Source organism: Actinoplanes sp. NPDC048796 (genome assembly GCF_040650035.1).
Lineage (GTDB): Bacteria > Actinomycetota > Actinomycetes > Mycobacteriales > Micromonosporaceae > Actinoplanes.
Map to the genome: position 1 here is coordinate 1 of NZ_JBEZGO010000009.1, position 56,702 is coordinate 56,702.

At 70.4% G+C, this 56,702-nt stretch carries 53 protein-coding genes (1 of these 53 running past the window's edge); 28 read left to right on the forward strand and 25 right to left on the reverse strand.

All coding sequences use genetic code 11. The features are described from left to right. Nucleotides 1-81: 81 nt before the first annotated feature. Entirely contained in the window at nucleotides 82-516 is a 435-nt protein-coding gene (locus AB0C26_RS31270; RefSeq protein ID WP_360254801.1) for a DUF6082 family protein, read from the forward strand. A gap of 152 nt (nucleotides 517-668) precedes the next feature. Next, nucleotides 669-2,051: a hypothetical protein gene (locus AB0C26_RS31275; protein WP_360254803.1), complete on the forward strand. Its 1,383-nt coding sequence runs from the start codon at nucleotides 669-671 to the stop codon at nucleotides 2,049-2,051. 58 nt (nucleotides 2,052-2,109) lie between these two features. Here the strand turns inward: AB0C26_RS31275 and AB0C26_RS31280 are convergent, their stop codons facing one another. Continuing rightward, nucleotides 2,110-2,496 (reverse strand): TipAS antibiotic-recognition domain-containing protein, encoded by a 387-nt coding sequence (locus AB0C26_RS31280; protein ID WP_360254805.1) that lies wholly within the window; start codon nucleotides 2,494-2,496, stop codon nucleotides 2,110-2,112. Nucleotides 2,497-2,733: 237 nt separating this feature from the next. On the opposite strand from AB0C26_RS31280, the gene bla reads away from it, so the two are divergent. Continuing rightward, nucleotides 2,734-3,699, forward strand: coding sequence for a class A beta-lactamase (gene bla / locus AB0C26_RS31285; RefSeq protein ID WP_360254808.1), 966 nt, complete (start codon nucleotides 2,734-2,736; stop codon nucleotides 3,697-3,699). Between the two features lie 150 nt (nucleotides 3,700-3,849). Then, a complete protein-coding gene (locus AB0C26_RS31290) occupies nucleotides 3,850-4,290 on the forward strand; it encodes a nuclear transport factor 2 family protein (protein ID WP_360254810.1) in 441 nt (146 codons plus the stop codon). A 210-nt stretch (nucleotides 4,291-4,500) separates the two neighbouring features. Here the strand turns inward: AB0C26_RS31290 and AB0C26_RS31295 are convergent, their stop codons facing one another. From AB0C26_RS31295 to AB0C26_RS31305, 3 genes are all read right to left on the reverse strand, one after another. Continuing rightward, a complete protein-coding gene (locus AB0C26_RS31295) occupies nucleotides 4,501-4,965 on the reverse strand; it encodes a hypothetical protein (RefSeq protein WP_360254812.1) in 465 nt (154 codons plus the stop codon). Between the two features lie 218 nt (nucleotides 4,966-5,183). Next, entirely contained in the window at nucleotides 5,184-5,402 is a 219-nt protein-coding gene (locus tag AB0C26_RS31300; protein WP_360254814.1) for a hypothetical protein, read from the reverse strand. Beyond that, nucleotides 5,399-6,298 (reverse strand): alpha/beta hydrolase, encoded by a 900-nt coding sequence (locus tag AB0C26_RS31305; protein ID WP_360254816.1) that lies wholly within the window; start codon nucleotides 6,296-6,298, stop codon nucleotides 5,399-5,401. The genes AB0C26_RS31300 and AB0C26_RS31305 overlap by 4 nt, the downstream gene beginning before the upstream one ends. 90 nt (nucleotides 6,299-6,388) lie before the next feature. On the opposite strand from AB0C26_RS31305, the gene AB0C26_RS31310 reads away from it, so the two are divergent. Continuing rightward, nucleotides 6,389-6,847 carry a MarR family transcriptional regulator gene (locus AB0C26_RS31310; RefSeq protein ID WP_360254818.1) on the forward strand — a complete coding sequence of 153 codons (459 nt, stop codon included), beginning with the start codon at nucleotides 6,389-6,391 and terminating at the stop codon, nucleotides 6,845-6,847. Here AB0C26_RS31310 and AB0C26_RS31315 read toward each other — a convergent pair. Further along, a complete protein-coding gene (locus AB0C26_RS31315) occupies nucleotides 6,844-8,424 on the reverse strand; it encodes a peptide chain release factor 3 (protein ID WP_360254820.1) in 1,581 nt (526 codons plus the stop codon). The genes AB0C26_RS31310 and AB0C26_RS31315 overlap by 4 nt on opposite strands. 109 nt (nucleotides 8,425-8,533) lie before the next feature. Between AB0C26_RS31315 and AB0C26_RS31320 the strand changes: the two genes are divergently transcribed. The 4 genes from AB0C26_RS31320 to AB0C26_RS31335 all read left to right on the forward strand — a co-directional run bounded on the left by AB0C26_RS31320 (nucleotide 8,534) and on the right by AB0C26_RS31335 (nucleotide 13,220). Further along, entirely contained in the window at nucleotides 8,534-9,064 is a 531-nt protein-coding gene (locus AB0C26_RS31320; protein WP_360254822.1) for a helix-turn-helix transcriptional regulator, read from the forward strand. A 543-nt stretch (nucleotides 9,065-9,607) separates the two neighbouring features. Then, nucleotides 9,608-10,780 (forward strand): FAD-dependent monooxygenase, encoded by a 1,173-nt coding sequence (locus AB0C26_RS31325; RefSeq protein WP_360254824.1) that lies wholly within the window; start codon nucleotides 9,608-9,610, stop codon nucleotides 10,778-10,780. An 11-nt stretch (nucleotides 10,781-10,791) separates the two neighbouring features. Next, a complete protein-coding gene (locus AB0C26_RS31330) occupies nucleotides 10,792-11,406 on the forward strand; it encodes a TetR family transcriptional regulator (RefSeq protein WP_360254826.1) in 615 nt (204 codons plus the stop codon). Between the two features lie 53 nt (nucleotides 11,407-11,459). Beyond that, nucleotides 11,460-13,220: an NAD(P)/FAD-dependent oxidoreductase gene (locus AB0C26_RS31335; protein ID WP_360254828.1), complete on the forward strand. Its 1,761-nt coding sequence runs from the start codon at nucleotides 11,460-11,462 to the stop codon at nucleotides 13,218-13,220. Nucleotides 13,221-13,309: 89 nt separating this feature from the next. Here AB0C26_RS31335 and AB0C26_RS31340 read toward each other — a convergent pair whose 3' ends face one another. The 9 genes from AB0C26_RS31340 to AB0C26_RS31380 form a co-directional block, all read right to left on the reverse strand. Further along, the gene (locus AB0C26_RS31340) at nucleotides 13,310-14,440 is read right to left on the reverse strand and encodes a hypothetical protein (RefSeq protein WP_360254830.1); all 1,131 of its coding nucleotides are present in this window, start codon (nucleotides 14,438-14,440) and stop codon (nucleotides 13,310-13,312) included. Nucleotides 14,441-14,450: 10 nt separating this feature from the next. Continuing rightward, entirely contained in the window at nucleotides 14,451-14,867 is a 417-nt protein-coding gene (locus AB0C26_RS31345; RefSeq protein ID WP_360254832.1) for an HIT domain-containing protein, read from the reverse strand. A gap of 32 nt (nucleotides 14,868-14,899) precedes the next feature. Further along, nucleotides 14,900-16,177, reverse strand: a complete 1,278-nt coding sequence (locus AB0C26_RS31350) for a cytochrome P450 (RefSeq protein WP_360254834.1) — start codon at nucleotides 16,175-16,177, stop codon at nucleotides 14,900-14,902. A gap of 87 nt (nucleotides 16,178-16,264) precedes the next feature. Next, nucleotides 16,265-18,877: an Ig-like domain-containing protein gene (locus tag AB0C26_RS31355; RefSeq protein WP_360254836.1), complete on the reverse strand. Its 2,613-nt coding sequence runs from the start codon at nucleotides 18,875-18,877 to the stop codon at nucleotides 16,265-16,267. A 416-nt stretch (nucleotides 18,878-19,293) separates the two neighbouring features. Further along, nucleotides 19,294-20,004, reverse strand: coding sequence for an SDR family oxidoreductase (locus AB0C26_RS31360; RefSeq protein ID WP_360254838.1), 711 nt, complete (start codon nucleotides 20,002-20,004; stop codon nucleotides 19,294-19,296). A gap of 53 nt (nucleotides 20,005-20,057) precedes the next feature. Further along, nucleotides 20,058-20,531, reverse strand: coding sequence for a MarR family transcriptional regulator (locus AB0C26_RS31365; protein WP_360254840.1), 474 nt, complete (start codon nucleotides 20,529-20,531; stop codon nucleotides 20,058-20,060). Nucleotides 20,532-20,539: 8 nt separating this feature from the next. Next, nucleotides 20,540-21,787, reverse strand: a complete 1,248-nt coding sequence (locus AB0C26_RS31370) for an NAD(P)/FAD-dependent oxidoreductase (RefSeq protein WP_360254842.1) — start codon at nucleotides 21,785-21,787, stop codon at nucleotides 20,540-20,542. A 42-nt stretch (nucleotides 21,788-21,829) separates the two neighbouring features. Beyond that, nucleotides 21,830-22,507, reverse strand: coding sequence for a DUF899 family protein (locus tag AB0C26_RS31375; RefSeq protein ID WP_360254843.1), 678 nt, complete (start codon nucleotides 22,505-22,507; stop codon nucleotides 21,830-21,832). Nucleotides 22,508-22,565: 58 nt separating this feature from the next. Beyond that, on the reverse strand, nucleotides 22,566-24,092 hold the full coding sequence (locus AB0C26_RS31380) for a hypothetical protein (protein ID WP_360254844.1): 1,527 nt from the start codon (nucleotides 24,090-24,092) through the stop codon (nucleotides 22,566-22,568). A 230-nt stretch (nucleotides 24,093-24,322) separates the two neighbouring features. Here AB0C26_RS31380 and AB0C26_RS31385 point away from each other — a divergent pair, with 230 nt between their 5' ends. The 6 genes from AB0C26_RS31385 to AB0C26_RS31410 all read left to right on the forward strand — a co-directional run bounded on the left by AB0C26_RS31385 (nucleotide 24,323) and on the right by AB0C26_RS31410 (nucleotide 29,115). After that, nucleotides 24,323-24,679, forward strand: coding sequence for a hypothetical protein (locus AB0C26_RS31385; RefSeq protein ID WP_360254846.1), 357 nt, complete (start codon nucleotides 24,323-24,325; stop codon nucleotides 24,677-24,679). Continuing rightward, complete coding sequence (locus AB0C26_RS31390; protein ID WP_360254848.1) at nucleotides 24,672-26,159, forward strand: caspase family protein; 1,488 nt, start codon at nucleotides 24,672-24,674, stop codon at nucleotides 26,157-26,159. Before AB0C26_RS31385 ends, AB0C26_RS31390 begins: the two co-directional genes overlap by 8 nt. 52 nt (nucleotides 26,160-26,211) lie before the next feature. Further along, a complete protein-coding gene (locus AB0C26_RS31395; protein WP_360254850.1) occupies nucleotides 26,212-27,120 on the forward strand; it encodes a TIGR03619 family F420-dependent LLM class oxidoreductase in 909 nt (302 codons plus the stop codon). A gap of 10 nt (nucleotides 27,121-27,130) precedes the next feature. Continuing rightward, the gene (locus AB0C26_RS31400) at nucleotides 27,131-28,531 is read left to right on the forward strand and encodes an AAA family ATPase (RefSeq protein ID WP_360254852.1); all 1,401 of its coding nucleotides are present in this window, start codon (nucleotides 27,131-27,133) and stop codon (nucleotides 28,529-28,531) included. A 103-nt stretch (nucleotides 28,532-28,634) separates the two neighbouring features. Beyond that, nucleotides 28,635-28,871 carry an RloB family protein gene (locus AB0C26_RS31405; RefSeq protein ID WP_360255488.1) on the forward strand — a complete coding sequence of 79 codons (237 nt, stop codon included), beginning with the start codon at nucleotides 28,635-28,637 and terminating at the stop codon, nucleotides 28,869-28,871. Between the two features lie 28 nt (nucleotides 28,872-28,899). After that, complete coding sequence (locus AB0C26_RS31410) at nucleotides 28,900-29,115, forward strand: hypothetical protein (RefSeq protein ID WP_360254854.1); 216 nt, start codon at nucleotides 28,900-28,902, stop codon at nucleotides 29,113-29,115. A 12-nt stretch (nucleotides 29,116-29,127) separates the two neighbouring features. On the opposite strand, the gene AB0C26_RS31415 is transcribed toward AB0C26_RS31410, so the two are convergent. Then, nucleotides 29,128-30,027 (reverse strand): BadF/BadG/BcrA/BcrD ATPase family protein, encoded by a 900-nt coding sequence (locus tag AB0C26_RS31415; RefSeq protein WP_360254856.1) that lies wholly within the window; start codon nucleotides 30,025-30,027, stop codon nucleotides 29,128-29,130. 86 nt (nucleotides 30,028-30,113) lie between these two features. On the opposite strand from AB0C26_RS31415, the gene AB0C26_RS31420 reads away from it, so the two are divergent. From AB0C26_RS31420 to AB0C26_RS31440, 5 genes are read left to right on the forward strand one after another with little or no spacing between them, the layout of a single operon-like run. Next, complete coding sequence (locus tag AB0C26_RS31420) at nucleotides 30,114-31,034, forward strand: MurR/RpiR family transcriptional regulator (RefSeq protein ID WP_360254858.1); 921 nt, start codon at nucleotides 30,114-30,116, stop codon at nucleotides 31,032-31,034. Between the two features lie 16 nt (nucleotides 31,035-31,050). After that, entirely contained in the window at nucleotides 31,051-32,382 is a 1,332-nt protein-coding gene (locus AB0C26_RS31425) for an extracellular solute-binding protein (RefSeq protein ID WP_360254860.1), read from the forward strand. Beyond that, complete coding sequence (locus AB0C26_RS31430; RefSeq protein ID WP_360254862.1) at nucleotides 32,379-33,344, forward strand: sugar ABC transporter permease; 966 nt, start codon at nucleotides 32,379-32,381, stop codon at nucleotides 33,342-33,344. Before AB0C26_RS31425 ends, AB0C26_RS31430 begins: the two co-directional genes overlap by 4 nt. Further along, a complete protein-coding gene (locus tag AB0C26_RS31435) occupies nucleotides 33,341-34,156 on the forward strand; it encodes a carbohydrate ABC transporter permease (protein ID WP_360254864.1) in 816 nt (271 codons plus the stop codon). The genes AB0C26_RS31430 and AB0C26_RS31435 overlap by 4 nt, the downstream gene beginning before the upstream one ends. Before the next feature lie 3 nt (nucleotides 34,157-34,159). Further along, nucleotides 34,160-35,755, forward strand: coding sequence for a beta-N-acetylhexosaminidase (locus AB0C26_RS31440; RefSeq protein ID WP_360254866.1), 1,596 nt, complete (start codon nucleotides 34,160-34,162; stop codon nucleotides 35,753-35,755). A 46-nt stretch (nucleotides 35,756-35,801) separates the two neighbouring features. On the opposite strand, the gene AB0C26_RS31445 is transcribed toward AB0C26_RS31440, so the two are convergent. The 3 genes from AB0C26_RS31445 to AB0C26_RS31455 form a co-directional block, all read right to left on the reverse strand. After that, nucleotides 35,802-36,518 carry a hypothetical protein gene (locus AB0C26_RS31445; protein ID WP_360255491.1) on the reverse strand — a complete coding sequence of 239 codons (717 nt, stop codon included), beginning with the start codon at nucleotides 36,516-36,518 and terminating at the stop codon, nucleotides 35,802-35,804. Between the two features lie 179 nt (nucleotides 36,519-36,697). Further along, nucleotides 36,698-38,785, reverse strand: coding sequence for a hypothetical protein (locus tag AB0C26_RS31450; protein ID WP_360254868.1), 2,088 nt, complete (start codon nucleotides 38,783-38,785; stop codon nucleotides 36,698-36,700). Then, nucleotides 38,778-39,491, reverse strand: coding sequence for a hypothetical protein (locus AB0C26_RS31455; RefSeq protein WP_360255493.1), 714 nt, complete (start codon nucleotides 39,489-39,491; stop codon nucleotides 38,778-38,780). The genes AB0C26_RS31450 and AB0C26_RS31455 overlap by 8 nt, the downstream gene beginning before the upstream one ends. A gap of 194 nt (nucleotides 39,492-39,685) precedes the next feature. Between AB0C26_RS31455 and AB0C26_RS31460 the strand changes: the two genes are divergently transcribed. Continuing rightward, complete coding sequence (locus AB0C26_RS31460) at nucleotides 39,686-40,369, forward strand: Crp/Fnr family transcriptional regulator (protein WP_360254870.1); 684 nt, start codon at nucleotides 39,686-39,688, stop codon at nucleotides 40,367-40,369. A gap of 35 nt (nucleotides 40,370-40,404) precedes the next feature. On the opposite strand, the gene AB0C26_RS31465 is transcribed toward AB0C26_RS31460, so the two are convergent. After that, on the reverse strand, nucleotides 40,405-41,589 hold the full coding sequence (locus AB0C26_RS31465) for a spore photoproduct lyase family protein (RefSeq protein WP_360254872.1): 1,185 nt from the start codon (nucleotides 41,587-41,589) through the stop codon (nucleotides 40,405-40,407). Between the two features lie 210 nt (nucleotides 41,590-41,799). Here AB0C26_RS31465 and AB0C26_RS31470 point away from each other — a divergent pair, with 210 nt between their 5' ends. Continuing rightward, a complete protein-coding gene (locus tag AB0C26_RS31470) occupies nucleotides 41,800-44,658 on the forward strand; it encodes a BTAD domain-containing putative transcriptional regulator (protein ID WP_360254875.1) in 2,859 nt (952 codons plus the stop codon). Here the strand turns inward: AB0C26_RS31470 and AB0C26_RS31475 are convergent, their stop codons facing one another. Then, nucleotides 44,659-45,132, reverse strand: a complete 474-nt coding sequence (locus AB0C26_RS31475; RefSeq protein ID WP_360254877.1) for a hypothetical protein — start codon at nucleotides 45,130-45,132, stop codon at nucleotides 44,659-44,661. Nucleotides 45,133-45,257: 125 nt separating this feature from the next. Here AB0C26_RS31475 and AB0C26_RS31480 point away from each other — a divergent pair, with 125 nt between their 5' ends. Together AB0C26_RS31480 and AB0C26_RS31485 are read left to right on the forward strand one after the other, a co-directional pair. Beyond that, nucleotides 45,258-48,536, forward strand: coding sequence for a TIR domain-containing protein (locus AB0C26_RS31480; protein ID WP_360254879.1), 3,279 nt, complete (start codon nucleotides 45,258-45,260; stop codon nucleotides 48,534-48,536). A 63-nt stretch (nucleotides 48,537-48,599) separates the two neighbouring features. Then, entirely contained in the window at nucleotides 48,600-48,845 is a 246-nt protein-coding gene (locus AB0C26_RS31485) for a sigma factor-like helix-turn-helix DNA-binding protein (RefSeq protein ID WP_360254881.1), read from the forward strand. On the opposite strand, the gene AB0C26_RS31490 is transcribed toward AB0C26_RS31485, so the two are convergent. Next, nucleotides 48,805-49,119, reverse strand: coding sequence for a hypothetical protein (locus tag AB0C26_RS31490; protein ID WP_360254883.1), 315 nt, complete (start codon nucleotides 49,117-49,119; stop codon nucleotides 48,805-48,807). The two genes, AB0C26_RS31485 and AB0C26_RS31490, sit on opposite strands and share 41 nt — an antisense overlap. Nucleotides 49,120-49,292: 173 nt before the next feature. Here AB0C26_RS31490 and AB0C26_RS31495 point away from each other — a divergent pair, with 173 nt between their 5' ends. From AB0C26_RS31495 to AB0C26_RS31505, 3 genes are all read left to right on the forward strand, one after another. Further along, nucleotides 49,293-50,042: an endonuclease gene (locus tag AB0C26_RS31495; protein WP_360254885.1), complete on the forward strand. Its 750-nt coding sequence runs from the start codon at nucleotides 49,293-49,295 to the stop codon at nucleotides 50,040-50,042. Nucleotides 50,043-50,127: 85 nt separating this feature from the next. Next, the gene (locus tag AB0C26_RS31500; RefSeq protein ID WP_360254887.1) at nucleotides 50,128-50,388 is read left to right on the forward strand and encodes a hypothetical protein; all 261 of its coding nucleotides are present in this window, start codon (nucleotides 50,128-50,130) and stop codon (nucleotides 50,386-50,388) included. A 322-nt stretch (nucleotides 50,389-50,710) separates the two neighbouring features. Further along, a complete protein-coding gene (locus AB0C26_RS31505; RefSeq protein ID WP_360254889.1) occupies nucleotides 50,711-50,962 on the forward strand; it encodes a hypothetical protein in 252 nt (83 codons plus the stop codon). Between the two features lies 1 nt (nucleotide 50,963). Here the strand turns inward: AB0C26_RS31505 and AB0C26_RS31510 are convergent, their stop codons facing one another. The 3 genes from AB0C26_RS31510 to AB0C26_RS31520 form a co-directional block, all read right to left on the reverse strand. Next, nucleotides 50,964-51,281, reverse strand: a complete 318-nt coding sequence (locus AB0C26_RS31510) for a MerR family transcriptional regulator (protein ID WP_360254891.1) — start codon at nucleotides 51,279-51,281, stop codon at nucleotides 50,964-50,966. Between the two features lie 688 nt (nucleotides 51,282-51,969). Beyond that, complete coding sequence (locus AB0C26_RS31515) at nucleotides 51,970-53,037, reverse strand: magnesium and cobalt transport protein CorA (RefSeq protein ID WP_360254893.1); 1,068 nt, start codon at nucleotides 53,035-53,037, stop codon at nucleotides 51,970-51,972. A 4-nt stretch (nucleotides 53,038-53,041) separates the two neighbouring features. Next, nucleotides 53,042-54,733: a long-chain-fatty-acid--CoA ligase gene (locus AB0C26_RS31520; RefSeq protein WP_360254895.1), complete on the reverse strand. Its 1,692-nt coding sequence runs from the start codon at nucleotides 54,731-54,733 to the stop codon at nucleotides 53,042-53,044. 130 nt (nucleotides 54,734-54,863) lie between these two features. Here AB0C26_RS31520 and AB0C26_RS31525 point away from each other — a divergent pair, with 130 nt between their 5' ends. Next, the gene (locus AB0C26_RS31525; RefSeq protein WP_360254897.1) at nucleotides 54,864-56,255 is read left to right on the forward strand and encodes a prolyl oligopeptidase family serine peptidase; all 1,392 of its coding nucleotides are present in this window, start codon (nucleotides 54,864-54,866) and stop codon (nucleotides 56,253-56,255) included. A 422-nt stretch (nucleotides 56,256-56,677) separates the two neighbouring features. On the opposite strand, the gene AB0C26_RS31530 is transcribed toward AB0C26_RS31525, so the two are convergent. Further along, nucleotides 56,678-56,702: the 3' end of a hypothetical protein gene (locus AB0C26_RS31530; RefSeq protein WP_360254899.1), read on the reverse strand. It continues 206 nt past the right edge of the window; only the last 25 of its 231 coding nucleotides appear in the window; its start codon lies off the right edge, out of view — the gene reads right to left on this strand; the stop codon is at nucleotides 56,678-56,680.

Here is a 56,702-nt window from a genome sequence, read left to right on the forward strand (position 1 = left end):
CCCGGTTGACCCCTATCGACTACGAGACCATCATGACCCCACCGGCCAGTCAGGCCGCGTGACTTGATCTGTCACCTGCCGGTGCAGCAGACCCACCCGCTCATGGGGCATGAAGTCTTCGGTACGGCCGAGGACGTACGGCGGCAGATCTTTGGCACCTACTTCTTGAACTATGTGCATGCCGGCTACTCAGTAGGGTTCTTCGAAGATAAATACCTGGCCGCCGACGTTTTCCCTCGATTCTTCAAGTTTGACACGGGCCGCGAGTATTGGGAGGCGATGCGGCCTGTCTGGGTTGCCCGTTATATAACCAAAAGGTCGCGGAAGTTTGTCGCCATGCTGGACGCGAGCTATGGCCAAGCCGTTCTGGCAGGACCTCCGGTCATCGCCGGAGCGCCGACCGCCACAGCCGTTGAAGCCAAGAAGGGATCCTCCCGCCCGGCGTCTGTCTTACTCGCCGGCGGATTGGTTGCTGGAGCACTCATAGGAGGCTGGCTAGCTCGCCGAAACACCTAGCCTTGTCACGCACCGGGACCCTGGCTTGGCTCCGCTGAACTGTCCCCCACGCCGGCCATCCGTCTTCCGAGGCCGGCGAGGGACAGCTATCTGTATCGACAGACTGCGATGTGTTGCACGCTCGGCGGCAGCGTCTACCCCCAGGAGTGCTCATGCGAAGAACCCTGACCCTCGCCGCCATCGCGTCCCTGCTGGTCACCGGGGTGGCCGGGGTGCCCGCCCAGGCCGTCGCGGCGCCGTCCGAGGTGGCCAAGGCGCCCGACTCGGTGGCGTACCTCGTCGACACCTACGGTGTCACGCAGGCCGAGGCCGTACGCCGGTTGAAGGTGCAGGCCGCATCCCGGGACCTCGGCCGGCAGCTGCGCCAAGATCTCCCGGACCGGTACGCCGGTATGTGGCTGGACCAGAAGAACGGCGGTGAACTCGTCGTCGGCCTGACCGCCGGGGACAAGTCCGACGTGGCCGCGAAGCTGCCGAGCTTCGTCCGGCTCCGCACACAACCGGCCACGTACTCGATGGCCCAGTTGGAGGCGATGAAGGCGCGGATCGAGCCCTCCCTCGGTGACGGCGAGGCCGCCGTGATCGACGTGCACCGCAACCGGCTGGCCGTCTGGACGCCGGGGACCGCGACCGTGACACGGATGAGTTCGCTGACCCGGCTGACGGCGGCCGAACCCGGCGTCGTGGTCGCCCGCCGGCAGCAGGGCCGGCTCGCGACCGAGGACAAGGCGGAGGCGACCACGGCCCCGACGGCCAAGGCGGGGCCGCCCTGCCACGTGCTGATCTGCGGCCCGGCCCCGATGCGCGGCGGATACCGGCTCGACGTGCCCCGCGACGACGGCACCACCGGTCCGTGCACCGCCGGTTTCAACATCCGGGGCAGCAACGGCTGGCAGTACATCATCACGGCCGGGCACTGCTTCCGCGGAAGCAACCACACGCACATCGACAAGACCTCGCACAACGGCATCGCCGTCGGCTACGAGGACACCGTGCTCACCAACTCCAGCTATCCCAAGGACTACGCGATCTCGCCCTACCAGACCAAACCTGACCAGGTCGACTACTGGGGCGGCACGCCGCGCAACCTGGTCCGGCACCAGTGCGCCTCGTCCCACGTGTCCTGCGTCAGCAAGGACTGGCCGGTCTGGGACCAGTGGAACTACGAGGACATCCTGCTCGGCTTCATCGCGTGCCGCACCGGTTCGGCCGACACCGCGAGCGGCGGCGGCGGGTGGCTCACCGGCACCTACTGCGGAGAGGTGACCGACTTCAACGGCGGCATCGTGACGAACCACTGCGGCCGCAAGGGCGACAGTGGCGGCCCGCTCTTCAGCCAGTTCGACAACAGCGCGTACGGCATCCTGCACGACGGCACCGACGTGAAGGGCCCGTGCTACGGCGCGAACGGCACCAACGAGGAGTGGAGCGACTTCACCGCGCTCTCGGTCGCCCTCGACGACGCCTGGCTGCAGAACTGGCTCAACGGCGGCGGCGACATCGACTACGAGCTGATCACCTCCGCCAACGGCTGACCCCACCACCGGCCGCCGCCCGAGTGTCCTTCCGACGGCGGCCGGTGCGCCCGGCGGGTCAGCGGCGGGCGTCGGTGTAGTACCGCATCGCCGTGCCGAGGAATTCGACCATCCGCGGGTGGTAGGAGGTGTGCCAGGTGCGCATGCTCTCGTCCTCGGCGTAGAGCAGGGCCATCCCGAGGTAGGCGTCCGGGCTCGGGTGGTAGAACCGGCTGACGACGGCGTGGTGCCGGTCGATCAGCTCTTGGACCGCCTCGTCGCCGGGCTGGGCGCCCGCGGTGATGGCGGCGGCGATCTCGCCGTACAGGTCGTGCCAGTCGCGGTGGACCTGTTCCTTGTCGACATGGGCCCAGCCGGTGGTCGCGGCGAGGCTGGCGGCCTGCTCGTCGGCGAGCGCGCGGCGGCAGCGGTCGGCATCCTCGGCGGCGAAAGTGGAACTACTCATCTGCGGTGTCATGCCCTGTCGTGAGGGGGGTACGGTTCCGCCGCCCGGCCGGTGGGCACGAACGGCATCGGACCTTCCCACACCAGCCCGGACCCGGTAAATCGATTTTGTGATCGAACCTCATGAGTTCTTCACAGGAATCGGGGTCGGTTGTTCTAAGTGGTTCGGTACATTCCCCGGCATGACTCTCGACGCGCTGTTCCGGCCGGTGGCCGAGACCGCGAAAAGCCACGGCCGGTGATCACCCGAAGAGCCGCGATCGGTGTCGCGGCGCTCCTGATGGCCGGATGCGTCAGGCATGACGAGAAGACGACCCGGCCACAGCAGCAGCCGAGTTCGGCCCCCGCGTCGCCCTCGGCCCCCGCGTCGCCCTCGGTCGCCGCGTCCCGCCCGGCGGAACGTCACGCGCGGCTCCTCGAGCTGGAGCGAGCGTACGGCGCACGGCTCGGGGTATTCGCGGTGTCGGCCGGCAGCGGTGTCACAGTCGAGCACCGGGCGGACGACAGGTTCCCGTTCTGCTCGGCGTTCAAAGGCCTGGCCGCCGCCGCCGTCCTGCACGCCACACCACTGGCCGGGCTGGGCAAGCGCGTCCGGTTCACCCAGGCCGATGTGGATCCGAACCGGAAAAACGCGGTCAAGACCCGGGACCGGGTGGCCACCGGGATGACGCTCGGCGAGCTGTGCGACGCGGCGATCCGCTTCAGCGACGGCACGGCGGGAAACCTCCTGCTGCGCCAGATCGGCGGCCCGGCCCAGCTGACGGCCTACCTGCGGACGCTGGGCGACACGGTGACACGATCCGTGCGGACCGAACCGGGCCTCCACCGCGACTGGAAACCCGGCGACCAGCGCGACACCACCTCCGCCCGGGCCATCGGCACGGACTACCAGAAGATCATCGTGGGCGGCGCCCTCCCCGGCGAGGCCCGCGCCTACCTTCGTGACCTGATGGAACGCGCCGACCGGAACCTCAACAGCAAGAAACGGATCCGGGCGGCCGTGCCGCGCGGCTGGACCGTGGCCGACAAGACCGGCACCGGCAGCTTCTACGGCATCGCGAACGACATCGGCCTCGTGTGGCCCGCGCCGTCCGCCGATCCCGTCCTCGTCTCCATCATGTCGAGCCGCGCCGACCGCAACGCCGTGCCCGACAACGATCTCGTCGCCGAAGCGGCACGCTACGCACTGGAAAGAATCACCTGAGCGCGATCGTCGCCAGCACCACGTTGACCACACGCCGTTTATGGCCGGTGCGCATCTACAAGATCGGCGCAACGAAGTTCGGGACGGCCACGGTTGCCGGCAAGTGCTAGCGTCGGCCGCCGCATGCCTCCGACGTACGAGGAGTTCCTGGTGCACGTGACCGCCGAAGATCGATTGCAGATCCAGGAGGTGATCGCACTGCACGGTCACCTGTGCGACGCCGGCGCCTACGACCGCTTCGACCTGGTGTTCACCCCGGATCTGGTGGTCGATACGAGCGATCTCGGCCTCGCGCCGGTGCACCCGAGTGATGAGCACGAGTCTCGGCTCGCCATGTACATCGCGGTCGCGCACCGCCGGGGGCCTGGAAACATCCTGGGCATGCATGTCACCAACGTCGTGGTGCGGGAGGACGGCGACGGAGCCCGAGCGTGGTCGAAGGGTTTGACCGTCGACGTGGAGGGCTCGGTTGCCAGCTTCGTCTATGCGGATGAGCTGGTGCGGACCCCTCACGGATGGCGCATCCGACACCGGAAGGTCTCGCCTCGCCGCGAGCCCGGCCGCGGGCCCGAACTGCCTCTCCCCCGCTGACTGCTGCGTATGAGGCGCGCGCCCGGCTACCGGACTCGAACCGGCTCATACCTCGCGGTCGGCAGCACGGAAGTGCTGGCACGGAATTTCCCACCCGCCTTTGCCCGGCGCGCCGCACCAGGTTAGCGGCCGGCCATCGCCGATGCACGCGAGCTTTCTGGGCGTGCGCTCTCACCGCCGCAAATTCGCACCCCGGCTTGCCCGGTGGCGTCACGTAGGGTCGGCGCCTCGGGGTCGGCCCGCGGCCACCGCCAACCCGGCCACGACCATGCCGGCGAGCCCCACCCACAAGCCCCATCCCAGACCGACGTCGAGACCATCACTTCGATACGGCACCAGGTGATCACGCTTCATCCAGTCCGCCGCGATATCGGCGCCCGGTTCGGACTCGGGCTTCCCGTCCACGTCCAGCTCGATTGTCATAGTGGTCTCTGTCTCGGGGTCGTTCATCGGTTCGATGTCGCTGCGTTGAACAAGGGTCAGGAACACCGACACCGTCACCGCCGCCAGGACGGCCAGCCATACCGGCAACGGGACCCGTCCCCGAACGAACCGCCAGACCAGCCAAACGGCGACCGCCGCCACGGCGATCACGATGGCCGCGCTCCACCGGGACGACATCTGCCATGCCGTTCCGGCGAACGTCGCCACCCGCGTACCGCTGTCGTCGCTCACCCGAACGCGGACCAGCCACCACGGCAGCCACCCGCTCGCCACCACGAGAAGGCCGGATCCCGCTGCCACCGGTTCCTGCCACCTGATGGTCATGCAAGAAATGTAGGCACCTGCTCGCACTACGGCAGGCATACAGCGCGGCACCAGCTCTCTGGCCCTCCGGTTTGCCGCGATCCGGCCGTGCGGCCGTGCCGCCCACGCCGCTCTTCGCTGGCTCGTCAGGCGAAGGTGTGGCCGGGTGCCCGAGCGGCGCACACCATGCTCGGCGCGCCGGGCTCGCCGTGCTCGATCTCGTATCCGCACTCGCCGCAGCCCCGGTCGGGATGGTGCTCCCGCCAGTCGTGACCGCACTCGGCACACACGCCGTAGAAGGCGTGAGCCGCGCGTTGCCGCATGAGGTCCCGGTAGCGCTCAGCCATCCGGTTCGTCCAGGTCATTCAGCCAAAGTAACCGAGCTCTCTTTGTCGACGCCGTCGACGAAGCTCAGTATCGCGGCCGCCAGCTTCTCGGGGGCTTCGAGGGCTACGTAATGGCCGACACCCGCCAGTTGGACGTCGCTGATCTCCGTGGATGCCGCCTGAGACATGGTGTCGCGGGTGAACGGGCCGCCTCCGGCGCCCACGGCGAGTACGGGCTGGTGGAGGCCGGGCGACTCGGCGAGGCCTCTGATCTCGGGGCCTTCCCGCAGCATCGACCGGTAGAGGCCGGCGGCGCCGCGCCAGCCGTCGGATCGGGCGTAGCCGCGAGCGAACTCCTCGATGTCGGTGTCGGTGATCGCCTGGGGTACGGCGGTCATCGACGGGAATGCGTACCGGCCGAGGAACTCTTTCTCTCGTCCCGTGAGCAGTAGCTCGGGGGCGTCCGGGGCGGCGAGGACGCCGATGTGCCAGGCGCCTCCGTGGGTTACGTCGGCCAGCGCTTCCAAGCCGAATCCGGGTAGGCCCATCTCGATCGCGGTGAGGCTTCGCACCTGCTCGGGGTGCGTGGTGGCCAGGCGGAAGACGGTCGCTCCGCTGATGTCCTGCCCGGTGAGGTGGACCGGTCCGACGTCGAGGTGAGCGATCAGGTGGTGCAGGTCGGCGGCTGAGGTCGCGCTGTCGTAGGCGCCCGGCCCGGTGCCGGAGTCGCCGAAGCCGCGCAGGTCGACTGCGAAGACGCGGTGGGTGGCGGCCAGCCGGGGGATCAGCTTGTGGAAGGCCCACCAGCTTTCCGGGAAGCCGTGGACCAGCAGGATCGGTGAGCCGCCGGCGCCGGCACTGACGTAGTGGAGGCTGGTGCCGTTGACGTCGGCTCGGTGATGCGTGATGTCTTGGGGCGAACGGGCGGAAGTCATGCGTCTCCTCAAAAGGACAGCCAGGGTGTCCATCTCGACGATAGACACCCTGGCTGTCCTTGTCCAGGGGTGGTGCCGTAGCCTTCCCGCATGTCCCGTTCTGGCGCTGATCTTGCGTTGTTGCTGCTGGGAGGCTTCCGGGGCCTCGTCGACGCGGCCACCGAAGAACTGGCCCGCCGGGGTTACGAGGACGTGCGGCCCGTCCACGACTTCGCCATGCGGGCCATCGCGGCCGGCGCCGACAGCACCTCCGACCTGGCCCGAAGCCTCTCGGTCGCCAAACAATCGGCGGCCAAGACCGTCGCCGTTCTCCTGGAACGCGGGTACGTCAGTCGCGAACCCGATCCCGGCGACGCCCGCCGCAAACGCCTCCAGGTCACTCCGCTCGGATTCGACGTCATGCGCGAAGGAGAAGCAATCTTCGACGAGCTGCGTCTCCGGTGGGAACGACAGCTGGGCACCGCCGAGTTCGCGCAGTTCGAGGGGCAGCTGGCGGCACTGGTGAGCGCGGCTCCCATCCGCTTCGACACCGCGGGATGGTTCGGCTAATCGAGCTTGAGGTCCGGGTGGCGGCCGGCGACGGTGCGCATACGCCAGCGGTGGGGGAAGACGGCCAGCAGGGCGCCGTCGCGTACCCGGGTCATGACCTCGACGTTCGACTCGGAGCGGAGGATTTCGCGGCCGGCCGCGTCGGTGCGGGCGGCTACCTCGTACGGCAAATGGTCCAGTTGGACCTTGACCCCGAATTCGGCCTCCAGGCGGTGGGTGGCCACCTCGAACTGCATCGGGCCGACCGCGGCCAGCACCGGGGCCTGGTCGCCTCGCTGCTCCGAGCGCAGCACCTGCACGACGCCCTCGCCGTCCAGTTGCTCGATGCCCCGGCGGAAGCGCTTGAAGGCGGTGGTGTCGTTCGTCCGTACGACCGCGAAATGCTCCGGGGGGAACGACGGCAGCTGCGGGTAGCGCACCGCGCCGCCCGTGTAGAGGGTGTCGCCGATGCCGAGCGCTGTCGCGTTCACCAGGCCGACCACGTCGCCCGGGAAGGCCTCGTCGATGGTCTCCCGGCCCCGGCCGAAGATCTGCTGGGCGTACTTGGTGGCGAACGGCTTACCGGTGTCGGCGTGCGTGACCACCATGCCGCGTTCGAACTTGCCCGAGCAGACCCGCATGAAGGCCACCTGGTCGCGGTGGGCGCGGTTCATGTTGGCCTGCATCTTGAACACGAAGCCGGAGAACGTGCCGTCGACCGGCTGCTCGCCGCCGTCCGCGGTGGGGCGGGCCGACGGCGGCGGGGCCAGCTCGACCAGGATGTCCAGCAGCTGCCGTACGCCCAGGTTGGCCACCGCCGCCCCGAACAGCACCGGCGTCGAGGTCGCGGCCAGGAACGTCTTCTGGTCGTGGTCGGCCTCGGTCATCGCCAGCAGTTCGAGCTCCTCGGCGGCGGTGGCCCAGTCGGCGCCGAACCGCTCGGCCGCCTCCTCGGCGCTCATCTCCTCCTCGATGGCCAGCTCGGCGCCGCCCGGTGATCGCTGCATCCGGATGAAGACGCCGGTCCGGCGGTCGATCACGCCCTGGAAGTGCCCGGCGATGCCGACCGGCCAGGTCAGCGGGGTCGGCTTGAGCCCGATCCGCTGCTCGATCTCGTCCATCAGGGCGAGGGCGTCGTTGCCGGGCCGGTCCCACTTGTTGATGAAGGTCATCACCGGGATGCCGCGCTGGCGGCACACCTCGAACAGCTTCAGCGTCTGCGGCTCCAGGCCCTTGGCCGCGTCGAGCAGCATGACCGCGCTGTCGACGGCGGTCAGTACGCGGTACGTGTCCTCGGAGAAGTCGGCGTGCCCGGGCGTGTCGAGCAGGTTGATCACGACGTCGCGGTACGAGAACTGGAGGGCGGCCGAGGTGACCGAGATGCCGCGCTGCTGCTCCATCTCCATCCAGTCGGAGACGACGCCCTTACGGTCGCCCTTGCCGTGCACCGCGCCGGCCGACCCGATCACCCGCGCGTGCAGGGCCAGGGCCTCGGTCATGGTCGACTTGCCGGCGTCCGGGTGTGAGATCACGGCGAACGTACGCCTCCGGCCCGCCTCCACGGCGACTGCCGACGACGCCAGCGCGTTCTGACTCACGATCCGCTCCCTACCACCCGGTGGACAACCTGACGACGTTATCTCAACAACAGCCGTTCGGCGCGGTCCCCCGGCGTGATCGCTCTCACCTCTTGCTTGATAAACGCCGTTGGACGCTTCCCGCAACAGCCTGGTCATGCCGTTGCTCGGCCTCCTGGTCGAACAACCGGCGCACGCCTACGACCTCACCGCCCGCCTGCAATCGCGGTATACGCACCTGCGCGTCACCCACAGCACCGTCACCACGCTGTTGAAAAGCATGGAACGGGCGGGCACGGTCACTCCCCGCGCGCCGGCCCAGGTGGAGGGCCGCCCACCGCGCACGGCGTACGAGCTGACCGGCGCGGGCGTCGCCGACCTCAGCCGCCGAGTCGAAGCGGGCCTGCGTGACGCGCGGCCCGCCTCCATCGACTTCGTCCTGGCCGTCTCCTACGCCGGCCTCCTGGCGGCCGGCCAGGTGGCCGCGATCCTCCAGACCCGGCTGGACCGCCTGGCCGGGGAGGCCGTGCGTTACGAGGGGGCGGACGGGATTCCCGAGGTGTACATGCTGGAGACGGATTACTGGCGGGCCGTCCTCACCGCCGAGATGGAGTGGATCAGACGGCTGACCGCGCGGATCCGTTCGCACGACATCCTCTGACCGAGCGAAGGGAACGCCTCGTGAAGTTCGGCATCTACCCCGGCGGACGGGCGGGAACCACGTGTTCCCATCCGGCCGACCAACCTGCAGGTGACGCTCGAACCCAATTTCCCGGTCCCGCTGATCGACGGCAGCTCGCCGGGAGTGCTCGACGCGCTGACGCGGGGTATCCCCCACGCCCGGGCCGTTCTGGACAGCCGCGACCGCGATGACGTCCGGATCGGGTTCTCGGTGGCCGTGACCGTTGTCTTCCGCTCGCCCACGTCTCGGCGAACACCCCGATCCACATCGTCGGGAACGGATCGCCCAGCGGGCCACCCCGCACGGAAGACAGCCAGTCGCAGTCGCTGTCCGACATGGTCGGCACGATTCTGGAGCTCGAGACCTCGGCGAGCATCGCGCTGTACGACTTGTTCAGTCCCCGCGACGCCGGCAGCCGCTCGCCGGAGCCGCGCCTTCACCGTGTACCGGGACCTGATCAGGGGTGCCGGATTGTCCGCTACCCGGCAGTGACGCCGCCGGCGGCGGTGAACGATCGGGGGCATGGCCGGTTCGTTGTCGGTGGGTGTCGTCGGTGGGGGCGTCGGCGGGTTGTCGGCCGCGCTGAGCCTGCTCCGGGCGGGGCTGGACGTGCACGTCTACGAGCAGGCCGGCCGGCTGTCCGAAGTGGGGGCGGGGGTTCAGGTCAGCCCGAACGCGTCCCGGGTGCTGCACGGGCTGGGGCTGGCCGATGCGCTGGCCGCCACGGGCGTACGGCCGCTGGCCTGGCATCAGCGGCGGTGGGACGACGGGCGGACGCTGCTGCGGGCCCCGCTGGCCGAGGCGTCCTTCCCGCACTATCAGATGCACCGGGCCGACCTGCTCGCCGCGCTGGCCGCCGCCCTGCCGGCCGAGCGGATCCACCTCGGGCGGCGTCTCAGCGGCATCGTTCAGGACGACGACGGGGTGGACGCGACCTTCGGCGACGGCGAGCGGACCCGGTTCGATGTGCTGGTGGGGGCGGACGGCATCCACTCGACGGTGGCCCGGCTGCTGTTCGGGCCAGGCGAGGCCCGGTTCACCGGCTGCGTCGCGTACCGGGCGGTCGTTCCGGCCGAGCGCCTGCGCCACCTCGGCCTGGAGGTGACCGCGCAGATCTGGATGGGCCCGGGCCGGCATTTCGTGCACTACTTCATCAGCGGCCGGCGGTCGGTCAACTTCGTGGCGGTGGTCGAGCAGGACCGCTGGACGCGCGAGTCGTGGACCGACCGGGCCGGCGTGGCCGACGCGTGCGAGGCCTTCGCCGGGTGGCATCCGCAGGTCCTCCAGATCATCGGGGCGGCCGGCGCGATGTACGTGTGGGCGCTGTTCGACCGGCCGCCCCGGCCGGCCTGGTCGCGCGGGCGGGTCACCCTGCTCGGCGACGCCGCCCACGCGATGCTGCCGTTCATGGCGCAGGGCGCGGCGCAGGCCGTCGAGGACGGCGCCGCCCTGGCCGCCTTGCTGCGGGAGACGCCGGACGTGGCCGGGGCTCTCACGGCGTACGAGCGAATCCGCCTGCCCCGGACGTCGCGCCTGCAGGAGATGTCGGCCGGCAACAAGACCCGGTTCCACCTGCCGGACGGGCCGGCTCAGCGCAAGCGGGACAGCCAGATGGCGGCCGGCTCCCGGTCGTGGTCGTTCAACGCCCTGGACTGGCTGTACGAGCACGATGCCTCGGCGGCGCCCCGTCGGTAGGCTCCCCAAGGGTGAGCGGGACCAGAGCGCACCTTCTCGCCGTGGCCGAGCGGCTCTTCGCCGAGCACGGCGTCTTCTCGATCTCCAACCGGCAGATCAGCGAGGCCGCGGGCCAGGGCAACACGGCCGCCGTCGGCTACCATTTCGGGTCGAAAGCCGATTTGGTACGGGCGATAGTGCGCCACCATTCGACGCCGACCGAACAGATCCGCGCCGCCCTGCTGGCCCGCTTCGCCGGGAGCACCGTCCTGCGCGAGCGGGTCGCGTGCCTGGTCCTGCCGTACACCCGGCATCTCGCCTCTCTCGGGACCCCCAGCTGGTACGGCCGTTTCGCCGCCCAGCTGATGACCGAGCCGAAGCTGCGGGAGCTGGCGGCGGCCGAGGTCGGCGAGGCCCCGGCCCTGCGCGCCGCCACCGACGCGGTGCACGCCTGCCTACCCGGGCTGCCCGACCGGGTCCGCCGCGAACGCGACGACATGGCGCACACCCTGATCGTCCATTTCTGTGCGCAGCGTGAACGTTCCATGACCCCGGAGTGGCCGGCGGCCGCGAGCGGTCTGATCGATGCGGTCGAAGGGCTCTATCAGGCCCCGTACACCTCCCAAGAAGTCAATCAGTTGGTTTAATCTTGGGCCCCGGCTGGTCTCCACACCGGACGGTCTCCGCGAAAGGGCCCCGCATGTTCCCCTCCTCCCCCCACCGCTACTCCCCCGAGGAGCTGGAGTGGCTGCGCTCCCGCTACCGGCAGGAGCGGGATCGCCGCATCCGCGACGAGGGCAACGCCCAGTACCGGCGGGCGGCCGGCGAGATCGCCACCGACCCGTACACCGAGCGGACCGAGCGGGCGCCCCTGCGGGACCGAGTCGAGGCGCTGGTCATCGGCGGCGGCTTCGGCGGCCTGCTGGCCGGCGCCCGGCTGCGCCAGGCCGGAGTCCGCGACCTGCGGATGATCGACGAGGGCGGCGACTTCGGCGGCACCTGGTACTGGAACCGCTACCCCGGCGTCCAGTGCGACATCGAGTCCACCGTCTACCTGCCGCTGCTGGAGGAGGTCGGCTACGTCCCCAAGTGGCGCTACGCCCCCGGCGACGAGATCCGCGGCCACGCCGTCGCCATCGCCAAGCAGTTCGAGTTGTACGCCGACGCGCTGTTCCACACCAGGGTCACCGAGCTGCGCTGGGACGACGAGGCCGCCGAGTGGACGGTGACCACCGACCGCGGCGACGAGTTCCGCACTCGTTACGTGGTGATCTCCTCCGGCACCCTCACCCAGCCGAAACTGCCCGGCATCCCCGGCGTCGACGAGTTCGCCGGCCACGTCATGCACACCAGCCGCTGGGACGCCTCGTACGACCTGACCGGCAAGCGGGTGGCAGTGGTCGGCACGGGCGCCAGTGGCATCCAGGTGATACCCCAGATCGCCGAAAAAGCGTCCCGGTTGTACGTCTTCCAGCGCACCCCGTCGTCGGTGGACGTCCGTGACAACCGCCCGATCGACCCGGCCTGGGCGGAAACGCTGAAGCCCGGCTGGCAGCGGGAACGGATGGAGAACTTCCTGACCCTGGTCACCGGCGGCCACGTCGCCGAAGACCTGATCAACGACGGCTGGACGGCCACCGCCGCCCTGCAACGCCAGATGCTCACCGGCACGGTCGACCCGACCATCTCGGCCGAGGACCGCGCGTTCCTCGACGAGCGGGCCGACTTCCGCAAGATGGACGAGATCCGGGCCCGGGTGTCCGAGGTGGTCGAGGACGCCGACACCGCGGAGAAGCTGAAGCCCTGGTACCGCTACATGTGCAAGCGCCCCACGTTCAGCGACAACTACCTGCCCACCTTCAACCGCCCGAACGTCACCCTGATCGACACGGCCGACTCCGGCGGCATCACGGCGATGACCCCATCGGCGGTAGTGGTCGGCGAGCAGTCGTACGAGGTGGACTGCGTCATCTTCGCCACCGGCTTCGAGACGGGCATCTCGGGCGTGCTTTCGGGGACCCTTCCCGTGTACGGCCGGGGCGGCCTGCCCCTGCTCGGCCACTGGCGCAACGGCCCCCGCACCCTGCACGGCTTCGCCAGCCACGGCTTCCCCAACCTGTTCCACATGGGCTCCCTGCAGAACGCGGCCGCCGTGAACTTCACCCACGTCCTGCAGGAACAGGCCACCCACATCGGCGAAATGGTGGCCGAGGCGTCCCGCCGGGGAGCCCACCGCATCGAGCCCACCGCCGAGGCGGAACAGGCGTGGGTGGCCACCATCCGCGAAACGGCCCCGAACAACTTCGACTTCCAGTCCGAGTGCACCCCCGGCTACTACAACGGCGAGGGCAAGCCGCGCCCGGTGAACAACTCGTTCGGCCCCGGCCCGGTCGTCTTCCACGACCTCCTGCGCGCCTGGCGCACCTCCGGCGGCATGGACGAGGTCATGCATCAGTCCTGAGATCGCCGTTCACCCGGCAGTGCCCCGCCGTCTCCGCCATCACCTCAGCGCCGCCGGCGGCCCACCCGCAGCACTCGGAGGGGCGGCGGTCAGAAGTCGCGGGCCGCGTCGAACCACGCGGCGGCGTCCGCGCTGAGGTCACCGGCCGGGGTGGCCGTGGTCAGCAGCTGGACGGCCACCTGCGCGTCCTCCCGTTCGGTCGTCTCCATCCGGGGCAGCCGGTTGAGCGCCCCGACGAAGGCGCGCACCGCCTCCTCGACCGCGGCCGCCGTGCCCGCCACCGCGATCGTCGCCTCGGCCGCACGGAACGCCTTGACCGCGGCCCGCGCGGACCGGGCCGGCCACGCGGCGAACGGCAGCCCGTACTCGGTGGCGAACCATTCCGGCTTACGCAGCCGCGAGACGTTGGAGTCGCGCCACTGGCGGTCGGGGCGGCGCAGCCGGGACCGCAGTTGTCTCCCGACGTTCTCGTCGACGTTCCAGGCGATCAGATGCTCCAAGCCGGGCCAGGTCTCCAACGGCGGCAGGCCCGCGAGATCGGGCACGAAGCGCAGTTGCAGCGCGGTCAGGCCGGGCAGGGCGGCCAGCGCGTCCAGGCCGGTGAGGCTGCCGGCGAGCTCCAGGCTGCGCAGGCCGGCGAACTGCCGCAGGCTGGAGCAGTCGAACGGCTGCCGCAGCGGCGGCACGGACACCGCGAGCGAGGTCGCGCCGGCCAGCGCCGGCATGTCCGGCAACCGGTACGGTGTCGCCGGCGCGGCCGCGACGTCCGGCTGGAAGCCCAGCGGCGGGCACGTCGCGCCGGCGGCGAGTCGGGGCGTCAGCAGGCTGAGGTCGCCGGCGGCGGAGAACCGTCCGGTGGCCGGTAGGACCAGGCGCAGGGGCGCCCGGCGCACGGTGACGCCCAGCCCACCGATGTCGGCCCGGCTCGCGTCCAGGTCGTGCGCGGTGTGGGGGGTCCAGGAGAAGCCCTCGATCGGCCGGCGGGCCGCCCAGCCCACCCAGCCGGTGTCGTCGCCCTCATAGGCGATCCAGCGCGGCCACGGTGAACCGGCAGGAGTGTGGAAGTCATCGAAGACGGCCCAGTTCAGCCGATCGTCCGGGGCAACCGTCAGGTCCGGCCGCGCGTCGCCGGGCACCCGTGGGCCGATCGAGCAGCTTCCGACGCCGAGCTTCCGCTCGAGGCGATGGCTGTCCGGGCCGGTCAGCGAGATGAGTTCCATCGCCTCATGATCACAGAGCTACGGCAGTTGCCAGGGCGGGGCCTGGATCACCGGTGATGCCTCGACGAGAACGTTGTTTCGGCCAGGTGGTGAAGCCGTCGTCGGGCCACCTGGGGACCACGTGGAAATGGAGGTGCGGCACCGACTGCTCGGAGCCCGGGCCGCTGGCGTTCAGCACGTTGACCCCGGTTGCGCCCAAGCCCACGGCCATGGCACGAGCGACCTTCTGGACGAGAGCCGTCACGCGCACCAGCGCTCGAGGGCTCACGTCATGAAGGCCCACGGCGTGCTCGGTAGGGATGACCAATGTGTGTCCCGGAGCCAGCGCCCCCTCCGGGAGCGTCAGGAAGGCGGCAGCTCCGTCCTCGCGGGCCACCCATCTGGCGGGGGCGCGCCCCTCCACGAGATCACAGAACACGCAGTGCACACCGGCCAGTATGTCGGCTGGACGCTTCCGTGTCAGTGCGTGGCCGGCCCGACCAGGGCGACCGGCAGCGCCTCAAGACCGAACACAATGGACGCGCGGCGCATCGGCAGGCTCGCCGGGTCGAGGGCTGGGCGCATCTCGGGGAAACGCCGGACCAGCGCCGGGTAGGCGATGCGCAGCTCCATCCGGGCCAGTTCGGCGCCGACGCAGCGGTGCAGGCCATGGCCGAACGCCAGGTGGGAGCGGCTGGTGGCCCGGCCGGCGTCGATCAGGTCCATTCCGGGTCCGAGTACGCCGTCGCGGTCGGCGCCGATGAGCGAGCACATGACGATGTCGCCCTCCTTGATCGAGGCGCCGTCCAGTTCGAGGTCGCGCACGGCGAAACGCGGGAAGCCGACCTGCACCACGGTCAGGTAGCGCAGCAGTTCCTCGACCAGCGCGTCGGCCGGCTCGCCGGCGCGTAACGGCGCGGCCAGCCCGGGCTGCGTCATCAGGACCAGGGCGCCCAGCGCGAGCATGCTGGCGCTGGTCTCGAGGCCGCCGGTGAGCACGCCGTCGGCCAGGCCGGCCAGTTCCTGGTCGCTGAGCTCGTCGCCGTGGGCCGCGATGAGCGATCCGATCAGGCCGTCGCCCGGGCGGCGGCGCTGGTCGGCGACCAGGTCGCGCAGGTAGGCGCGGGACTCGTTTATCGCGTCGAGCGGCGCGTACGCCCCGTCGCCCAGGTCGAAGCGGGCCGCGCTGAACTTCTGGACCAGGTCCCGGTCCTCGTACGGGACGCCGAGCAGCTCACAGATGGTCAGCGCCGGCACCGGCAGGGCGAACTCCTGCCACAGGTCGACCGGTCCGCCGGTGGCCGCCATGGCGTCGAGCCGGTCGTCGACGATCGCCTCGATGCGCGGCCGCAGCCGGGCCAGCCGGTGCATGGTGAACTCCGGCATGACCATCCGCCGCAGCCTGGTGTGCATCGGCGGGTCGGTCATGCCGAGCCCGCCCGGCTGCTCCCCCGCGGTCAGCCCGACCTTGGCCGCGAACTTGCCGAAGTCGTTGCTGAAGGCGCCGGCGTCACCGAGCACCGCCCGCACCTGCTCATGGCCGGTCACCAGCCAGGCCCGGATGCCCAGCGGCAAAGGAAGCCGGCTCACGGGAGGCTTTTCTGTCAATTGAGGTACGGGGTCGAGCCCGTCCCGATAGAGCGGGAACAGCGAGCTGTCCGGCAGCATCGCCAGCGTTCCCTCGAGATTCATGGCGCGGGGCTTGCTGCCGCCGAATCGACGGGCCATCCAGCCCAGCAAGCGCAGGCGGGTTTGCACGTCGCCCTCCAGACAGCCGTTGTTCTCCCCCGTGGGAACGGCTGTTCTGATAGTCGTCGCGGGATCTTGTCAACGCAGTGAGGGGCGTCACGACCGCGCTTTCAGCAGGGTGATGCGGGAGGCGCCGAGCTCGGTGACGTACAGGAAACCGGTCGTCGGATCCTGAGTCAGGTCGAGGGGCTGGCTGAATCCGGTGAAACCGGTGATCCCGGTGGTCCGATTCGACAGGGCGCCCGCCGGGCTGACGTCGAAGGTCTCGATGTCCTGACCGGAGGAGTAGCGCACGACCAGCAATTTGCCGTCGAGAACGCCGCCGCGGTATTCGATGGCGCCGTTGGCCGAGGCGTGCAGACCGGCGTCGGTGATCCCGGCCAGATGCAGATTCGGGTCGGGCCGCGTGCCCACCGGATAGGCGCCGACCTGGAACGGATCGGTGCCGGAGGTGGGATTGCCGCCGGCCAGCACCCATTCGCACCGGACCGGATTGGGGTGGCCGTAATAGCGTCCCGGGAGAACGTCGAAGACGTAGTCGGTCTCGGCCGTCGGCACATTCGACAGCGCGGGAACGGCCGGTCCCGTGTAGCCGCGCCGCGCGCACGAGGCGGGCAGGGTGGCCGGGGTCGCCGGGGTGTTCCCGCCGGCCGCCGAGCCGTTCGTCGGCGCGTACAGATGCCCGTTGCGGTGCCAGACCAGGTCGTACGCATTCCTGACACCCGTGGCGTAGATGGTCAGAGGAGCGTTCGCGGCGTACGGATCGTACGTGCCGCCCTCCTCGGTCTTGACGTTCAGCGTCCCGGTGAGTTTGGCCGGATCCAGGCGCAGGACGGCCGCGCTGAGAAGGCGCTCGGGACGGTTGCCCCAGGTCGAATCGGCGGCGCCCATGGCGTTGTTGGCGCCCTGGCTCACGTAAAGGGCGCCGTCCGGGCCGAACGCCAGCGAATTGGTCTCGTGGTCTTTCACCGACCTCGGGAGATTGACGACCATCGGTGTGTACGTGGTCAGGTCGGCCCCGCTGAGCCGTCCTATCCGCCCGGACCAGTCGGGAACGTTGAGCGGCCCCACGTACTCGTCATTGTCGGTGACCCAGAGGATCGGCGCGGCCGCTGTGGACGCGGGGTCGAAGGCCATGCCGATGACGGTCCGGGTCGTACCGGCGTTGTCCCGCACCGTGTTGATGACTGTCGGGCTTCCGAGGGTGCCGCCGGTGGTGATGGGGAAACGGAAGACGCGGCCGTCGAGCGTACCGGCGTAAAGGCGGCCGTCGGGGCCCTTGACCACCGTGGTGAAAGGCGCGCCGGTGGCCACGCCGACGGTTTTGTCGAAGGCGGCCGGGCCGCCGGTCGGGCCGCCGGTGCCGGTGGTGAAGACGATGGAATACGGGGCGAACGGCTTTCCGGTGACGTCGGTGACGCCGCTGGTGACGGTGAACCGGTAGGCGGTCGAAGGCGCGAGCGGGGCCGTCGGCGAAAGGTTGATGACGTCCCCGCCGCCGCTGGTGATGACCGTGGCCGCGACGGCGGCGCCGTCGGTGAGCCGGGTCAGCGTGACGGTCGAGGCGGTCAGGGAGGCGGCTCTGACACCGCCGTTGGGCAGCACCAGATCCTCGACGACGCTGGCGGTCACGGGAACGTTCGTGGTGCCGTTGGCCGGAGTGCCGGCCCGAACGGCCGGGATGGTCTCGGCCGCGGCGACGGCGGCGATGTCCGCGTACGCGAACTTGGTGTTGACCCCGCCGGCCGGGCTGATCGTCAGGGCACCGTCGGTCACCCGAACGGTCCGGGTGACGGTCGCGAACTTGGTGGTGGCGGTGGGCACGAAGGCGGCGATCGCGTTCTGGTCCTCGATGGACACCCAATGCGTGCTGTCGACGGCGGTGCCCGCGTCCCCGACGGCCACGGTGACGGCGTAGAGCCCGGCCGGGACGGCGGCCTCCCACGAGCCGGTCCCGCCGGAGAGCTGCGCGTGCATGAAGGTGGCGAGCCGCGGATCGGCCTGCCCGGCGGCCGGGTTCCGGTTACGGCCGTTGCCGGTGAGGTCGACCGGCGTACGCGTCCCGATCCGCACCCAGCCGTAGCCGCGGGCGGTGGTGAAGGCACCGCCCGAGTCGCGCACATAGCCGGCCGCGGGGGCGGTGGCGGCGTCGGAGAAGTCCACCTTCAGGGAGAAGTCCCGGGCGATGTCCACATAGTTCAGCTTCGTGTTGACGCCACCGACGGCGTCGACGGTGAGCCGCCCATCGGTGACCGCCACGGCCACGGTCGCCGCCCGGAACTCGGCCCCGGCGGTGGACACGAAACCGTCGACGGCCGGAACCCCCTCGACGCGGACGGTGTGCCGGCTGTCGTACGGCGCCTGGTCGCCCACCGAAACGGTGACCTGATAGGTGCCGTCGGCCACGGCGTACTCCCAGGCGCCCTCGGTCAGAACCCCGTTGGCGCCGCCCACATCCCCGTACTGCATGTGCACGATCGTGTCGAGCCGAGAATCGACGCCGGCCCGCCCCCGGTCCCGCGTGTTACGCGCGAGGTCGAGGGCTTCGGCGGTCCCCCGCCGCACCCAGCCGTAGCCACGCCCGGCGTCGAACCCGGCCCCGGTGTCCGCGACGTACCCCGCCGGCGCCGCGGACCCGGCCGGCTGAAAGTTGACCCGCCCCACCGTAGCCGCAACGGCGGGCGCCCCCGGAACCACAATCCCGGCCATCACAAGAACCGCGGCAACCGTCCACGACCGACCACGCATGAAAGCCAACGTCGCACACGGATCCGCTCCCACAGCAGTCGGAAATCAGCGCCCCCACCGTTTTCCGCCCAGCCGAACATAGCGACGAACCCCGCTATCCGCCGACAGAACTGACCGGAACCGCCCCGGCTCGCGTTCTTTACAGCGTTCACCGGAGACTTCCTGGTTACCCGTTCACTTCCGGGCCGCGGCGCTGCCACCAGGCGGTGAAGATCTGGTGCCGCCGCTTCTCACGCTCTTCGCGCCGGTCGGCGGCGACGGGCGCCGCTTCGGGTTCGGCGCCGAAGGGTGGATGTGGTGGCCCGGGCCGGAAGGGGAGATCGACTCCGCCGGGGTGCCCGGGCCGCCGGGTTGGCGCGTTGGAGACTCGGCGGTGTTCAGCCGAAAAGGGCGCCGGGGATGTCGGCGTAGAAGAGGGCGGGGTCGGCGGAGAGGGAGGCCTTGACGTTGGCGGTGGGCTTGTCGGCGATCACCTCGAGCTTGCCGGCCTCCAAGCCGTCCAGGGCCTGAGCGATGACCTCGTGGGGCGGGAGCTTGGGGATGTCGTAGCCGGCCATCATGTCGGTGTCGGCGATGGCCAGGGCGAGGGCGGTGACCTGGGTCTTCTGGTCGGCCAGCTCGAGGCGGATGCCGTTGGTGAGGGACCACTCGGCGGCCTTCGAGGCGGCGTAGCCGTTGCTCGACGGGGCGAACGCGTACCAGCTCAGGGCCGAGATGACGTTGAGGATGGCGCCGCCGGCGAGGCGGGGGGCGAAGGCGCGGGTGACGTTGAGGGTGCCCCAGAAGTTGGTGTCGAACTCGCGGCGGATGTTGTCGGTCGACGGGGCGAGCAGTGGGGCGTCGGTGGAGATGCCGGCGTTGTTGATCAGGATGTCGAGGTCGCCCACCTCGGCCGCCGCGGCGTCGATCGAGGCCTGGTCGGTGATGTCCAGGCGCAGCGGGATGGCGCCGGGGATCTCGATGCTGTCGGGGCGGCGGGCGGCGGCGTAGACGGTGGCGGCGCCGCGGGCTACGAGCGCCTCGGCGAAGGCCTTGCCGAGACCGCGGTTGGCGCCGGTGACGAGGACTTTGGCTCCGTTGATCTGCATGCCTTCACGGTAAAACCTCACGCTGACGTCAGAGGCAAGTATTGCGAGATGGGTCACTCGTCGCCGCTGCGGAGCCGGTCCAGTTCGTCGAGGTACATCGCCTGCATGCGGCCGAAATGGCGGACCAGGAGCAGGAGCTCGTCGACGCTGTAGCCCTCGATGAGCCGTTCGGCCCGGCCGGCGAACCGCTCGTACGGCCGCTCCAACTCGGCCGCCCGCTCGGGCCGCAGGGTGACGATAACCCGTCGCCGGTCGGCCGGGTCGCGTTCGGCCGTGACGTAGCCGGCCTGCTGGAGCCGGCGGAGCATGCTGGTGACGGCGCCGGTGGTGAGGTTGGTGCGCTCGGCGACCTGCCCGGCGGTGGCGGAACCGGCGTCGGCCAGGAAATCCAGGCACTCCAGGTCGCTCACGGTCAGGCCGAGCCGGTCGGCGATGGCGTACCGGAACACCATCGACAGCCGTGAGGTCTCCCGTCCGGCGCGCATGAGGTCGGCGATCGCGGACGCACGGGCCGGCTCGTGGGACATGCCCGCAATCATGCCTCCGGTACGGTCACCCGGTGCAGCCGCGGTAGCACGCGGGTCAGCACCCAGTGCGGCGCGGCCGCGCCCCCGGTCAGCCGGCGCATCAGCTTGGCCGCGGTGTCGACGGCGCGGAAGGCGTACGGCACCATCTCGTCCTGATACGCGGTGATCGCGTCCTCCACCGGCGTGCCGTTCGCGCGGGCCTCGACGAGTTTCTGGCCGAGCAGGGCGGCGTCGCGCAGAGCGGTGTTGCCGCCGTGCGCGCCGAAGGGCGGCATGACGTGGACGGCGTCGCCCATCATCGTGGCCCGCGGCACCGCCCATCGGGTCGGGCGGCGGCCGGTGGCGAACGGGTTGAGCACCGTGGCGTCGAGCTCGGCCGTGTCGACCAGCCGCCGGATGAGCGGGTGGAAATCGGCGCTCTTGTGCGCGGCCAGGTCCCGCAGCGCGAGCAGGTTGCCGCGGAGGCCGAGGGGGACCTCGTCCTGGCCGAGCAGCAGACCCCACATGACGTAGTCGTCGCCGATCGGCGCATAGCTGCCGGGGGCCATCCGCGCGAACGCCTCCCGGGGGTCCTCGCCGAACCGCATGGAGGTGAAGAAGAAGGCGCGGCCGGGCTGGTCGGCGATGGCCAGCACCCCGCTGGTCCGTAGCGCGCCCGGAATGACGTCGCGGCCGTCGAACCGCAGGGGCGACCGGCCGTAGACGCCGGCCATCGGGGTGTTCGCCGGGCCCGCGTCCGGCATGAGCTGCTCCCGCAGGGCCGAGCCGACGCCGTCCGCGCCGACGACGACCGACGCCGCGACGGCCCCGCCGTCGGCGAAGCGCAGCCGCAACCCGGCCGGGCCGCCGTCGTCCACCGCGACGGCGGCCTTGCCGTAGTGGATCCGCCCCTCCAGCCCGGACATCAGGATCGAGCGCAGGGTCAGCCGGTCGACCTGGCGGGTCGCGTGCGCCTCCTGCTTGAAGGTGATGACGAAGGCGTCGCGCAGCCCGCTGTCGGTGAAGCGCAGGTGCCCTCCGGGCTCGTCGCCGGTGGCCAGGGCCAGGCGGTACAGCGGGCGCGGCAGACTCTCCCGCAGCGCCTCCAGCCCGTACCGGTCAAGAATGATCCGGTAGCCCTGCTGCCGGACGAAAGGCCCCGGGTCGCGCTCGTAGACGTGCACGTCGATGCCCGCGCGCGTCAGGTATTGGGCGAGACAGAGGCCGGAGAGCCCGGCACCGGAGATCGCCACGGTGAAGTCGGTCGATATGCCCATCCGGTTATCTTAGTGACTAAGATGATTTGGGCAAGGCCGTCGTCAGGACGCGGGGCCGTACAGGCGGGCGATGTCGGGCGAGTCGAGCCAGCCGCTGTACGCCGGGGCCTGCGGCCATCCCTCCGGCGAGTCCTGCCAGCCCTCCCGGCGGCCGTACGGCAGCACGTCGACCAGGGCGAACGTGTGGGTGAGCTGCTCGACGCCGCGGCCCGACGTGTGCCAGGTGCGGTAGACGGCGTCCCCGTCGCGCAGGAAGACGTTCACCGCGAAGCCGCCGCCGGCCGGGGCGTCGACGTCGGCGCCGAAGGGGCTGTCCGCGGTGGAGTACCAGGTCATCTTGTTGCCGACGCGGTCGGCGTACGCAAGCGCCTCCTCGATCGGGCCCTGAGTGACGATCACGAATCGCGCGTCGTAGTTGTCGAGGAAGCCCAGCCGGGTGAAGACCGAGGTGAAACTCGTGCAGCCACCGCACTGCCACCCGGCGCCCGGATGCCACATGTGGTTGTAGACGATCAGCTGCGACTTTCCGTCGAAGACGTCGGCCAGCCGGACCGGACCGTCCGCCCCGGCCAGGGTGTACTCGGGCATCCGCACCATCGGCAACCGCCGCCTCTGCGCGGCGATCGCGTCGAGTTCGCGGGTGGCCGCCTTCTCGCGGGCGCGCAGTGCGTCCAGTTCCGCACGCCAGGCCGCGTGCTCGACGACAGGAGGCTTCGTCATGGTCAGGTTCCCTTCGAAGAGTTCTCGGTACCTGTCAGACCTGACGGGCCGCCCGAACTCATCGGTGAGCTGCACGGCGGCGCAGCGCCGCGATGGCGGCCGCCCCGGCCAGCACGAGGACGATCCCCCAGCCGGCGATCGTGGCCGCGGCGGCGCCGGTGATCGGTAGTCCACCGCCGCCACCGCCGCCGGGGATTTCCGTCACCCTGATCTCGGCGAGGTTGTTGCGCAGGTCGCGGTCGACGCTCTCGCCGTCGGTGAACAGGTCGACCTGGACGAGCCCCTTGTCGTCGTGGACGGCCTCCGCCATCCGTACGGTGAAAGCGAATTTGACCTGTTGCCCGGGCCGCAGCGTCAGCGAGCGCAGGTTGCACGAGTACTCGTCCGGAAGGGCGGCGGCCGACGGCGGCGCCGCGTACTCGCCGGCCAGCGAGGTGCAGCGCTCGTCGGCGGTGACGACGGACATCGGTGCGGGCAGGCTCACCCGTACGAAGGCCGCGTTGTTCAGGAAGGGCGGGTAGCGCAACGTACCGGGGCCCTGATTGACGAACCCGACCGCGATGGTGTGGTTCCCGGCCGTGCCCGGAACGGTCGCGCCGAGCGCCACCACGTCGGTGCGCCGGCCGCCGGTGACGGTCACTGTGGTGGACGAGCCGTTGTCGTCCTTGTCGGTGTCGGCCTGGGGCACCCCGGCGGCGGACACGGAGACCTCCTCGAGCTCGAGGTCGGGCCCGGTGCCCGGCCGCTCGCCCTCGCCGCCCTGCCAGTCCTCCCATTCGGCGGCGGTCAGCCACTGCACCCCGAGCGACGTCTGGCTGCCCGCCACGGCGTCCTTGGGCACGCTGAGCGTGAAAGGCTCGGAGATTCGGTACGTGGTAGCCGCGGTCAGCCGGGTGTCGAAGCTGCAGACCATGGCGTACCCGTAAACGCAGTTGCCGAAGTTGGTGCCGGCCAGAGCCTCGTCGTCACCGTGGAAAAGGGCGGTCAGCCCGTCGACCGGCGTGGGGCCGCTGTTGCGCACCCGGGGCCGCAGCGTCACGGACCTGCCGGGCGCGACGGTCATGGGCTCGTCGTCGACGGCCGTCAGATCGACACCCTCACCGATGCGGATCGTGGCGGTCTCGGTGGTCGCGGCCCCACCGTCGACGGACGTCGCGACGGACAGGGTGCCGCTGTCGCCGGCCGCCGCGCCCGCCTTGGGAGTGAGGCTGAGCCACAGCGGGGAAAGTGTCGAGTAGCCGTAGACGCCATCCACGCCGGGACGCTCGTAGACCCGGTGCGGACCGGGCACCACGCACCGCAGGACAGCCCCGGTGTCGCAATCCGGCCCGACCTCGACCTCGGCCACATTCACCTGGGACGTGTCGAAGGTCAGGGTGACGCTGTCGGCCCAGCCCGCCTCGTCGGCGAACAGGAGCACGGGCAGCCCCTCCTCGACGGTGCCCCCGCCGGCCGCCAGCGTGAGGTTCCGAAGCTGAACCTCACCCTCGACATCGGCCGGGGCCGCCCCGGCCGGCCCGGGAAGCAGCGCCAGCGCCACGGCGACAAGCATGGTCAGGGCAGCAAGACGGCGTGGCCGGATCATCCCCCATGCCTACCAAAAGCCGCAAAGCACCACATGCCGTATGCGGCAATCGGCCCGGCGTTCCGGCGGCACGCCACCGGACCATCAGCCTTTCCATCGCGGCGAATGCACGATTGCGCCGGCCGCGAATTGCGGGTAAATATCCGCTGAAACGGGCGGGTGGGCTGCCGGTGGCATAATTCCCTCGTTCAGAGCGACGCTGGATGGGAGCGGCTTCCTTGGACGTAAGAATGTGGATCAATAGCGATGAAAACGGATCCGCGGCGGCGTTGTTCACCTGGCTCCAGGACGACGAAGTCTCCCGAGAAAGCAAGATCGGCATCGTCCGGGGCGACGCCGCGCACGAGATGTCGGCCGGCTCATTCGAATTGATCACGGCCTTGGTCAGCAACGGGATCGCTCTGGTCAATCTGCTGGTCGCCGTCGCGGCTTGGCGCAACACCCGCCAGACGCCGACATCGGTGCACATCGAGCACGAAGGCACCGTGGTGGTCATCGAGGGTGGCTCGCCCGAACAGGTGGCCGAGCTGGCGGCCCGGCTCGAGAAACCGCCGGGCGCCGCCGGAACCGGGGAGGCCCATGAGTGATGACAGTGTCCTGCCCGACCTCGGCGGCTCGCGGGCCATCCTGGTCGGCGTCGACGCGTACCAGAAACTCGAAGCACTGCCCTCGGTCAGGGAAAATTTGACCCGGCTGGCGTCGCTGTTCCAAGATCCGAGCCGATGGGGACTGCCCGCGTCGAACTGCGTCGAGATCCGCAATCCAGCCGCGAGCGCGGCGGTGTACGACGCGCTGGAGGAAGCGGCGGCCGAGGTGACGGACACCCTGGTCTTCTACTACGCCGGTCACGGGCTGATCGACGCCGACGCGACGGACGACGAGCTCTATCTCGCGCTGCCCGACTCCCGGCCCGACTCCGCCTACCGGACGGGCATGCCGTACAGCTGGATCCGCCGCGAGATTCTCAAGGCGCGGAAGGCCCGCCGCAAAGTCGTCATCCTCGACTGCTGCTACAGCGGGCGCGCCCTGGCCCGGATGGGCTCGCAAACCGGCGACGACGCCATCCGGCGCCTCCTCGACATCGACGGCACCTGCGTGTTGACCGCCTCGGCGCGCACCCGGACGGCCCTCGCCCCACCCGACGAAGATCTCACCGCCTTCACCGGCGTGCTGGTCGAGGCTCTGACCACCGGCATCCCGGATGGTCCGGAACTGCTCGACGTCGAGACCCTTTACCGGTACGCCTGGCAGCGCCTGCTGGCCAAGGAACGCCCGCGTCCGCAGAAGGCGGAAACAGGGCTGGGTGGCCGCATCGCCCTGAGCCGCAATCCGGCTCACCGCGCCTTCCTGGTCCACGAGGTCGCGCGCCTGACATCCGAACGCGATGCGGCGCTCGCCCGCAGCGCCCGCCTCAAAGCCAATCTGGACGATGATCAGAGCGAGCTGGTCAAGAATTTACGTACGGAAATCACCGCAAACCAGACAGATCTGAGTGAGCTTCGCAAGGAGCTGGCCGCAAAGCAAGGCTTCGCGGACCAGCTTGAGGACCACGTGGATCGGCTGCGCTCCGAGGCCGCCACTTTACGAGAGAGCCTCGAGTCCGCCCGATCAGACGCCCGCGACCTCGGCAGACAAGCAGACCTGCGCATCGCGGCCATGGCCCGTGACGTACGCGCCGCGCAGGACGCCCGGGCCGTTGCGGAACGGGAGCAGCGGACGGCGGAGGCCGACCGTACGGCGGCCCGATCCGCCCTACTGCAGGTGACCGGCGAACTCGACCGCGCCCGAGCCGGCGAAGCTCGTACCGAGGCTCTCGTCAAGCAACTCCGCGCGGAGATCCTCGACTCCAAGCGGCAGGTGAGGACAGCCACGACGCCGGACCCGCCGAAGCCGGAAAGCGGCTCGGTCACGCCGCCGACGGTTCACGTCGGCGGCCGGTTCGCCGGGCTGGCCGCGTTCTTCTCACGAAAGGGCCGGCGTGCGGTGGCCTGGCTCCTGCTGTTGATCTTTGTGTTCTCGAACGTCATGTACGTGCTCATCGCCTGGAAGGGTTTCCTCAAGCCGTAAGCAGTCGGATTGCCGCTTAACGAGGAGAGGTCCCACACGTAAAGTGACGGGGATGGAACTGGGAATGGCACTGCCGACATCAGGTTCGCTGGCCTCCAAGACCAACATCCTCCGGGTGGCGCGGGAGGCGGAACAGCTCGGGTACGCGGCACTGTGGACGTACGAACGTCTGCTGCGGCCGCTGGCGCCCCTCATGCCCGGCGCGGACGGGAAACTGCAACGCATCCCCGAGGACTACCGGCTCACGTACGACCCGATCGAGACGCTGTCGTTCGTGGCCGCGGTGACCGAGCGGATCAAGCTGGGCACCAGTATCGTCGACGCCCTGTTCCATCCGCCCGTGGTGCTGGCCCGGCGGTTCGCCACCCTCGACCAGTTCAGTGAGGGCCGGGTCATCGCCGGTCTCGGCCAGGGCTGGATGCCGCAGGAGTTCGCCACCGCCAACGTGCCCCTCAAACGGCGCGGCGCCGGCCTGGACGAGGTCGTCGAGGCCATGCGCGCGTGCTGGGGACCCGACCCGGTCGAATACGCGGGACGCTTCTACGAGATCGAGGCGTCCGAGGTGAACCCCAAACCGGTCCAGCCCCACCTGCCCATCATCATCGGCGCCGCCACCCCCGCCGGCCAGGCCCGGGCGGCACGGATCGCCGACGGCGTCAACCCCAACGCGTTCTCGTACGAACAACTCACCGAGGCCGCCCGCACGTTCCGCGACACCGCCCGCGAGAACGGCCGCGACCCGGCCACCCTGACCGTCACCGCCCGAGCCAACGTCCCGATCACCGCCGACCCCTTGGGCGACGCCCGCCCGTTCCTCGGCGGCTCCCCCACCGAGATCGCCGAAGACCTCAAACGCCTCGAGGGCACCGGCGTCGACCACGTCCTGTTCTACAACCTGGCCCCGGACGGCATCGACAGCCACCTCCGCCTGATCGCCGAACTGAAGTCCCTCGCCGGTTGAGCACAGTCGGGTGCACCTTGCGCCCGGCTCAGGTCGGAAGGCGACCGAAGAACGGCCGAAGGTGCATCCTTTATGTATGACACTGCTTCGGTTCCGCACGGAGAACCACAAGAGCTTCAAGGACCTGACTGAGTTGTCCCTCGTGCGTCCGGAGATGAAGTCAGCCCGCCCGACTGACGGGACCTGGAGCGACTACGCGCTGCGGATCGCCGCCGTCTACGGTCCGAACGCGTCCGGCAAGTCGTCCCTGCTGGACGCCGTCGAGTTCATGCTCGGCGTCGTCCGGAACTCGTCCACCGTCTGGCGGGAGCGGAACAGCCTGCCTCACCAGCCGTTTCTGCTCGACGAGGCGTCACGTGTCCAGCCGTCCTCGTACTCCATCGACTTCACCCTCGACGACACGCGATTCGAGTACGGGTTCAGCCTCACCCAAGAGGAGATCCGTACCGAGTGGTTGTACGACTATCCGGTGGGCCGGCAACGGCTCCTCTTCGAGCGAGGGCTTGACACGAAATACAGGTTCGGACGGGCACTCAAGGGAGATACAGCGGCACTCGAGCGGCTGACCGGCCCCCGAGAACTCCTCCTGTCTCGCGCCGCGATCGACGAGCACCCTGTCCTGACGCCGGTCTTCAATGCCCTGACCTCGGGGTTCGAGTTCGCCAAGTTCAGCGAGGGAAGTCGGCAGCAACGTCTCCGCGACATCGCCGAGGGGATCGCCACGGAGGCGATCAGCATGGAGGACATCGTCGTCCTCGTCCGGGTCGCCGACGTGGGAAACGCTCAGGTAGGCGTCGCGGAAACCAAGACACCACCCGAGTTGCTGCGCATGTTCCAGGCAATGGAAAAGGCCGCCGCCGAACCCATGGAGAGCGACGGCGAGGACGACCAGCAGGTCCCCATCAAGTTCGCCATCGATGAGGTCACCAAGCGACTCGAGTTCCAGCATCTGGGCGCGGAGGGGAAGTATTACCGGCTCGCGCCGGCGGATCAGAGCACGGGAACTCTTTCCTGGCTTTCCTTGGCCGTACCGGCTGTGGAGGCGTTGAGAAAGGGCACGGTGCTTCTGATCGACGAGATCGACGCCAGCCTGCACCCGCAGCTCGCTCAGGTTTTGATTCAGATGTTCAAAGACGACGGCTTGAATCCTCGGGCGGCTCAGCTCATTTTCACCACTCACGACACCTACTTCATATCGCCGGTCGCGGAAGCCACGCTGACCCCGGAGGAAGTCTGGCTGGTGGAGAAGAGCCGGGTCGGCGTCAGCGAACTCTTCTCGCTCAGTGACTTCAGCCCACGCCGCGACCAGAATCTGGCCCGGCGATACCTGCACGGCCGCTACGGCGCGACTCCGCACCTCGCTCCGGCGTTTCTCCAGCAGCTCGTCGCCGCCGGGACGGCGGATCAGTGAGACCGTCGGGAAACATCGTCCGCTCACGCCGCCAGCGGCGTGAGCGCCAACGCGTGCTGGTCGTGACGGAGGGAGTGGCCACCGAGGTTCAGTAGTACAGGGCCTGGTCCAGCACCTTCGCGCGTCAGGCGTAGCCGTGCGACCGGCGACCACACACGGGGTAGGACGCGACCCGATGACGGTCCTGCGCGAAGCGGAGCGCATCGCCCGCCAGGATCCCGACGGTTTCGACACGGTCTGGCTCCTGATCGATGTGGATGATCACGCGCATCTGGCGGAGTGCCTTCGAGCGGCAACCGACAAGTCGTTCAACGCGGTCGTCTCCCATCCCTGTTTTTGAGATCTGGCTCCTCTGGCATTTCGAGGACATGAACGCCCAGCAGTCGCGGGACTGGCTACGCCGGCGACTCCGGAACCATGGTCAGGACGGCAAGACGCTGAAGACGAGTTTTCCGTTCGACGCCCATGAGCAAGCGTGCGGAAGAGCGAAACAGAAAGGCCGCGCAGTTCCGCCCGGCCAAAAGGGAACGAACCCGTCCAGCTCGATGCCCGCGCTCATCGAACGGATCCGCGAGAACCCCTGAGGGCGCGAATGACTAGGCCGATCCGAGCAGTGCCTTGTGCAATGCGGCTGGGGTCAGAGGGCTCAGTGGGCGGGCGGCCAGCCAGGCGGCGCCGGTGGCGGGGTCGTGGGCGGTTCGGGGGGTCAGGCCCCGGGACTGCAGGACCTTGAGGACGCCGTCGCGGACGGGGGTGTCGCCGGTCAGGAGGCCGCCGCCCAGGACTACCGGCCCGTCCGCGGCCAGGTTGTCGAGGGTGGCCACCAAGTGGGTCACGGCGTCGTCCACTATGGCCTTCGCGTGGGGGTCGCCTGTGCGGGCCGCGGCGCAGACCAAGGGGGCCAGGTCGCCGATCTCGTTCCAGGGCAGGGACTGGGCCCAGTAGACCATCTCGTCGGCGGTGGCCACGCCGGCTTGGGTGGCGATCCGGGAGGCGAACGGGGCCGACCACGTGCGTACGGCCGTGCGGATCGCTTGCAGGCCGAGCCAGCGGCCTGAGCCCTCGTCGCCCAGCAGCCAGCCCAGGCCGTCCGATGTTCGTTCCACCGCGTCGGCTCGCACCGAGGCCGCGATCGCTCCGGTGCCCGCTATCAGGACCGCGCCGGCCGGGGCGGGGGTGCCCGAGGCGAACGCCGTCACCACGTCGCCGACGAGCGTGACCGGGGCCCGCACGCCCAACGCGGCCAGCGACGGCGCGAACTGGGTGGCCGTGGCCGGGCCGGCGATGCCCAACGTGGCCGCGACCACCGACTCCGGCGGGTGGTCGCCCAAGGCCGCGAGCACCGCGGCGGCCACGGCCGCGGCGGCGTGGGCGGGGCCGGCCGTCAGCGGGTTGCCGGGGCCGGCCAGGCCGCGGCCGACGACGGAGCCGGTGGTGGTGGCGACCACCGCGCGCGACGACGTGCCGCCCGCGTCGACTCCGACCACCAAATTCATGAGCCTGATAGAAGCACAGACAAAAGTTGTTGACTAGTTCACTCTTCGGTCGTAATTTTCATCGGCAACAGCAAACGATGAAAAGGATGACCGACGTGACCGGTGAGAGCGGAGGCCTGCTCGGCCGCCTGCGGATCGAGGGGCCCGGCATGCCGGAGGCTCTGGCCCGGATCGCCGAGGCGATTCTGGCCGACCCGGAGGCGGCCGCCAACGCGAGCATCGTCGACCTGGCCGAGCGGTCCGGCACGTCGACCGCGACGGTCACCCGGTTCAGCCGCACGCTGGGCTTCAAGGGCTACGCCAACCTGCGCGTGGCCGTCGCGACCGAGACCGGCCGGGCCGAGCAGGCCCGGTGGGAGACCGACATCAGCGGCGACATCGCGCCCAGCGATCCGCTGACCGACGTGCTGGGTGTCGTCACCGCCGCCGACACCCGGGCCATCCACGACACCGCCGCCGCGCTCGACATGGCCGCCATCGACCGGGTCGCAGCCGCGATCGCCGGCGCGAAACGGGTCGAGCTGTTCGGCCTGGGCAGCAGCGGCACCTCGGCGCGGGAGATGGCGTTCCGCCTCGAGCGCATCCGAGTGCCGGTGTGGCACCGGCTCGACAGCCACACCGCGCTCACCAACGCCGCCCTGCTGCTCCCGGGTGACGTGGCGATCGGCCTGTCCCACTCGGGCCGCACCCGGGAGGTCATCGAGACCCTGGCCGAGGCCGCCGACCACGGCGCGCTCACGGTCGCGGTCACCAGTTACAGCCGGTCCCCGCTGGCCGAGGTGGCCGACGTCGTCTTCACCACGGCGGTGCAGGAGACCACGTTCCGGCTGGCGGCGCTCGCGGCTCTGCACTCGCAGCTGCTCGTGCTCGACATGATCTACGTCGCCGTCGCCCAGCGCACGTACGAGCGTACGGCCGAGGCCCTGGAATTGACCGTTCGCGCGGTCGACGCCCATCGGCTCCCGGAGAAGAACCCCACCCGCAATCGCGGGAGAAGCAAGCCCTGACCCCTGAGGAGTCACCATGCGGTCCCACCGCTATATCGCGGCCGTCGCCCTGAGCGCCGCCGCCCTTCTGACAGTGAGCGCCTGCAGCAGCGACGGGAACGGCGGTGACAGCGGCGGTGGTACGCCGGGGGCCGTGCCCACGGCCCGCGGCGAGGGCAAGACCCTCACGGTCTGGGTCATGGTCGACGACTACACCGACGAGACCCTGAACGCCATCAACGCGAAGTTCACCGAGGCCACCGGGGCCAAGGTCGATCTCCAGGTGCAGCAGTGGGAGGGCATCACCACCAAGATCAGTACGGCTCTGTCCACGTCGGGCACGCCGGATGTGCTCGACCTCGGCAACACCCAGGTGCCCGGCTTCGCCGCCAACGGTGGCCTGCTCGACCTGACGAAGTACAAGGACGACCTGAAGCAGGGCCGCACCTGGCTGGCCGGTCTGGAGGAGCCCGCGACGGTCGACGGCGCGCTGTACGCCGTGCCCGGCTTCGCCGGCGCCCGCGCGGTCATCTACAACAAGAAGACGTGGGCCGCCGCCGGCGTCACGGCCGCGCCCACCTCGTACACCGAACTCACCGCCGCCCTCGACAAGGTGAAGGCCAAGAACCCGGCCGCCGACTTCTCCCCCTTCTACCTGCCCGGCCAGTACTGGTACGCGGGCCTGCAGTTCCTGTGGGACGCCGGCGGCGACATCGCGACCGACGAGGGCGGCGACTGGAAGGGCGGCTTCTCCACGCCGGCCGGCCAGAAGGGCCTGACCGAGTTCAAGACCTTCCAGAACGCTTACTCCACCGAAGCCTCCCGCACTCTCGACACCGACAAGCCCGACCAGGTCCAGCTGTTCGCCGACGGCAAGACCTCGGCCATCCTGGCCTCCGGCGGCGCGGTCGGCCTGATCCAGAAGGCCAACCCGGCCATCAAGGCCGACGACCTCGGCACCTTCCCGCTGCCCGGCGTCTCGGGCAAGAACCAGCCGGTGATGCTGGGCGGATCGGTCTGGGGCATCGCCACCAAGAGCGACGACCAGGACCTGGCACTGCAGTGGGCGAAGATCGCCGGCAGCCCGGAGGCGCAGGACAAGTGGGTCTTCGGCAAGGACGGCTGGATCCCGAACAGCACCGAGGCGATCAAGGCGGCCGAGCCGGCTCTGAAGGAGCAGCAGAAGGCCTTCTTCACCGCGGCCCTGGTGTCCAAGGCGACCCCGGCCGCCGCACAGTGGCCCACCCTAGAGGGCGACAAGAGCGTCAACCAGGTCTTCTCGGCGGTCGCCTCCGGCGCCAAGACGCCGGCGGTGGCCGGTAAGGAATTCGACGCCCACCTCGGCGAGACTCTCGCCGGCGGTAAGTGACCACCGTGATCACCGACGCGGCCGGCGCCCCGCCGGTCGCGCCGGCCCCTCCCTCGCCGGCGAACGGCCGCAAACGGCGCGACCTCGCCCCACTGTTCCTGCTGAGCCCGGCCGGGCTGGTGCTGGCCGTCGTGACGCTGGCCCCGATCGGGTTCCTGGTCTTCACCTCGTTCACCGACTACAACCAGCGGAGCCTGTTCACCGGCGCCTACCGTTCGGTCGGCCTCGACCAGTACACGGATCTGCTCAGCAGCGGCGCCTTCTGGGCCGCGCTGGTCCGCACGGTGCTGTTCACGGCGGCCATGGTGGCCGGCAGCGTGCTGATCGGCATGGGCGTCTCCCACCTGCTGACCCGCCTGGGGCGCCGGATGCGCTACACCGTCACGGTGGTGCTCATCGTCGCCTGGGCCATGCCGAACGTGGCGTCGTCGCTGGTGTGGAACTGGCTCTTCCAGCCCGGCTACGGCGTCGTCAACTGGGGTCTCGACCAGCTGCGGGTCTTCGGCGACACCACGAGCGCCGACTGGACGCAGGACCCCGCACGGGCGTACGCCGTCATCTGGCTTCTGATCGTCTGGCAGGCCGTGCCGTTCATCGCGCTGACCCTGAACGCGGCCGAGACGCAGGTCCCGCGCGAATATCTGGAGGCGGCCCGGATGGACGGCGCCACCGAGCTCACCGTCTACCGCCTGATCACCCTCACCCATCTACGGCCGACGCTGCTGCTGGTCACCATCCTGTCGGTGATCTGGGACTACAACGTGTTCAACCAGATCTGGCTGATCTCCCGCGGCGGGCCGGGCGACGCCACGTCGACGCTCGGCGTCTACACGTACAAGACGGCGTTCGTCGGCTTCCACATCGGACAGGGCGCGGCCATCTCGGTCGTCACCACGCTGCTGCTGCTCGGCCTGACCGCCCTCTACATCCGCCGGCTGCTCCGATCCGGGGAGGACCTGTGAAACGCGCCGCCAACACGATCGCGATCGTCTTCTGCCTGGTCTGGGCGTTCCCGGTCTACTGGATGGTCAACACCGCCTTCAAGCCGCGCCCGGAGGTGATGACGCCGACGCCGCACTTCGTGCCGGAGCACCCGACCCTCGACAACTTCGTCAACGCGGTCACCCAGGAGCACTTCCTGACCAACCTGCGCAACAGCGTCATCGTGGTGGTGGCGACGGTGCTGGTCTCCATCGTGCTGGGCATCTTCGCGGCGGCGGCGCTGTCCCGGTTCCGGTTCCGGGGGCGGCGGCTGCTCATGGTGGTGATCCTCGCCGTGCAGATGCTGCCCGGGACGGCCCTGCTCATCCCGATGTTGGTCATGTTCAACCAATTGGACCTTCTGGGCACGTACGTGGCCCTGGTGCTCGCCTACGTGGCGACCGTCCTGCCGTTCTCGATCTGGGTGATGCGCGGCTTCTTCGTCACCATCCCGGCCGAGATCGAGGAGGCGGCCCGGATGGACGGCGCGAGCACCTGGCGTGTCCTCACCAGCGTCCTGTTCCCGCTGGTGGCGCCGGGCGTCATCTCGACCGGCATCTTCGCGTTCATCGCGGCCTGGAACGACTACCTGTTCGCGTACACGTTCATGCAGGACCAGAGCCGCTACACCCTGCCGGTCTGGCTGGCCTCGTTCACCAACCCGCACACCGGCACCGACTTCGGCGGCCAGATGGCGGCCTCCGTGCTGTTCTCCGTGCCCGTCGTCGTGTTCTTCCTGATCATCCAGCGCAATCTGGTGGCCGGCATGTCGGCCGGCGCCGTGAAGGGCTAGACCTTGCTGATCCCGGCTCCGCTCTCGTTCGTCCCCGGTCAGGGTTCGCTCACCCTCGACCACAGCTCCACCATCTCCGCTTCCGCCGAATTGCCCGAAGTTCTCACCTGGTTGCGGCAGGCGCTGCGGCTCCCCCTGCGGGAAACGGCGACCGGCACCATCGCGCTTGACCTCGATGATGATCTCGCCGCGGAGGAGTTCCGGTTGGACGTCACCTCGTCCGGCGTCACGATCACCGGTGGCGGCGCGGCGGGGGTGTTCTACGGCGGCCAGACTCTCCTCCAGTTGCTGCCGCCTTCGGTCTACCGGCGATCTCCGCAGGGTCAGATATGGATAATTCCGGCATGCCGGGTGCACGACAAGCCCCGTTTCGCCTGGCGAGGGGCGATGCTTGATGTCGTACGCCATTTCATGCCCAAGCACGACGTCATGCGCTTCATCGACCTGATGGCGATGCACCGGCTCAACACCCTGCACTGGCACCTCACCGACGACCAGGGCTGGCGCCTGGAGATCAAACGCTATCCCCGGCTCACCGAGGTCGGCGCGTGGCGGCGGGAAAGCCAGGTCGGCGCGGGCAAGGACGCCCCCGGCGACGGCCGTCCGCACGGCGGGTTCTACACGCAGGAGGACGTACGCGAGATCGTCGCCTACGCCGCGGAACGGTTCATCACCGTCGTCCCCGAGGTGGAGTCTCCCGGGCACGTGCAGGCCGCCCTGGCCGCGTACCCCCACTTGGGGGTCGACGGCGAGCCGCTGGAGGTCTGGACGCGCTGGGGCATCAGCGACAACATCCTCAACGCCTCGGAGTCCACCGTGGACTTCTTCCGGGGCGTGCTCGACGAGGTGCTCGAGCTGTTTCCGTCACGGTACATCGGCGTGGGCGGCGACGAATGCCCGAAGGACCAGTGGCGGGCCGACCCGCGCACCCAGCAGCGCATGGCCGAGCTGGGTGTGACCACCGAGGAGGGCTTGCAGGCCTGGTTCATCGGCCGCCTCGGCGAACACCTGAACGCGGCCGGCCGCCGCCTGTTCGGCTGGGACGAGATTCTGGAGGGCGACCTGGCGCCGGGCGCGGCCATCGCCTCCTGGCGGGGCCTGACCGGGGCACTGGCGGCGGCCCGGCGCGGGTACGACGTGGTCGCCTGCCCCGACGACATGGCCTACCTGGACTACCGCCAGTCGGAGTCGCCCGACGAGCCCATCCCGGTGTCGATCCCGCTGACCCTGCGCGACGTGTACGCCCTCGAACCGGTGCCCCCGGGCCTGACCGAGGACGAGGCGAGGCATGTTCTCGGCGGCCAGGCCAACATCTGGACGGAGCACGCGGACTCCCCCCGCACGGTCGACTACCTGGTCTTCCCCCGCCTGTGCGCGATAGCGGAGGCGCTGTGGGGCCCACCCGGCCGGGACTTCGACGACTTCGAACGCCGCCTGCGGCACCACCTGCTCCGCTTGGACGCCCTCGGCGTCGAATACCGCCGGGCCGACGGACCACTCCCCTGGCAGCGCCGCCCCGGCGTACCCGGCCGCCCCGACACCCGCGACCAGCGGGCCGCGCACATCGCCCGCCTGGTCGCCACCATCAGCGTCCCGTGAGGGGTCCCTGTGCACGCTCTGGGCACCTTCACCGCGCCCAGCCACCTCAAGCCTTCGGGCCGTGACCGTTCCCGGTAGCGGCACCGGTGGGCGCGAACAGATGGTCGGCGCGACGCTCGAGCCGCTCCCAGAGCGCCTTCGAGTACTCCGACCGGTCGAAGGGGTCGACGCCGTCAACCTTCTTGGTCATCAGGTCTTCGAGCTTGTCGGCCGCCGCCTTTCGCTCCGCAACGATCTTGCGGACCACCTCGGCGAGATCTTTCTCGGTCATCTCGGCGGCCCCGTCCGCGACCGGGCTGCCCATCAGATCGGTCAGTATGGCGGCCCATTGCCTGCTGAGTCTTTCGGCGTATTCGGCCCGGCGTGTCTGGACGTCGTGCTCGCAATCGAGCTTGATGAGCTGTTCCCAGTAGGGCTGAACAGTTTGCTTGACCCGTTCCTCCAACTCGACCCAGACGTGTGGGCGGCAAGTCAACGACACCTCGCGCCAGCTGAACCGCCAAGCCTTGTTCTCGTCGAGCACCTTCTGGAGCTCGACCTCCAACTCCCGCGCGCGGTGTGGCGCATGGTGGCGCGCGTGCTGGGCGGCCATCGCCTTGAGACGCCGAATGGCGTACGGCATGAGGCTGTCCATGGCGCTGGACAGTTCATCCTGATAGACCCCTTCGGCCGTCCAGACGAAGGTGGCGTGCACCTCGAAGGTGAAGATGTAGCCGCTGGCCGGGACCACCAGGGGTTTCGGGAGACCTCGCCGCCCGCGCACCTCGCCCGCCGGCGGTGGCGGTGGTGGCGGTGGCGGCGCCGGAGAGACTGCCGCGACCATCATCGGCTCGGGCCGGGGCGGACTGAGGAACGCGATGAATCTTCGCCAGACCCGGCCGAGCCACGCGGTGAAACGCAGCCACCGGCCAACCGATGGAGTCAACGGTCCGATATCTGTTCTCACGACACTCGTTTCCTTTCCGATGCCCACTCCGGCAGCCCGTCTCCGAACGCGGATGTCCTCTTCAGGTAGAAGTCGACACGCCGCCACTCCGGGGCGATCGACTCGAGCAGCCCGGCCATTGCTCGCCGCAGATCAGGATGAGAGTCCGCATGGCCGATCCACGATGCGAGCCTCTCCGCGGCCGGTGCGGCGGTTTCGGGCTCGACGAAGGCGACGAGCCAAAGATGACCGAGTTGATTAACGTCCACGTTCTTTTCGCCAAGACGTTGCAGAAGTTCGGGGCGCCCGTCCGACGCTGTCGCCTCGACTCTGCGGGTCAGGGCGAGCAGAGCGCGAGCGGCGTGGAGCCTCAGCGGCTTGACTCCGGCCCATAGAGCGAGTTCGTCGACGATCCATTTAGCGCGGTCAGGTCGATAGAGCTGATTGACGGCCCTGGCGACCGTGTGGAACCGCTTCTGTATCGCGTCCTCGGCAATACGGGCCAGGTCGAACATGCTCCATTCAAGGAGGTCTTGCTCCAGTCCACTGGCATACAACCGCGCGGCGGTGTCGCGCCGATAGTTGTTATTGCCGTTGCACCACTCGCTGAGTTTGCGCCGAACTTGGTGGCCCACGTCGCCCGCCATATCCACAAGCGTCATGGTCAGCGCGGCGGCCTGCCGGACAGCCGGTTTGGGCGAGGCCGCCCATTTGCCTGTCAGATCCAGATGCACGCGGGCGAAATCATGATTCAGTAACATCCCGGCTGCTTCGGCAGCTGCTTGCCGCATGACGTCGTCCCCATCCGCCACCAGGTGATCCAGCCATTTCAAAAGCGGTCTCCTGGTGCCGTCGAACTCGTGCCAGGCGACGTCGAGAATCGCCTTCGGTAGACCGCGATCACGGATCCAGGCCACTCGAGATCCGTTTCGGGCGGCGGCATCGGCGTGACGCCCGGCCCTCCAGTCCTCACCCAGGGTGTCGCCGAGCAGCGTTCCCACCGAGTCCTGCAGAGCCATACTCCCCCATTCCGGGCGAAGCGCAGCGCTGTCTATCTCGCGCAGAAGCCTTTCGGCCCCTTCGAAGACGTAGTGCAGAGACTTTCGATAGAACACCGCGTACGCCAGCCTGAAAGCGCGTTCGTGTTGCCTGGCTCGGCGGCTCCGCACCGTCGAGTCCTCACCGGCGGACAACAGGATCTCGGTGGCACGGGTTCGCCTCCCCGGCTGGGAGCGTTCGAGGAGTTCTTCCATCTTCTCGTCGTCGGCGGGCCTCTCCTGGGCGATCGCCCGCGCGATGGCGACACTCTCCCTCGGGCCGTAGACCGAGGTGAGCTCACGTCTTACCCGGCTGGTGAGGAACCTTTCCACCTCGTCGGCGCAGGACGTCCTCAATGCCGCCGCCAGATGACGGCGGAAGACCTCGATCGGATCCGGCATCCGGTGCGGCACCTCCGCGTCGGTCCGGTCCCATCGACCCAGATGACCGTCTTTGATCAGCACCAAGGTGGAGCGCCGACTGCGGAAGAGGTTCGCCAGGGTACGTATGGCATCGGCGTGCCCGTCACCCGTCAGCCGCAGAACGAAACCGCTCTCCTCCGCCAGGCACTCCGGTTTTCGGTTGAGTGCCTCGGGCCGTACATTCGCCGGCAGCGCTATCTCATAGATGTCGTCCGGCTTGTACCGACGTGCCAGCGCGGCTCTGGCGGCGCTGAACCGGCCGGATTTCCGCGGGCCCACGAGGCAGACCGTGGATCGGCTGGCGATACGTTCGTCGAGGTCGCCGTCCGAGCCGGCCGCCACGTAGATTTCCAGCAGGTCCTCGATACCGGGAAGCAGGCCGATGATCGGGTCGAGGGACCGCTCCCCGAAATAGTTGTGCTGCGTATTCGCACGTCCGAATTGGGCAGGCCCGTACGTGGTGGTGTCGTCGAAGTCGTCTCCGTACATCTCCCGGGCGGCTCGCGGATCGACGGGCTCGCTGGGTACGTCCTCGTCCCCGGTCGCCTCCGGGGCCGACGATTGATCGGCCGCCGGGCCTTCCGGCTCCCGCCCGCTCGCGGGGTCGTCCCGTGCTTCGATCTCCTTCAGTTCGCCGTCATCCATGAGTGTTCCGCATCGTGTTGTGATTGCCGAACTGAGCCGGGCCGTTGGCGGTGATTCCCGTGAAGATCTGCGCAGCGGATTCCGTCGGCCCTTGCTGTTTCGGCGGTGGCGGTGACGCCGAGGCGGCGTTCTCACCGGGTACATAGATCCACGCGGCGGCGCTGAACCCCTTGTCCGCGATCTCGGCACGAGTGTGAACGAAGTGCTCCGGTCGCAGATCACGGTAGTGCTCGATGACCTCGCGATAGAGCGAATCCGACACGACGAGCGCCACGTTGGCGCCGGGGAAGTCCCGCAGCGCCCGCTTGAGCTGCGGCGAATCCACCAGTCGGCAGACATGGACGACGGCGTCGCTCGGGAATCCGTTGGCTCCGTCCAGATGGACGAGGCCCTGATGTACGGCAAGTCGTAGCCGAACCCGCGCTTCCGGCTCCAAACCCTGGTTGTGCTCTCGCAGCAGTCGGTCGGCCACCGGAGCCAGCTTCGCCGCGACGGTGCGCTCGCTGGTTCCCGCGGGCAGGACGGCCAACTCGCCGTCGCCGCCCTGCTGGATCAGCCAATCGACGCGATCCAGGCCCACCTCGGTGGTGGCGTCGTCCATGATCCGGCGGAAGGCCACCTGGGCGCGATGCTGGAGCACGTTGTTCCGCTTGCTGTAGCTCTCCATGTCCGCGGCGACGAGGACTCGCCGGTGGGGATCCTGCATATCGGGCACCTGTGATGACCTTTCCGTGGTCGGCGGATGTGCCCTTCTTCCCTACCGGCGGATCGGCGAGACGATTACGTACATCTATGGACTGTCGGAATGTCGATCGCCGGCTCACCCCTTTGGCATAGCGAGAACCCGGATGCGAGTGTTGTAGTCAGAGCAACACTCTGTGTCATGCAGTGGAGGCGCGCTTGCCCCAGTCACCCTGGTTACCGGGCACTCTGCTCAGCCGTCTGGACGAGTCCGCACGTCAGCGGTTCCTCGAGCTCGGAGTGCCGCGAACCGCGGCCGCCTCGCAGGTGATCCTGCACGAGGGAGCACAGGAGTCGCACGTCATCCTGCTCGACGACGGCCTGACGAAGGTCACCGCCGCCATGACTGACGGCCGCCACGCCCTGCTGGATGTACGGGTGTCAGGCGACATCGTGGGTGAGATGTCAGCCTTGAACGGAACACCCCGATCGGCGACCGTGACCACCTGCCGCGTGTCCACCATTCGGATCATCCGCCGGAACGACTTTCGCGCGTTCCTTCGCGCTTACCCGGAAGCGGCCATGGAGATCGCGGGCATAGTGGCCAATCGGTTGCGGGTGGCGAACCGGCGCCGAGTGGACTTCGCGTCCTACCCGGTGAAGGTCCGCCTGTCCCGGGTTTTGTGGGAGATCGCGACGGCCTACGGCTACCGTAGCCGCGACGGCATCGTCGTGGACGTGCACCTCACCCAGTCCGAGCTGGCGACGATGTGCGGGGCGGCCGAGATCACCCTGCAGAAGGCGCTACGTGAGCTGCGCACAGTCGGCATCGTCGACACCGGCTACCGGCAGGTGATCGTCCGCGACGAGGCCGCACTCAGACTGTGCGCCGACCTCGCCTGACCCCACCGCGCGCTGTAGGAAGCGGTGGGTTGCCGTCACGTCCAGTAGAGGATGCGGGCGGCGGTCAGGCGGGCGGCGATTTCCGCGTGGAACCACGAGCGGAGCTCGGCCATCGTCTCGGGTGGGTAGACGTATTTCAGCGCGCCGAACTTGCCGTGCTTGCGGCTGCGGGACTCCTCGTCCATCTCCAGCTTCGTTCGTGGGTACCAGCTCAGCAGCACCTCTTTGCTGCCAGGGGTGAACCTGTGGGTGATGAGCTCCGCTGTCAGATCCAGGCCGGGCACGTCGCCGACGGCGGCGGCGATCCCGTCGAGCAGGTCGCCGTAGTGCGCGCGCCAGTCGGGGACGGCGATGATCGGGGCGATGGTGACTCCCACCGGATAGCCGTCCAGGGCGAGCCGGCGCAGGGCGGCCAGCCGGTCCTCCAGGCGGCTCGTCCCGCCCTCGACGCGGGTGGTGACCGGGCGGCAGTTGACGCTCAGCCGCACCCTCGTACGGCCGCGGTGGGCCAGGCCCACGAAGCCGCCGACGTCGTCGAACTTGGTGGTCCAGCGCAGCTGGACCGGCGCGTCCCAGGCCCCGAAATGCTCGACGGCGCGGCGCCAGCTGCCGGTCAGGTGTTCCAGGGCCAGCGGGTCGGTGTAGCAGGACGCCTCGAACGTGGTTCCCTCGTCGCGCCGGGCCTCGCGGCGGCTGGTGATCGTGCCCCGGCCCACGTAGTCGCCGAGGCCGGCCAGGATGTCGTCGAGGTCGGCGTAGACCCGGGTGACCGGCGGGCCGGAGAGCGAGCCGGCCAGATAGCAGTACTGGCAGTGTGCGGGGCAGCCCTCGGCCAGGTCGAACCGCCAGTCCGCGCTGGGTGCGATCGGCTGGAGTTTGCGGCGCGACGGCGGGCTCACCACGATCGCCATGGTGGCTTTGGCCCGGGCGTACGTCTCGCGGTCGCTGTCCCCGCGCAGCCCGGTCAGCCGGTTGCCGTTCAGCCGTTCGACCTCGAGACCGTGCGCCTCGACCAGCTCCATGATCCGCCGGCCGTGCGGATGGTCGTACGCGGCGGGCGTGGCCACCACTCGCTTCGGCGTCCACCGCCTCGATGGTCGCGCGGGCGGCGCGACGTCACCGAGGTCATGGGTGGCGACCGCCTCGCCGCTGGCGCTGTGCGGCGCCGCCGGCGTTTCCGGGGCCAGGGTCCGGGTCAGGTCGACCGAGTCGAAGGACACCGCCCGTACGTACCCTGGCCTGGGCCTTTGAAGCACGCGAGGCAGGTCGCCCGTCCCGTCCCGATTCCCCCGTGCGCTTGCGCGCCGTCGGGTCAGGGCGGGCGACCTGCTTCCCCCGTACTGGATCTATGGTCGTGGCTGGACCTTGTACGAAGCGTGCGAGACTTGTCGCTCACCTTGTGAATGTCTTGAATCCCCAGCGGAGGGCAGTTGACGGCGGAGTTCGGCGTGCTCGGCGTGGTGGAGGCCCGGATCACCGGGCAGCCGGTCGGGCTGGGGCACGCCCGGCAGCGCAGCGTGCTGGCCGCGCTGCTGGTCGAGGTGGGCCGCCCGGTCACGGTGGACCAGCTGATCGACCGGGTCTGGGGTGCCGAGGCGCCGCAGCGGGCCGCCGGCGCGCTCTACAGCTATCTGTCGCGGCTGCGGACGGCCCTCGCCGACGCCGGCGTCGGGATCGAGAGACGGCCGGGTGGGTACGCCCTGACGGCCGACCCGGAAGCGGTCGATCTGCACCGGTTCCGCCGGCTTGTCGCGCTGGCCCGCGGCGCCGAGTCCGACCGGTCGGCCGCCGAGCAGATCACGAAGGCGCTCGAGCTGTGGCGGGGCGAGCCGTTCGCCGGCCTCGACACGCCCTGGCTGTCGGCGACGCGGGAGCTGCTGCTCGGCGAGCGGTTCGCGGCCGAGCTCGACCACCACGACGTCCTGCTGCGGCTCGGGCGGCACGGCGAGCTGCTGCCGTCGCTGACCGCGGCCGTGGCCGAGCATCCGCTCGACGAGCGCCTGGCCGAGCAGTTCATGCTGACCCTCTACCGGTGCGGGCGGCAGGCCGACGCCGACGAGCAGTACCGCCGGATCCGCCACAGCCTGGCCGAGGAACTGGGCAGCGACCCCGGTCCGGGGCTGCGCCGGCTCCACGAGCGCATCCTCGCCGCCGATCCCACCCTCGGCGTCGCCGTCTCCCCGGTCCAGGTCTCCGCGCCCCGGTCGGTGCCCGCTCAGCTGCCGGCCGACGTGCGCGCCTTCACCGGCCGGGACAGCGAGCTCGCCGCCCTGGACCGCACGCTGGCCCAGGGTGACGAGCCGCCGCTGACCGTGGTGCTGCTGTCCGGCACGGCCGGGGTGGGCAAGTCCGCCCTGGCCGTCCGCTGGGCCCACCGGGTCCGGGAGGCGTTCGGAGACGGGCAGCTCTACGTGAACCTGCGCGGCTACGACTGCGAGCAGCCGGTCGCCGTCGGCGACGCGCTGGCCGGCTTTCTCACGGCTTTGGGGGTACGGGGTTCCGAGATCCCGCCGGGCGTCGACGAGCGGGCCGGCCGGTACCGCTCGGAGCTGACCGGCCGCCGGATGCTCGTGCTGCTCGACAACGCCTCCTCGGTCGAGCAGGTACGGCCGCTGCTGCCCGGCAGCGGGTCGTGCCTGGTGCTGGTCACCAGCCGGGACGCGCTGCCGGGGATGGTGGCGATCCACGGCGCCGAGCGGATCAACCTGGACCTGCTGCCGCTCGCCGACGCGGTCGGGTTGCTGCGCCGCCTGATCGGCGACCGGGTCGACCGCGAGGCGCCGGTCGCCGAGCGCCTGGCCGCGGCCTGCGCCCGGCTGCCGCTGGCCCTGCGGATCGCGGCCGAGCTGGCCGCCGCCCGGGCCGACGTCTCGCTGGAGGAGCTGGTCGGCGAGCTCAGCGACCACCGGATGCGGCTCGACCTGCTCGACGCGGGCGATCCCCGGGCCGAGGTCCGGGCCGTGTTCTCCTGGTCGTACCAGAACCTGCCGGCCGACGCGGCCCGGGTGTTCCGGCTGCTCGGCCTGCATCCGGGCGAGACCGCGCAGGTCGAGGCGGTGGCCGCGCTGACCGGCGCCGCGGTGGGCGAGGCCCGGCGGCTGCTCGGCGTGCTCGTCCGGGCCAGCCTGGTGCAGGCCGCCCGGGGCGGGCGGTACGGCATGCACGACCTGCTGCGGGCGTACGCGGCCGAGCTCGCCGCCGAGCACGACCCGGCGCCCGAGCGCGAGGCCGCGCTGACCCGGCTGTTCGACCACTACCTGGCCGGTTCCGTGGCGGCGATGGCCACGCTGTACCCGGCCGTTCCCGGCGCCGCCGGTGACTCCGAGGCGGCCCGGGGCTGGATCGAGGCCGAGCGGCCCAACCTGGCCGCCGTCTGCGCGTACGCGGCCGCCCACGGCCGCCATCGGCTCGCCGTCGACCTCGCGGGCACGCTGTTCCGCTACCTCGACGCGGGCGGGCCGGTCGCCGAGGCGGTCGCCGTCACCTCGTGCGCCGTGTCGGCCGCCCTGGCCCTCGGCGACCACGCCGCGCAGGCCCGGGCGCTGTCCGATCTGGGCCGGCTGCACCGGCGGCAGGGCCGCCTGACCGAGTCGGCCGGCACGTACCAGCGGGCCCTGGCCCTCTACGCCGAGTTGGACGATCCCGCAGCCGAGGCCGTGGTGCTGCGCAACCTGGGCAGCGTGCACTGGCGACGGGGCGACTACCAGCGGGCGGCCGACCACTACGAGCGGGCCTGGACGCTCTACCAGCGGCTCGGCGACGACGCCGGGCAGGCCGACGCGTCGGTCCGGCTCGGCCTGGTCGACGCCCGGCTCGGCGACGACGCCCAGGCCACCAAGCGGTTCCAGTCGGCCCTCGAGCTGGCCGCCCGCACCGGCGACCGGTTCAGCGAGGCGTACGTCCTGTCGCTGCTGGCCCGGCTCTCCGGCGACCCGGCCGAGCTGGACCGGGCCGCCGCCCAGCTCGAGCAGAGCCTGGCCGTGGCCCGGCAGAACGAGGACCGGACGGCCGAGGCGTACGTGCTGACCGACCTGGCCGCGGTGTACGCCCGCGGCGACCGGCACGCCGAGGCCGCGGCCCACCTGCGCCGGGCCCTGGTGCTGCACCGGCGGATCGGCGACCGGGCCAGCGAGGCCGAGGCGCTCAACGACCTCGGCCAGGCGCTGCGGGCCACCGGCGACATGGCCGAGGCGCGCGCCCACCACGAGCAGGCGCTGATCCTGGCCCGGGAGATCGGCGACCGGTACGAGCAGGAGCGGGCCGGCGCGGGCCTGCCCGACGGGCCCTGATCAGACCCGGACCACGCCCTCGACCCACAGCACGGTGACCGGGCGGCCCCGGGCCCGCGCGTAGGTGACGATGTCGGCGGTGCCGCCCAGCCCGCGGGCCGGTTCACCGTCCCACACGGCGAACAGGTGGTCGCAGCGGTCGACCAGGGCCTGCCCGGCGGCGAGGTACGCCTGGTCGCTGGGCTCCGGGTAGGGCAACGTGGTCACCTTCGCCGCCGCGCGGCACAGCTCCCGCAGGCGGGCCCGGCTGTCGTCGGTGATCAGGGAGGTCGCGTAGCCCTCGCACGGCAGCACCGCCTCCAGGGTGCCGCCGGCCGCCAGGACGTGGGCCGCGAACAGCTGGTCGGCCCCGTCGGCCAGGCTCGACACCCCGTACGGGAAAGAGCCTGTGGGAAGCACCCGGCGCCAATGCCGCAGCGCGCGCTCGGCGATGGCCGGAGGGAGGTGCCGATGGCCTGTCACACCGAACCGCACATGGGCCTCCGTCTCGCCCCACCGATGAACGCAGGAGAACGATACGGCCTCCCGCCTTTGCTCAGGGGTCCGGTGCCAGGCAGAATCTGTCGCCGCAGCACGTGCCGATCACCGGAGGACCCCCCATGACCTTCGATGGGTTTATCTCGTACAGCCACTCCGGTGACGGACGGCTGGCTCCGGCTGTCCAACGTGGCCTGCACCGCCTGGCCAAGCCGTGGCATCGGCGGCGCGCACTGTGGATCTTCCGCGACCAGACCGGCCTGGCGGTGACGCCGGGCCTGTGGTCCTCCATCCAGACCGCCCTCGACGGCTCCGAGCACTTCGTGCTTATGGCCTCGCCCGAGGCGGCCCGGTCGCCCTGGGTGAACAAGGAGATCGAGCACTGGATCGCCACCAAGTCGGCCGACCGGATCCTGCCCGTGGTCACCGACGGCGAGTGGGCGTGGGACGAACAGCGCGGTGACTTCACCGAGGAGTCGACGGCCGTGCCGCCGGCGCTGCGGAAGGTGTTCACCGAGGAGCCGTTCTTCCTCGACCTGCGCTGGGCGCGCGGCACCGAGCACCTGAGCCTGCGGCACTCCCGTTTCCGGGACGCGATCGCCCAGCTCGCCGCCCCGATGCACGGGATCAGCAAGGACGAGCTCGAGGGCGAGGACGTGCGGCAGCACCGCCGGGCCCGGCGGCTGCTCTCCGGGGCCGCGGTGACCCTGGTCGTGCTGGCCGTGCTGGCCTCGGTCACCGGGCTGTCGGCGGTCCGCAACGGCGAGCGGGCGCGGGCGGCGGCGGCCGAGTCGCTGCGCCAGCAGCAGCTCGCCGGCGACCAGCGCACCCTGGCCGAGCGGTCGGCGGCCGAGGCCCGGCGCCAGCAGGGCCTGGCCCAGGAGCAGCAGAGCCGGGCGGCCCGGGCCGGCGCCGCGGCCGAGGCGTCCGAGCGGATGGCCCGGGAGCAGCAGGAGCTGGCCGACGAGGCGGCCGCCCTGGCCAAGCGCCAGCGGCAACTGGCCGACCGCGCGGCCGTACGGACCGAGCAGCAGCAGCGGCTGGCGGCGCAGGCGTCCGAGCTGGCCCAGCAGCTCCAGCAGGAGGCGCTGGGACTCAAACAGGAGGCGCGGCGGCAGGCCGCGATCGCGGCCGAGCAGCAGCGGCTGGCCCGGCAGGCGGCCGGCGAGGCCAAGGCGCAGCAGGTCAAGGCCGAGCAGCAGCAGCGCATCGCGGTCAGCCGGCGGCTGATGAACCAGGCCACCACAATGATCACCGACGACCCGCGGACGGCTCTGATGCTGGGCGCGGCGGCGCAGAAGCTCAACCCGGACACGGCGACCCGCCGGCAGCTCACCGGCGTGGTCACGGCCACCAGCTGGGCGGGCGGGCTCGGCGGGGCGGTGGCCTCGGCGTACGGACCGGACGGGGTCCTGGCCTCTCTCGACGCCGACGGCCGGGTCGCGCTGTGGAAGGTGACCGATCCGCGCCGGCCGGTCAAGATCGCCAAGCTGCCGGAGACCGCGGCCGGCCGCGTCCTGGCGCTCAGCCCGGACGGGCGCACCCTGGCCGTGGTGAGCCCGGGCGGCCAGGCGGTCCTGTGGGACGTCACCAAACGGTCCGCACCGGTACGGCTGACCGCGCTGCCCACCAGCCGCACGACCACCGCGTTCGCGTTCAGCGGCGACGGGAACCGGCTGGTCACCGGGGACGACGGCGGCGGCACGGCGGTCTGGGACACCACCGACCGGGCCAAGCCCACGCTGCTGTCGGAGCCCACCAGCCGCGACACCTACCCGGTGCTGCACCTCGCCCTCAGCCCCGACGGGCGCCTCCTGATCGTCGACAAGGCGCGGTTCGTCCCCGTGTTCGACCTGAGCGAGCCGGTCGACCCGGCGTCGCTCCCCGGCTTCCTCAGCTTCGGCGCGTCACCGATGGCGTTCAGCCCGGACGGCGCCACCCTGGCCGTCGGCGGCGAGGGCGCGGTGGCCCTGTGGAACATGAAGAACCGGACCCCTCGGGTGGCCGCCCGGGCGGCGGTCACACCGGACGATCCCGCCGACGGCGGCCCGCCGCCGGGCTTCCCCGACATGCCGGACGAGGACGACGACCCGTTCGACTCCCGGACCGGCCTGAGTGGACAGGTCACCTCGCTCGCCTTCAGCGCCGACGGCAGCCTGCTGGCCGCCGGCGACGAGACCGGCACGGCGGCCCTGTGGGACCAGTCCCCCACGGGCAGCCCCGGCATCATGGCCACGGTGAAGGCGCACGGCCCGATCACGACGCTGTCGATCGCCCCGAACTCCGGCACCCTCGTCACCGCCGACGGCACCGCCACGGCGACCCTGTGGCGGGTGAGCGCGTCCGGCGCGCCGAACCGGCTGGCCACCCTGGCCGTCCCGGGCGGCAGCGCCGAGGGCACGGTCTTCGGCCCGGACGGGCGGTCGCTCGTCGCGGCCGGCTCCAACGGCACGGCGAGCACGTGGAACACGGCCAACCCGGGCCGGCCCGTGCGCGGCGCCGACCGGACCCTGCACGGCGAGGCCGTCCGGTCGGTGGCGTTCGGCCCCGACCGCCGTACGGCCGCGACGGTCACCGCGAAGAGCGGCACCCTGCGGGTGGGCGCCACCACGCTCACCACCCTGCCCGGCGAGGTGCGGGGAACGAACGCGATGGCGTTCAGCCCGGACGGGCGCACCCTGGCCGTGGTCGCCGACTCCACCACGCTGATGGTGTGGGACGTGGCCGACCGGTCCCGCCCGGTCCTGCGGGCCCGGCTCACCGGCAGCTTCGGCACGGCCGTGGCGTTCAGCCCCGACGGGCGCGCGCTGGCCACCGCGGGCGACGAGGACCCGGTCATCGCGCTGTGGAGCCTGCCCGCCCACGCGGCGCCGGCCCGGGTGGGCACGCTGACCGGGCACAGCGACGTCGTCGAGTCGATCGCCTTCAGCCCCGACGGGCGCACCCTGGCCAGCGGCGGCTTCGACCGCACCACGCTGCTGTGGGACGTCGCCGACCGGTCCCGCCCGCAGCGGCTGGCCAGCCTGCCCAGCCAGGGCCGGTGGGTACGGTCGGTGGCCTTCAGCCCCGACGGGCGCACCCTGGCCACCGGCGACGCGGGATATACGGCGACGCTGTGGGACACCGCCGTCCCGGCCGCGCCGATCCGGCTCGCCACGGTCCGCACCAGCAAGGGCGCCGAGGTGCGCGAGGTGACCTTCGGCGGTGACGGCCGCACGCTGGCGGTCACCAGCCAGTCGGTCCGCGAGCCGGCGACCGTGACGCTGTGGGGCTACGCCAAGCTCAACGGGCTGCGCGCCGACCCGGCCGAGTACGCGTGCGCGATCACCGGCCGGGGCCTGAACGCGTCCGAGTGGGGCCGTTTCGTGCCGGAGCTGAAATACCGGCGCACCTGCGAGTGACGGGGCGAACACGCCGCATCTGCGCACTGGAGTTGGCCGCCGCGGTTGACCAAAGTACCGGTCATGCCGACCACCCAGGCCGACGCGACCCGGCGGCCCCCCATGGAGCTGCTGTTGCGGGATCTCCCGGAGCCCCACCGGGAGATCCTCGTCGCGACGTACTTCCGCCGCCGCACGCCCGAGGAGGCGGCGAAGGCCCTCGGGCTGCCTCAGGCCGAGGTCAGGGCCCGGCTGTACGAGGCCATGCGGACCCTGTCGGCGGTGGTGTCTAGTAACCGCCGGCCGGATCGAAGCCCAGGCCGTGGATGATGCCGGACAGCACCAGGGCGGCGCCCATGGCCGTGCCGATGAGAACGGCCCCGAAGATCAGCAGGATCAGCACGGTCTTGCTCATGCCGCCCAGACCCTCGGCCAGCACCTGCCCGACGGTGGGCTTGGGCCAGGTCAGCGGCGGGTAGACGTGGGCCTTTTCCAGCAGCTCCGGCTGCGGCGCGGCGGGTTCGTGCGCCGGCTCGACCGGGGTGACGATGACGCCGGTGGTGCGCTGCGGCCGTTCGGTCGCCTTGGATCCCTGGAGCAACATGATCGAACTCCTTTGCCTCTTAGCCGAAGCATGATCCTCAGCGAAGCCCGCGGTCACGGCCGATTGGCCAGTCTTTTCCCCCGAATTCCGGTCATATCCGGATTACGGCGAAGCGGACCTGGCCCTACGCTGACGACGTGCTCACTTGCCGGACGGCACGTGTCCTGACAGCCTTGCTGGCCCTGGGAATCACCCTTCTCTGGGCGCCGGCGACCATGTCGGCGGCCACTTCCGATGACTCCTATTACGCGGCCGCCCAGGGCCAAACCGGCGAAGCTCTGAAGAGCGCGCTGCACACGATCGTCTCGAGCGGGACGACCAGGCTGTCGTACGACGCCGTGTGGAACGCCCTCAAGGTCACCGACCAGGACCCGGCGAACCCGGCCAACGTGATCCTGCTGTACTCCGGGGCCAGCCGGGCCAAGACCCTCAACGGCGGCCACGCCGGCAACTGGAACCGCGAACACGTCTGGGCCAAGTCCCACGGCGACTTCGGCACCGCCACTGGCCCCGGCACCGACCTGCACCACCTGCGCCCCGAGGACGTGACGGTGAACGCCCTGCGCGACAACAAGGACTTCGACACCGGCGGCAGCGCGGCCACCGGCGCCCCCGGCAACTACACCGACGCCGACTCCTGGGAGCCCCGCAACGCCGTCAAGGGCGACGTGGCCCGCATGATCTTCTACATGGCCGTCCGCTACGAGGGCGACGACGCCTGGCCCGACCTCGAGGTCGACAACGCCACCACCGGCGGCCGCGCCCCGCGCCTGGGCAAGCTCTCAGCCCTGCTCCAGTGGAACACCCAGGACCCGCCGGACGCCACCGAGCGCCACCGCAACCAGATCATCCACACCACGTACCAGCACAACCGAAACCCTTTCATCGACCACCCCGAGTGGGCCGCCGCGGTCTTCGGATAACGCGTCCCCGCTTGGCGACGCTGCTGGCCGGCACTGACGATTCGACGCGGTGGCGGCCGATAGCCGAGTTCCTGGAGGAATACGGGTGGGAGCCGCGCACCGGCGCAAGACACTGCTCGAAAAGGAGCCCACCGACACCGGCGACGAGCACTGGGACGTGTTCCTAGCCGCGCTGACCGAACATCTGGCCGCCCAGGACGGGCACGCGCCTCCGCCATGGTCCGAGTCGCGCGCGCTGCGCCGCTTCTGGTCCCCCTCCAACACCCGTTCCGCGAGAGTCGACGCCCCCGCCGCGTTCCGGCGCCGGGGAGTGTTCGTCGCCGCTCAAGAGCTGAAGGTGGCATGAGCACCGACGACGATCCATTACTCGACCGGCACGCCATCGAGGACGCCTTCCGAAGCGCCTCGTATCCTTGATCACCCCGGGCTCCGGGTGTCGGCTGCCTCACCTGAGCACCTGCTCGCCATGAAAGTGCTGGCTGCGCGGCGTCGTGACGCAGAAGACATTCGCTTCCTGGTCGATCACCTCAAACTTCACAACGCGGACGCCGTGGTGGCGTTGTGTGCGCAAGTCTTCCCCGAAGAGCCCGTTCCCGACCGTGCGCGAATGATCTCGGAGCGATCCGGTGCCGGGCGGCTCGGGCGGGGGCGTTCGTATGATGGCGGGCATGACTGATCAAGCGACACCCGAGCAGCTGCGCCAGGAACTCCAGGACATCGACGCGGAGCTTGCTGAGCTGCGCCGGGTCGCCGGGGACGCGCAGGGGCGGCGGGGCGAGGACGGCGACAACTCCGAGGGGTTCCAGGAGCCGGAGGACATCGCCACCGAGCTGACCGGCATCAACGAGACCGAGGCGGTCATCGACGTTCTGGTGCAGCGCCGCGAGCGCGTCGAGGCGCAGCTCAAGAAGCTGGGCTGATTCAGGCGCCGGCCTCGTGCCGGCGCCGGTACTCGTCGTTCTGCCGAAGAGCCTCCTCGAGCTGGTCCTCGAGGATGATGATGCGGCAGGCGGCCTCCAGGGCGGTGCCGCTCTCGACCATCTCCCGGGCCCGCACGGCCAGGCGCAACTGGTAGCGGGAGTACCGGCGGTGGCCGCCGGCCGACCGCAACGGGGTGAACAGTTTCGCCTCGCCGAGGCGGCGCAGGAAGTCCTGCGAGGCGCCGGTGATCTCCGCGGCGCGGCCCATTGTGTAGGCCGGGTAGTCCTCGTCTCCGAACATGTCGTCGGGTTGGGCCATGCAACTCCTCTTCTCCATGACGAGGGCCCCGGCGGAACGCCGGGGCCCAGGGTTACGGGTTCAAACACCATTTCCGGCAGGTTCGCCGGTTTGTCGTATCCGCACCTGTGGGGTGCGAGGATCGCATATGCGTGACCGGAGACCACCTCTCGTTCGATGGAAACTGCGGTGACCGCCCAGAACCGAACTGCGTCCTGACGGCGGACGATCCAACGGTGTTCGACCCTCCCTTTCCTCTGAATCCTTCACTTGCCGTGCTGTCGTGCTGCCCGCCGGCGCCGGAGCCCTACGCGATTCCCTGGCCCCGACACGTGCGACGAGCTCTTCCTCGTGCGGCGTCGGCCGCTTATGCCGAGCGAGCCCACGACATGGGTCCGGGCCCTGCTTGACGCTCGGTCATTTCGTCGGCGTCTCTCACGATCTCTTCGTTCAACACCAGGAACATTAACCGGTCCCGCCGAGAAAATCTAGTCAGCCGATCATAGATTTTCTCGGCGTGTCGCCCACGTTCCGGAAGTGGAGCGCAGCCGCCACCACGAATCTCCCTCCGGCGAAGGCCGTCAGACGTGCCGGATGCGGCGATGCGAAGTCCGGGCGGCCGGGTGCGCATCCGGCCGCGGCCAGGCACGGTGCGGCGGAGGGGTTCGCGTCGAGAAGGGCGAGACGGCGCCGAGCACGGCGCCGTGGCTCACAGCCAGCCGGCGCGGCGGAGGAGGCGGTAAAGGATGCCCGCGCTCAGCAGCATGAGCAGCATCAAGGTGGGGTAGCTGTAGCGCCAGCCCAGCTCGGGCATGTGGGTGAAGTTCATGCCGTAGACACCGGCGATGGCGGTCGGCAGCGCGGCGATGGCCGCCCACGAGGCGATTTTGCGCATGTCGTTGTTCTGGTCGACCGTCAGCTGGGTCAGGCGGGCCTGGAGCAGGGCGTTCAGCACGTCGTCGAAGGCCAGCACCTGTTCCACGGCGGCCGTGTGGTGGTCGGCCACGTCGCCGAAGTAGCGGCGGATCTCCTTGGGCAGGTCGGCGAACTGTTTGCCGGCCAGCGCGGCCAGCGGGCGCTGCAACGGCAGCACGGCCGACTTGAACTTCATCATCTGGCGTTTGAGCTGATAGATCTGCTCGATCGTGACCGGGGTGCGCGCGTCGAACACGGCCGCCTCGGTCAGGTCGAGGTCGGTCTGCACGGCGGCCGCGATGTCGGCGTAGCCGTCCACCAGCCGGTCCAGGACGGCGTGCACGACCGCCCACGGGCCGCCCTGGGCCAGCGCCCGCGGGTCGGCGCTCAGGTCGGCCCGCAGCGAGCTGAGCTCCATGACCCGGCCCTGCCGCACGGTGATGACGAAACGCGGGCCGACGAACAGCCGCACGAAACCGGTGCTGACGATCTCGCTGGTGGCGGTGATCCGTTCGTGTTCCACGTACTGGGCGGCCCGGACGACGAGGAACAGCACATCCTCGTACCGCTCAATTTTGACCCTCTGCTCCCGATGCAGGATGTCCTCGACCGCCAGCGGGTGGAGCCCGAACACCTCGGCCACGTGGGTGAGGGCGGCCTCGGTCGGCTCGTGCAGCCCCAGCCACACGAAGGCGCCGTCCCGCTCGCGGGCCCGCTCGTAGAGCTGCGCGAGGTCGGCCGCCGGGCCGGGGCTCTCGACCTCGACCCCGTCCACGAACAGGCTGCAACCCACGATCGCCGTGTGATCGGCCCGCCCTCGCCAGGCCGGCCGCGGCGGCTGCCAGACGCGCCGGCCCTCCACGAAGCTACTTCGCTTCCCCGAGCAGGTCGTCCCGCACCCGGCGGCGCAGGACCTTGCCGATCTGACTGTACGGGAGCTCGCCCACCACTTCGATCCGGCGCGGCGCCTTGTATCCGGACAGCCGCTCGCGCGCCCACTTCAACATGGCGGCCGGGTCCACGGTCGCGCCTTCGGCGGCGACGACAACGGCGACGACCTCTTCCCCCGTACGCTCCGACGGCAGCCCGACGACAGCGACCTCCGCCACGTCGGGATGGTCGCGAACCACGTCCTCGACCTCCGACGGGTAGACGTTGAAACCACCCGTGATGATCAGCTCCTTGACCCGGTCCACGATCGACAGGTAGCCGTCGTCGCTCATCACCGCGACGTCGCCGGTGCGGATCCAGCCGTCCGGCAGCAGCACCGCCTCGGTCTCCTCGGGCAGGTTCCAATATCCGGAGAAGACCTGCGGGCCCTTCAGCAGCAGCTCGCCCGGCTCCCCGGCCGGCATGTCGCGGGTGACGTCGTCGCGGTCGGCGATCCGGACGTACGTCGAGGGAAACGGCACGCCGATCGAGCCGGCCCGGCGCCGCTCGGACATCGGGTTGCCGACCGTGATCGGTGAGGTCTCCGTCATCCCGTACCCCTCGATGAGAAGCCCGCCGGTCATGGCCTCCCAGGTCCGTACGGTCTCGGCCGGCAACGGCATGGCCCCGCTGAAGGAGAACCTGATCGAGCTCAGGTCGGCGCCGCGTTCGCGGGCGGCCGCGGCCAGCCGGTCGTACATCGGGGGAACGCCCGGGAAGAACGTCGGCGGGCGCCGCTTCACCGCGTCGAGCACCATGCCCGGGTCGAAGCGGGGCAGCAGGACGATCGTCGCCGCGATCCGCACGGCGGTGGTCAGGCAGAGGGTCAGGCCGTACGCGTGGAACAGCGGCAGAATCGCGGGGAACGTCTCCCCGCCGTCACGCAGCCCCGGCACCCACACACGGCTCTGCTCGGCATTGGCCACCAGGTTCCGGTGGGTGAGGATCGCGCCCTTGGGGGTGCCGCTGGTGCCGCCCGTGTACTGCAGGAGCGCGGTGTCGTCGACGCCCGGCCCGGGAACGGAGGCGTCGATCGGCGGCGCCGCGTCGACCAGCGCTTCCCACAGCAGCGTGCCGCCGGGCACCGTCCCGCGCATCTCGTCGCGCGTCCTGCGGGCGGCCGGCAGCGGAAGCTTGAGGGCGAGCCGCTTGAGCAGGGGCAGCGCGGCGGTCAGGTCGACGCCGACGATCGTGGTGATCGAGGTGCGTTCGGCGGTGGCGGCCACCGTCGCGGCGACCTTCTCCCAGCAGATGGCGACCGTGGCGCCGTGGTCGGCCAGCTGGTGGGCGAGTTCGTCGGCGGTGTACAGCGGATTGTGCTCGACGACGACGGCGCCGAGGCGCAGCACCGCGTAGAAGGCGACCACGTGCTGCGGGCAGTTGGGCAGGATCAGCGCGACCCGGTCCCCCGGCCCCACGCCGAGGCCGCGCAACGCCTCCGCGGCCCGGGCGACCTGGTCACCGAGTTGGGCGTACGTGGTGGTGGCACCGAGGAAGTCGAGCGCGATCCGGTCCGGGAAGCGCTCGACCGCGCCGTCCAGGTTCGCGGTCAGCGCCCGCTCGGGCTCGGCGATGTCGGCCGGAACGCCTTCCGGATAGGCCGCCAGCCAGGGCCGCTCGTCCGCCATGCCGGCCTCCTTACCTACGGTTGCGTAACCTCACCGAGGCTACCCTTCCCCACTCAGCAAGATCACCTGGGCGATCGACCTTGACACCCGTCGATGTACGGCGTGAAGTGTTACCGGGAGGTAACACGCCATGCTCGGTTTTCGCGCCGCCGTCGCCCTCGCCCTGCTGATTCCCCTGGCCGGCCCACCCTCACCCGCTCTCGCCTCGGCCCCGGTCGCCGCTTGCACCGCGCCCACGCCGAGCACGACGCAGCCCGGATATCTCGTGGCCGACCCCGACTGCGAGCTCGACGGGACGCCGTTCGCCGCGCTGCCCGGTGCGCAGGTGCGCACCGGCGTCATCGGCGGCGCCGCCTATCGGATCGAGGTACCGCGCAAGTGGAACGGCGGGCTCGTCGTCTGGGCCCACGGCTATCGGGGCACCGGCACCACGGTCTACGTCAACAGTCCCGACCTGCGCGCCCACTATGTGTCCCGCGGCTACGCGTGGGCGGCCTCCAGCTACGCCACCAACGGCTACGACGTCGGCCAGGGTGTCCGGGACTCGGTCGCCCTGATCGACGTGTTCCACAAGGTCACCGGCTCCCGCGCCCGGCAGGTGATCATGTCCGGCGCGTCGATGGGCGGCCACATCACCGCGGTGGCGATCGAGGAGCACCCGCGGGCTTTCGCCGGCGCCATGCCGTACTGCGGGGTGCTCGGCGACACCGCCCTGTACGACTACTTCCTCGACGCGAACGTCACGGCGGCCGCCCTCACCGGCGCCGACATCGAGTTCCCGCTCCAGCCCGGCGCCGACTACCAGCAGGTGTGGCGCTCGCAGGTGGGCCAGATCGTGCCGAAGCTGGGCCTGCCCACCGGTTCCACACCGGCCGGCCGCACCTGGTCGGCCGTCCTGGAACGTTCCAGCGGGGGCGATCGCCCCGGCTTCGACAGCGCGTTCGCGTACTGGAACTCCGCCCGTTCCCTCCCGCCGCTGAACGACCTGCCCTTCCTTTTCGGCCTTTATCCGGGTTTGCAGGGCGGCACCGGCGGCATCGCCCCCGGCAACGTCACCGACAACCGCCGCACCTTCTACCGCAGCACCGACCGCCTGTGGCCCACCACCGAGGAGCTGCGCCTCAACCGCGACGTCCTCCGCGTCCGCCGCACCGCGACCGCCGACCCCGGCCTGGCCGGCATCCCCCGCGTCGACGGCAACCCCCGAGTGCCGGTCCTCTCCCTGCACGACATAGGCGACCTTTTCGTGCCTTTCAAAATGGAGCAGGTGTACGCCGCCCGAGCCGCCCACAACGGCAAGTCACGGCTGTTCGTCTCCCGAGCGATCCGAGGCGTCGGCCACTGCGACTTCACCGCCCCGGAACTGACCGAGGGCTTCGACGACCTGACCACTTGGCTGCATACCGGCCACCGCCCCGCAGGCGACGCCATCCTCAACCGCCGAGCCGTGGCCGCCCCCACCTTCGGCTGCCGCTGGACCCGAGGCACCCATCCCGGCTTCGTAGCCCCGGCCTGCCCCTAGCCCCGCTCGCACCCAGTCCACTTTGCCGTCAGCCCGACTCGCACCTAGCCCCGCTTGCCGTCAGCCCGACTCGCACCTAGCCTCGCTTGCCGTCAGCCCCGCTTGCCGTCAGCCCGACTCGCACCCAGCCCCGCTCGCCGTCAGCCCGCCTGCCCTCAGGCCGGCCTGCCCTCAGGCCCGCGCGGGCGACAGGCGAACGGAAGCGGGCGTGCGCGAGTGGGCGGGCGGGCCAGCACGGGAGGCGCAGCCTGCCGCCCAACCGCAAGCCGCCGCCCGCCGCCCGCCCAAAGCCCTCCGCCCAGCCGCAAGCCAACCGGCGCCTCCGCCCAGCCGCAAGCTGCGGCCGTTACCCGCTGCCGCGCCTTACCGGTGCCCTTGCTGCCGCGGGGCTTCGGACTGCTGCCACCGGTGGTTCGGGCTGGTCAGTCGCTGCTGCTGCTGCTGTCT

Excerpts from the sequence above, each read along its gene's own strand:
- AB0C26_RS31490 (WP_360254883.1), bottom strand. The coding sequence starts at position 49,119 with ATGTTGCTCCAGGGATCCAAGGCGACCGAACGGCCGCAGCGCACCACC.
- AB0C26_RS31305 (WP_360254816.1), bottom strand. The coding sequence starts at position 6,298 with ATGACTTCCGCCCGTTCGCCCCAAGACATCACGCATCACCGAGCCGAC.
- AB0C26_RS31275 (WP_360254803.1), top strand. The coding sequence starts at position 669 with ATGCGAAGAACCCTGACCCTCGCCGCCATCGCGTCCCTGCTGGTCACC.
- AB0C26_RS31450 (WP_360254868.1), bottom strand. The coding sequence starts at position 38,785 with ATGGATGACGGCGAACTGAAGGAGATCGAAGCACGGGACGACCCCGCG.
- AB0C26_RS31385 (WP_360254846.1), top strand. The coding sequence starts at position 24,323 with ATGTGGATCAATAGCGATGAAAACGGATCCGCGGCGGCGTTGTTCACC.
- AB0C26_RS31390 (WP_360254848.1), top strand. The coding sequence starts at position 24,672 with ATGAGTGATGACAGTGTCCTGCCCGACCTCGGCGGCTCGCGGGCCATC.
- AB0C26_RS31365 (WP_360254840.1), bottom strand. The coding sequence starts at position 20,531 with ATGTCCCACGAGCCGGCCCGTGCGTCCGCGATCGCCGACCTCATGCGC.
- AB0C26_RS31420 (WP_360254858.1), top strand. The coding sequence starts at position 30,114 with ATGACCGACGTGACCGGTGAGAGCGGAGGCCTGCTCGGCCGCCTGCGG.
- AB0C26_RS31485 (WP_360254881.1), top strand. The coding sequence starts at position 48,600 with ATGCCGACCACCCAGGCCGACGCGACCCGGCGGCCCCCCATGGAGCTG.
- AB0C26_RS31395 (WP_360254850.1), top strand. The coding sequence starts at position 26,212 with ATGGAACTGGGAATGGCACTGCCGACATCAGGTTCGCTGGCCTCCAAG.
- AB0C26_RS31380 (WP_360254844.1), bottom strand. The coding sequence starts at position 24,092 with ATGATCCGGCCACGCCGTCTTGCTGCCCTGACCATGCTTGTCGCCGTG.
- AB0C26_RS31505 (WP_360254889.1), top strand. The coding sequence starts at position 50,711 with ATGACTGATCAAGCGACACCCGAGCAGCTGCGCCAGGAACTCCAGGAC.
- AB0C26_RS31425 (WP_360254860.1), top strand. The coding sequence starts at position 31,051 with ATGCGGTCCCACCGCTATATCGCGGCCGTCGCCCTGAGCGCCGCCGCC.
- AB0C26_RS31340 (WP_360254830.1), bottom strand. The coding sequence starts at position 14,440 with ATGGAACTCATCTCGCTGACCGGCCCGGACAGCCATCGCCTCGAGCGG.
- AB0C26_RS31355 (WP_360254836.1), bottom strand. The coding sequence starts at position 18,877 with ATGGCCGGGATTGTGGTTCCGGGGGCGCCCGCCGTTGCGGCTACGGTG.
- AB0C26_RS31325 (WP_360254824.1), top strand. The coding sequence starts at position 9,608 with ATGGCCGGTTCGTTGTCGGTGGGTGTCGTCGGTGGGGGCGTCGGCGGG.
- AB0C26_RS31520 (WP_360254895.1), bottom strand. The coding sequence starts at position 54,733 with ATGGCGGACGAGCGGCCCTGGCTGGCGGCCTATCCGGAAGGCGTTCCG.
- AB0C26_RS31525 (WP_360254897.1), top strand. The coding sequence starts at position 54,864 with ATGCTCGGTTTTCGCGCCGCCGTCGCCCTCGCCCTGCTGATTCCCCTG.
- AB0C26_RS31410 (WP_360254854.1), top strand. The coding sequence starts at position 28,900 with ATGAACGCCCAGCAGTCGCGGGACTGGCTACGCCGGCGACTCCGGAAC.
- AB0C26_RS31510 (WP_360254891.1), bottom strand. The coding sequence starts at position 51,281 with ATGGCCCAACCCGACGACATGTTCGGAGACGAGGACTACCCGGCCTAC.
- AB0C26_RS31370 (WP_360254842.1), bottom strand. The coding sequence starts at position 21,787 with ATGGGCATATCGACCGACTTCACCGTGGCGATCTCCGGTGCCGGGCTC.
- AB0C26_RS31375 (WP_360254843.1), bottom strand. The coding sequence starts at position 22,507 with ATGACGAAGCCTCCTGTCGTCGAGCACGCGGCCTGGCGTGCGGAACTG.
- AB0C26_RS31415 (WP_360254856.1), bottom strand. The coding sequence starts at position 30,027 with ATGAATTTGGTGGTCGGAGTCGACGCGGGCGGCACGTCGTCGCGCGCG.
- AB0C26_RS31300 (WP_360254814.1), bottom strand. The coding sequence starts at position 5,402 with ATGACCTGGACGAACCGGATGGCTGAGCGCTACCGGGACCTCATGCGG.
- AB0C26_RS31280 (WP_360254805.1), bottom strand. The coding sequence starts at position 2,496 with ATGAGTAGTTCCACTTTCGCCGCCGAGGATGCCGACCGCTGCCGCCGC.
- AB0C26_RS31455 (WP_360255493.1), bottom strand. The coding sequence starts at position 39,491 with ATGCAGGATCCCCACCGGCGAGTCCTCGTCGCCGCGGACATGGAGAGC.
- AB0C26_RS31335 (WP_360254828.1), top strand. The coding sequence starts at position 11,460 with ATGTTCCCCTCCTCCCCCCACCGCTACTCCCCCGAGGAGCTGGAGTGG.
- AB0C26_RS31310 (WP_360254818.1), top strand. The coding sequence starts at position 6,389 with ATGTCCCGTTCTGGCGCTGATCTTGCGTTGTTGCTGCTGGGAGGCTTC.
- AB0C26_RS31480 (WP_360254879.1), top strand. The coding sequence starts at position 45,258 with ATGACCTTCGATGGGTTTATCTCGTACAGCCACTCCGGTGACGGACGG.
- AB0C26_RS31360 (WP_360254838.1), bottom strand. The coding sequence starts at position 20,004 with ATGCAGATCAACGGAGCCAAAGTCCTCGTCACCGGCGCCAACCGCGGT.